The sequence below is a fragment of the Streptomyces sp. NPDC093085 genome (assembly GCF_040683935.1).
Classification (GTDB): Bacteria; Actinomycetota; Actinomycetes; order Streptomycetales; family Streptomycetaceae; genus Streptomyces.
Map to the genome: position 1 here is coordinate 113,541 of NZ_JBFBFB010000017.1, position 51,488 is coordinate 165,028.

Annotated in this window: 48 protein-coding genes (1 of these 48 only partly in view); 16 read left to right on the forward strand and 32 right to left on the reverse strand. The window is 73.1% G+C overall.

Annotation, left to right across the window (positions count from 1 at the left end):
- On the reverse strand, positions 1–1,110 hold the beginning of the coding sequence (locus AB0O07_RS32460; protein ID WP_365640166.1) for an RHS repeat-associated core domain-containing protein. It extends 6,828 nt beyond the left edge of the window; the window shows 1,110 of its 7,938 coding nt (coding positions 1–1,110); it begins with the start codon at positions 1,108–1,110; its stop codon lies beyond the left edge, outside the window.
- Between the two features lie 286 nt (positions 1,111–1,396).
- On the opposite strand from AB0O07_RS32460, the gene AB0O07_RS32465 reads away from it, so the two are divergent.
- The gene (locus AB0O07_RS32465; protein ID WP_365640169.1) at positions 1,397–2,065 is read left to right on the forward strand and encodes a lysophospholipid acyltransferase family protein; all 669 of its coding nucleotides are present in this window, start codon (positions 1,397–1,399) and stop codon (positions 2,063–2,065) included.
- A gap of 57 nt (positions 2,066–2,122) precedes the next feature.
- The gene (locus tag AB0O07_RS32470) at positions 2,123–3,361 is read left to right on the forward strand and encodes a DUF418 domain-containing protein (protein ID WP_365640171.1); all 1,239 of its coding nucleotides are present in this window, start codon (positions 2,123–2,125) and stop codon (positions 3,359–3,361) included.
- 245 nt (positions 3,362–3,606) lie between these two features.
- Here AB0O07_RS32470 and AB0O07_RS32475 read toward each other — a convergent pair whose 3' ends face one another.
- The 8 genes from AB0O07_RS32475 to AB0O07_RS32510 all read right to left on the reverse strand — a co-directional run bounded on the left by AB0O07_RS32475 (position 3,607) and on the right by AB0O07_RS32510 (position 11,769).
- Positions 3,607–4,905: a zinc ribbon domain-containing protein gene (locus AB0O07_RS32475; protein ID WP_365640174.1), complete on the reverse strand. Its 1,299-nt coding sequence runs from the start codon at positions 4,903–4,905 to the stop codon at positions 3,607–3,609.
- On the reverse strand, positions 4,902–5,453 hold the full coding sequence (locus AB0O07_RS32480) for a phage tail protein (RefSeq protein WP_365640291.1): 552 nt from the start codon (positions 5,451–5,453) through the stop codon (positions 4,902–4,904). The genes AB0O07_RS32475 and AB0O07_RS32480 overlap by 4 nt, the downstream gene beginning before the upstream one ends.
- 197 nt (positions 5,454–5,650) lie before the next feature.
- Entirely contained in the window at positions 5,651–7,609 is a 1,959-nt protein-coding gene (locus AB0O07_RS32485) for a putative baseplate assembly protein (RefSeq protein WP_365640176.1), read from the reverse strand.
- Positions 7,609–8,052, reverse strand: coding sequence for a GPW/gp25 family protein (locus tag AB0O07_RS32490; RefSeq protein ID WP_365640179.1), 444 nt, complete (start codon positions 8,050–8,052; stop codon positions 7,609–7,611). The genes AB0O07_RS32485 and AB0O07_RS32490 overlap by 1 nt, the downstream gene beginning before the upstream one ends.
- Entirely contained in the window at positions 8,052–9,962 is a 1,911-nt protein-coding gene (locus tag AB0O07_RS32495) for a VgrG-related protein (RefSeq protein ID WP_365640182.1), read from the reverse strand. Before AB0O07_RS32495 ends, AB0O07_RS32490 begins: the two co-directional genes overlap by 1 nt.
- Positions 9,959–10,684: a LysM peptidoglycan-binding domain-containing protein gene (locus tag AB0O07_RS32500; RefSeq protein WP_365640184.1), complete on the reverse strand. Its 726-nt coding sequence runs from the start codon at positions 10,682–10,684 to the stop codon at positions 9,959–9,961. Before AB0O07_RS32500 ends, AB0O07_RS32495 begins: the two co-directional genes overlap by 4 nt.
- A gap of 12 nt (positions 10,685–10,696) precedes the next feature.
- A complete protein-coding gene (locus tag AB0O07_RS32505) occupies positions 10,697–11,122 on the reverse strand; it encodes a phage tail protein (protein WP_365640186.1) in 426 nt (141 codons plus the stop codon).
- Between the two features lie 107 nt (positions 11,123–11,229).
- Complete coding sequence (locus AB0O07_RS32510; RefSeq protein ID WP_365640189.1) at positions 11,230–11,769, reverse strand: hypothetical protein; 540 nt, start codon at positions 11,767–11,769, stop codon at positions 11,230–11,232.
- 91 nt (positions 11,770–11,860) lie between these two features.
- On the opposite strand from AB0O07_RS32510, the gene AB0O07_RS32515 reads away from it, so the two are divergent.
- Positions 11,861–14,011 carry a hypothetical protein gene (locus AB0O07_RS32515; RefSeq protein WP_365640191.1) on the forward strand — a complete coding sequence of 717 codons (2,151 nt, stop codon included), beginning with the start codon at positions 11,861–11,863 and terminating at the stop codon, positions 14,009–14,011.
- Positions 14,012–15,461: 1,450 nt separating this feature from the next.
- Here the strand turns inward: AB0O07_RS32515 and AB0O07_RS32520 are convergent.
- From AB0O07_RS32520 to AB0O07_RS32535, 4 genes are all read right to left on the reverse strand, one after another.
- Complete coding sequence (locus tag AB0O07_RS32520) at positions 15,462–15,620, reverse strand: DUF6760 family protein (RefSeq protein WP_365640193.1); 159 nt, start codon at positions 15,618–15,620, stop codon at positions 15,462–15,464.
- Entirely contained in the window at positions 15,617–16,087 is a 471-nt protein-coding gene (locus AB0O07_RS32525; RefSeq protein WP_365640196.1) for a hypothetical protein, read from the reverse strand. Before AB0O07_RS32525 ends, AB0O07_RS32520 begins: the two co-directional genes overlap by 4 nt.
- 2 nt (positions 16,088–16,089) lie before the next feature.
- A complete protein-coding gene (locus AB0O07_RS32530) occupies positions 16,090–16,533 on the reverse strand; it encodes a phage tail protein (RefSeq protein ID WP_365640198.1) in 444 nt (147 codons plus the stop codon).
- Positions 16,534–16,716: 183 nt separating this feature from the next.
- Positions 16,717–18,333, reverse strand: coding sequence for a phage tail sheath subtilisin-like domain-containing protein (locus AB0O07_RS32535; protein ID WP_365640200.1), 1,617 nt, complete (start codon positions 18,331–18,333; stop codon positions 16,717–16,719).
- A 306-nt stretch (positions 18,334–18,639) separates the two neighbouring features.
- Between AB0O07_RS32535 and AB0O07_RS32540 the strand changes: the two genes are divergently transcribed.
- The gene (locus AB0O07_RS32540; RefSeq protein ID WP_365640203.1) at positions 18,640–20,199 is read left to right on the forward strand and encodes a hypothetical protein; all 1,560 of its coding nucleotides are present in this window, start codon (positions 18,640–18,642) and stop codon (positions 20,197–20,199) included.
- A gap of 236 nt (positions 20,200–20,435) precedes the next feature.
- Here AB0O07_RS32540 and AB0O07_RS32545 read toward each other — a convergent pair whose 3' ends face one another.
- From AB0O07_RS32545 to AB0O07_RS32555, 3 genes are all read right to left on the reverse strand, one after another.
- Positions 20,436–22,670, reverse strand: coding sequence for an AAA family ATPase (locus AB0O07_RS32545; RefSeq protein WP_365640294.1), 2,235 nt, complete (start codon positions 22,668–22,670; stop codon positions 20,436–20,438).
- 131 nt (positions 22,671–22,801) lie between these two features.
- Complete coding sequence (locus tag AB0O07_RS32550) at positions 22,802–23,548, reverse strand: DUF4255 domain-containing protein (protein WP_365640206.1); 747 nt, start codon at positions 23,546–23,548, stop codon at positions 22,802–22,804.
- 185 nt (positions 23,549–23,733) lie between these two features.
- Positions 23,734–24,372 carry a response regulator transcription factor gene (locus tag AB0O07_RS32555; protein ID WP_365640209.1) on the reverse strand — a complete coding sequence of 213 codons (639 nt, stop codon included), beginning with the start codon at positions 24,370–24,372 and terminating at the stop codon, positions 23,734–23,736.
- 209 nt (positions 24,373–24,581) lie between these two features.
- On the opposite strand from AB0O07_RS32555, the gene AB0O07_RS32560 reads away from it, so the two are divergent.
- A complete protein-coding gene (locus AB0O07_RS32560; protein WP_365640211.1) occupies positions 24,582–27,638 on the forward strand; it encodes a LuxR C-terminal-related transcriptional regulator in 3,057 nt (1,018 codons plus the stop codon).
- Positions 27,639–27,794: 156 nt separating this feature from the next.
- Here AB0O07_RS32560 and AB0O07_RS32565 read toward each other — a convergent pair whose 3' ends face one another.
- The gene (locus AB0O07_RS32565; RefSeq protein ID WP_365640214.1) at positions 27,795–29,015 is read right to left on the reverse strand and encodes a hypothetical protein; all 1,221 of its coding nucleotides are present in this window, start codon (positions 29,013–29,015) and stop codon (positions 27,795–27,797) included.
- A gap of 239 nt (positions 29,016–29,254) precedes the next feature.
- On the opposite strand from AB0O07_RS32565, the gene AB0O07_RS32570 reads away from it, so the two are divergent.
- Both AB0O07_RS32570 and AB0O07_RS32575 read left to right on the forward strand, forming a co-directional pair.
- Positions 29,255–29,983, forward strand: a complete 729-nt coding sequence (locus AB0O07_RS32570) for a helix-turn-helix domain-containing protein (RefSeq protein WP_365640216.1) — start codon at positions 29,255–29,257, stop codon at positions 29,981–29,983.
- Between the two features lie 194 nt (positions 29,984–30,177).
- The gene (locus tag AB0O07_RS32575) at positions 30,178–30,348 is read left to right on the forward strand and encodes a hypothetical protein (protein ID WP_365640219.1); all 171 of its coding nucleotides are present in this window, start codon (positions 30,178–30,180) and stop codon (positions 30,346–30,348) included.
- Between the two features lie 60 nt (positions 30,349–30,408).
- Here the strand turns inward: AB0O07_RS32575 and AB0O07_RS32580 are convergent, their stop codons facing one another.
- Positions 30,409–31,365, reverse strand: a complete 957-nt coding sequence (locus tag AB0O07_RS32580; protein WP_365640222.1) for an MBL fold metallo-hydrolase — start codon at positions 31,363–31,365, stop codon at positions 30,409–30,411.
- 100 nt (positions 31,366–31,465) lie between these two features.
- Here AB0O07_RS32580 and AB0O07_RS32585 point away from each other — a divergent pair, with 100 nt between their 5' ends.
- On the forward strand, positions 31,466–32,407 hold the full coding sequence (locus AB0O07_RS32585; protein WP_365640224.1) for an AraC family transcriptional regulator: 942 nt from the start codon (positions 31,466–31,468) through the stop codon (positions 32,405–32,407).
- Positions 32,408–32,533: 126 nt separating this feature from the next.
- On the opposite strand, the gene AB0O07_RS32590 is transcribed toward AB0O07_RS32585, so the two are convergent.
- The 5 genes from AB0O07_RS32590 to AB0O07_RS32610 form a co-directional block, all read right to left on the reverse strand.
- Positions 32,534–33,562 carry an alpha/beta hydrolase gene (locus AB0O07_RS32590; protein ID WP_365640227.1) on the reverse strand — a complete coding sequence of 343 codons (1,029 nt, stop codon included), beginning with the start codon at positions 33,560–33,562 and terminating at the stop codon, positions 32,534–32,536.
- A 32-nt stretch (positions 33,563–33,594) separates the two neighbouring features.
- Entirely contained in the window at positions 33,595–33,945 is a 351-nt protein-coding gene (locus AB0O07_RS32595; RefSeq protein WP_365640229.1) for a hypothetical protein, read from the reverse strand.
- Between the two features lie 81 nt (positions 33,946–34,026).
- Positions 34,027–34,527 (reverse strand): helix-turn-helix domain-containing protein, encoded by a 501-nt coding sequence (locus AB0O07_RS32600; protein ID WP_365640232.1) that lies wholly within the window; start codon positions 34,525–34,527, stop codon positions 34,027–34,029.
- A 147-nt stretch (positions 34,528–34,674) separates the two neighbouring features.
- Positions 34,675–35,406, reverse strand: a complete 732-nt coding sequence (locus tag AB0O07_RS32605; protein ID WP_365640235.1) for a carbon-nitrogen hydrolase family protein — start codon at positions 35,404–35,406, stop codon at positions 34,675–34,677.
- Between the two features lie 22 nt (positions 35,407–35,428).
- Complete coding sequence (locus tag AB0O07_RS32610) at positions 35,429–36,619, reverse strand: ROK family transcriptional regulator (RefSeq protein ID WP_365640238.1); 1,191 nt, start codon at positions 36,617–36,619, stop codon at positions 35,429–35,431.
- Positions 36,620–36,915: 296 nt separating this feature from the next.
- On the opposite strand from AB0O07_RS32610, the gene AB0O07_RS32615 reads away from it, so the two are divergent.
- The 4 genes from AB0O07_RS32615 to AB0O07_RS32630 are packed head-to-tail and all read left to right on the forward strand — an operon-like array spanning position 36,916 to position 41,607.
- Positions 36,916–37,845, forward strand: a complete 930-nt coding sequence (locus tag AB0O07_RS32615) for a sugar ABC transporter permease (protein WP_365640241.1) — start codon at positions 36,916–36,918, stop codon at positions 37,843–37,845.
- Positions 37,845–38,858 (forward strand): carbohydrate ABC transporter permease, encoded by a 1,014-nt coding sequence (locus AB0O07_RS32620; protein WP_365640243.1) that lies wholly within the window; start codon positions 37,845–37,847, stop codon positions 38,856–38,858. Before AB0O07_RS32615 ends, AB0O07_RS32620 begins: the two co-directional genes overlap by 1 nt.
- 26 nt (positions 38,859–38,884) lie before the next feature.
- Positions 38,885–40,339, forward strand: a complete 1,455-nt coding sequence (locus AB0O07_RS32625) for an extracellular solute-binding protein (protein WP_365640245.1) — start codon at positions 38,885–38,887, stop codon at positions 40,337–40,339.
- A 29-nt stretch (positions 40,340–40,368) separates the two neighbouring features.
- Positions 40,369–41,607, forward strand: coding sequence for a Gfo/Idh/MocA family oxidoreductase (locus AB0O07_RS32630; protein ID WP_365640248.1), 1,239 nt, complete (start codon positions 40,369–40,371; stop codon positions 41,605–41,607).
- A 63-nt stretch (positions 41,608–41,670) separates the two neighbouring features.
- Here the strand turns inward: AB0O07_RS32630 and AB0O07_RS32635 are convergent, their stop codons facing one another.
- The 6 genes from AB0O07_RS32635 to AB0O07_RS32660 all read right to left on the reverse strand — a co-directional run bounded on the left by AB0O07_RS32635 (position 41,671) and on the right by AB0O07_RS32660 (position 46,385).
- On the reverse strand, positions 41,671–41,919 hold the full coding sequence (locus AB0O07_RS32635) for a hypothetical protein (RefSeq protein WP_365640251.1): 249 nt from the start codon (positions 41,917–41,919) through the stop codon (positions 41,671–41,673).
- 148 nt (positions 41,920–42,067) lie between these two features.
- Positions 42,068–43,513, reverse strand: a complete 1,446-nt coding sequence (locus AB0O07_RS32640) for a PTS ascorbate transporter subunit IIC (protein ID WP_365640254.1) — start codon at positions 43,511–43,513, stop codon at positions 42,068–42,070.
- A gap of 232 nt (positions 43,514–43,745) precedes the next feature.
- On the reverse strand, positions 43,746–44,030 hold the full coding sequence (locus AB0O07_RS32645) for a PTS sugar transporter subunit IIB (protein ID WP_365640257.1): 285 nt from the start codon (positions 44,028–44,030) through the stop codon (positions 43,746–43,748).
- Entirely contained in the window at positions 44,027–44,497 is a 471-nt protein-coding gene (locus tag AB0O07_RS32650) for a PTS sugar transporter subunit IIA (RefSeq protein ID WP_365640259.1), read from the reverse strand. The genes AB0O07_RS32645 and AB0O07_RS32650 overlap by 4 nt, the downstream gene beginning before the upstream one ends.
- A 112-nt stretch (positions 44,498–44,609) precedes the next feature.
- Positions 44,610–45,341 (reverse strand): GntR family transcriptional regulator, encoded by a 732-nt coding sequence (locus tag AB0O07_RS32655; protein WP_365640262.1) that lies wholly within the window; start codon positions 45,339–45,341, stop codon positions 44,610–44,612.
- Positions 45,342–45,551: 210 nt separating this feature from the next.
- On the reverse strand, positions 45,552–46,385 hold the full coding sequence (locus tag AB0O07_RS32660; RefSeq protein WP_365640264.1) for a M55 family metallopeptidase: 834 nt from the start codon (positions 46,383–46,385) through the stop codon (positions 45,552–45,554).
- Between the two features lie 89 nt (positions 46,386–46,474).
- Between AB0O07_RS32660 and AB0O07_RS32665 the strand changes: the two genes are divergently transcribed.
- The 3 genes from AB0O07_RS32665 to AB0O07_RS32675 all read left to right on the forward strand — a co-directional run bounded on the left by AB0O07_RS32665 (position 46,475) and on the right by AB0O07_RS32675 (position 47,735).
- The gene (locus AB0O07_RS32665) at positions 46,475–46,768 is read left to right on the forward strand and encodes a metalloregulator ArsR/SmtB family transcription factor (RefSeq protein WP_365640266.1); all 294 of its coding nucleotides are present in this window, start codon (positions 46,475–46,477) and stop codon (positions 46,766–46,768) included.
- Entirely contained in the window at positions 46,765–47,151 is a 387-nt protein-coding gene (locus AB0O07_RS32670) for a VOC family protein (RefSeq protein ID WP_365640267.1), read from the forward strand. Before AB0O07_RS32665 ends, AB0O07_RS32670 begins: the two co-directional genes overlap by 4 nt.
- Positions 47,152–47,243: 92 nt before the next feature.
- Positions 47,244–47,735 carry an ATP-binding protein gene (locus AB0O07_RS32675; RefSeq protein ID WP_365640269.1) on the forward strand — a complete coding sequence of 164 codons (492 nt, stop codon included), beginning with the start codon at positions 47,244–47,246 and terminating at the stop codon, positions 47,733–47,735.
- 50 nt (positions 47,736–47,785) lie between these two features.
- On the opposite strand, the gene AB0O07_RS32680 is transcribed toward AB0O07_RS32675, so the two are convergent.
- The 3 genes from AB0O07_RS32680 to AB0O07_RS32690 form a co-directional block, all read right to left on the reverse strand.
- Positions 47,786–48,820 (reverse strand): endonuclease/exonuclease/phosphatase family protein, encoded by a 1,035-nt coding sequence (locus AB0O07_RS32680; protein WP_365640297.1) that lies wholly within the window; start codon positions 48,818–48,820, stop codon positions 47,786–47,788.
- 337 nt (positions 48,821–49,157) lie between these two features.
- On the reverse strand, positions 49,158–49,553 hold the full coding sequence (locus AB0O07_RS32685; RefSeq protein ID WP_365640271.1) for a hypothetical protein: 396 nt from the start codon (positions 49,551–49,553) through the stop codon (positions 49,158–49,160).
- Between the two features lie 200 nt (positions 49,554–49,753).
- A complete protein-coding gene (locus tag AB0O07_RS32690; RefSeq protein ID WP_365640273.1) occupies positions 49,754–50,785 on the reverse strand; it encodes a hypothetical protein in 1,032 nt (343 codons plus the stop codon).
- 184 nt (positions 50,786–50,969) lie between these two features.
- Here AB0O07_RS32690 and AB0O07_RS32695 point away from each other — a divergent pair, with 184 nt between their 5' ends.
- Positions 50,970–51,431 (forward strand): hypothetical protein, encoded by a 462-nt coding sequence (locus AB0O07_RS32695; RefSeq protein WP_365640276.1) that lies wholly within the window; start codon positions 50,970–50,972, stop codon positions 51,429–51,431.
- Positions 51,432–51,488: the final 57 nt, after the last annotated feature.

Consider the following 51,488-nt stretch of genomic DNA (forward strand, 5'->3'; position numbering starts at 1 on the left):
GACAAGTTGAGTCGCCACTGCGGCGTTGAACGTATTTCCGGCGAAGCCGAGGTTGATGTCGTCACCCTCGTCGGCGTCGAAGAGCACCTCCGCACGGTTCCCGGGCGTCGTGACGGCCACAGTCGGCGGTGACGGATCCGTCACCGAGGTCGTCACCGACATCTCGATCTCGCCCGCCCCGGCGCCCGACTGCACGGTGAAACGGGTCGTGGGAACCGTCCTCCCCTCGGCCGTCTCCACCTCGATCGGGCCCGTGACCGCGCCCGTCGGCACCCGTACGGTGAGCGAGGTGTCCCCACGCTCGGTCACCTCGGCCACGGCGCCGCCGCCGAACCGCACCACATTGCCGGGGACGGAAGCCGCGAACCCCGCGCCGGTCAGCGTGACGACGGTGCCCACCGGGCCCGTCGCCGGGTCGACCTTGGTGATCGAGGGGCCCGCCGCCGCCAGGGCGAAGGGCTCCGGGGTCTGTTCCGTCGTGCCGCTCGTCGTCACCGACACCTTGCCGTCGGCCGCGCCCGCCGGGACCGTGACGACCAGGCGGGTCCGGGACGCCGAGACGACCTCGGCCTGCTTGCCGCCGAACGTGACCGTGTTGGCCGCCGGGGTGGGGGCGAAACCCGTACCGGAGACGGTGATACGGGCGCCCGCCGCCGCGCGGACCGGGACGAGGGAGAGGACCGACAGCCGGCTGGACGGGTAACGGTCGACGCCCAGGCGGTTGCCCGCGTCGTCGTAGCGGTAGCGGGCCGTCTCGCCGTCCGGGTCGGTGACGCCGACGAGGCGGCGGGCGGCGTCGTAGGCGTAGACGGCGTTGTCGGTGGCGGGGGCGTCGGCGGCGGCGTCCGCGGCGGCTGTTGCCCGCGGGCCGCTCGGCTCCGGCGCCCCGGACGGGGCGTGGTCGGCCGCCGGAGGCGCGCCGGGCCGGGCGGATGCGGCCGCCGAGGGCGAGGAGGGAGAGGAGGACGACGGATCCGCGCTCTGCGTCGCGCCGGCCACCGCCTCCGTCGATACGAGGCCCGCCGACAGGGCCACCACCAGCAGGCCGGTCGTCAACGCTCTGGTACGCGCGGACAGTCGGACTCCGAACCGCTCGCCGTGCACACGCACGCGCCCTCCCCCACAGAAAGCACCGAAAAACACACAGGTAGAACACAGTTGACCCACAGCGCAGTCACAACGCACGCGGGCCGTCACAACCTATCCACATCCAGTCACGAAGGGAACAGGTTTCTGCGCGTTCATGTCACTGCCTGAGTACCGCTACTCACGCCGTCGCGCCGCCCCCGCGTCACCATGGGCAGAGGAGGGCATCGGCCCCGTCCCAACTCGCCCACTCACACCACCACTCACACACCCACCCGCTCACCCGCCCGCTCCCGCCCGGAGGACCGTCGTGCTCAGCGCCCTCGCCCACCGCCTCGTGCCCGCCTTCGGGCCGCTCACCGTCACCACCGACGCCGCCGACGGGAGCGGGCCGGGGCCCGGGACCATCGTTGCCGCGAACCACACCAGCCTCTTCGACCCCGCGGTCGTCCTGGCCGCCCTGCGGCGGCTGGGAGTCGACCCGGTGGTGATGGCCACCGCCGGGCTCTGGCGGATACCCGTGCTCGGCTCCGCGCTCGCCCGGGAGGGGCACGTTCCCGTCCACCGGCGCACCGTTCACGCCGGGGACTCGCTCAACGGGGCCCGCGCGGCGCTGGACGCCGGGCGGTGCGTGCTGATCTACGGGGAGGGCGGGCTGCCGGCGCGGCGGGACTCCGGGGAGGCGGCGCCGGAGCGGTTCCGGTACGGGATCGCCCGGCTCGCGCGCGAAAGCGGGGCCCAGGTCGTGCCGTTGGGGCAGGTCGGGGCGCGCCGGGTCACCTCCGGCGGGGCGGGCAAGCAGCTCGCCGGGGTGCTGACCTCGCCCGTACGACGCCCCGCGCTCCATGTCCACGTCGGCACCCCGGTCACCCTCACCGGCGACCCGGCCACCGCCGCCGAACAGGCCCGCCGTGCCGTCACCGCCGCGTGGCGCACGGCGGTGGAGAGGTCGGGCGCGGCCGTACATCCTTCTGTGTAGCCGCATCTCCTCTGCGGTCATGACGCGGACGGGCCCGCGCGATCCGACGATGAAGGCATGCCCGACACCCCGATCCCGGCCGGGACCGCGCCCGAGACACCCGCTTCCGCAGCCCCTTCTCCTTCTCCTTCTCCTTCCCCTTCCCCAGCGCCCTCCTCCGGCCGTCTTCCCCTCCTCGACGTGGCGCGGGGGGCCGCGCTGCTCGGTACGCTGGCGACCAACGTCTGGATCTTCACCGCCCCCGGCTCCGAGTGGGGCGTCCTCGGCACCGGTACGGCCGGGGAGGCGGCCGGCGGGGTCGGCGGTGCGGTCGAATCCGCCATGCGGCTGCTGGCCAACGGCAAGTTCCTCTCCCTGCTCACCCTCCTCTTCGGCGCGGGCCTCGCCATCCAGTACGCGGCCGCCGCCCGGCGCGGTCAGCCCTGGCCGGGGCGGTACCGGTGGCGGGCGCTCTTCCTCTTCGCCGAGGGGACCGTGCACTTCCTCCTCGTCTTCGCCTGGGACGTCCTGATGGGGTACGCGGTCACCGCCCTGCTGGTGGCCTGGCTGCTCACCCGCTCCGGCACCGCGCGCCGCCGGGTGATGTGGTGGGCGGCCGGCGCGCACCTCACCCTGATGGGGCTGCTCACCGCCGTCCTCGTCATCAGCCCGGACCCGGGGCCGGGCGACGGCACCCCGCGCGAAGTCGCCGACCTGTACGCCCACGGCGGCTACTTCGACCAGGTCGCCTTCCGGATCGAACACGCCCTGGCCTTCCGGATCGAACCGGTGCTCTCCTTCGCCCTGCTCGTCTTCCTCTTCCTGCTGGGCGTACGGCTCTTCCGCGCCGGGGCGTTCGGCGACGACGCCACCGGACGGCGCATCCGGGGCCGGCTCCTCCTCTGGGGCCTGGGGCTCGGGCTCCCGCTGAGCGTGGTGGCGGCCTGGGCCGGGCCCGACTGGTTCCTCCTGGACCGGTACGTCGTGGGTCCGCTCACCGCCCTCGGCTACCTCGGCCTGCTCGGCGCCCTCATGGACCGGGTCCGGCGTCCGGGCCCGGTGCTCAACGGCCTGACCTCCGTCGGCAGGACCGCCCTCTCCGCGTACGTCCTCCAGAACCTGCTCTGCTCCCTGGCCGCCTACGGCTTCGCCCTCGGCCTCGCCACCCGCGTCCCCCCGTCCTGGCACCCCTGGTGGGTCATCGCCCTCTGGGCCGCCGTCTGCACCCTCCTGATGGCGGGATCCACCCTCTGGCTGCGGCACTTCACGGCCGGGCCGCTCGAATCCCTCCAGCGCTGGGCCCTGCGAAGGGGCTGAGGGGGGGGAGGAAGGGAACGGGGCTGAGGGGGGAGAGGGGAGGGGAGAGAGGGGAGGGGAACAGGACGGGGAAAGGACGGGGAAAGGGCAGGCCCCGTACCGGAGGGTTCCGGTACGGGGCCTGTCGCAGGTCTGCCGCAGAGCTGCCGCAGAGCTGCCGCAGGGCTGCCGCAGGGCTGCCGCAGGGCTGCCGTAGAGCCTGTCGAAGGAGCCTGCGCGGGGGCCGCGGGTGGGGCGGGCGGGTGTCAGTTGTTGTTCGTCGAGCGGCCGAAGAACTCGATCTCGGCTATCGAGACCTGCTTGTCCGGGCCCGCGTTGTACGCCGTCTTGATGACGAAGCGGACGCTCGACACGTCGGCCACGCGGAACTTGCGGCGCTGGGCGCCGCTCGCGCGGTCCAGGGTTATCTCGCGGGTGGTCTTCTTCCCGTCGGCCGTCGTGATGATCGCCTCCAGCCTGCGGGGCTGGGCGGACTCCGGGAGGTCGCTGGCGCGGGTGGAGATGCCGGGGGTGATCAGGACGTCGAGCAGGCGCGTCGGCTGTGCCCAGCGGGCCTCGACCCACTCGCCCTCGGCCGACTGCGAGACGCCGGGGCCCCACCAGGAGTTGCTGACCTTGTCGAAGACGTTCTTGACGTCGTGGTCCTTGAAGGAACGGGACGCCGCGTACGCGTCCGGGTCGGCCGGGGCGCGCTTCGCGAAGTGGTCGCGTACGGCGTCGTAGGCCGTGCCGACGTTGAACAGGCCCCAGACCACCAGGCTCAGCGCGAGCCCGGCCGCGATCCAGGTGAAGACGCGGCTGATCCCCCGGCGCAGGCGCGGGCGGTCGCCCGCCCACGGGGCCGGGCGGTCGCCCGCCCACCAGATACGGCGCCACCAGGGGCGGCGGGCCTCCGGGGTGCCGCCGGGGCGGTCCGCGAGGGACATCGCGCAGCGGCGGCAGAAGTGGCGGTCGGGGCGGTTGCCCGTGGAGCACCAGGGGCACGGCGGGCCGGTCTCGTCGGCCGGTTCCACCGTGGCGGACTGCATCTTGGGACGTGCCGCAGCGGGGACCCCGGGGAGCACCGGCGCCACCTCCGGCTCGGGCTGCCTGCCCTCCGGCTCGGCGACCGGGACCAGCAGCGCCCTCGCCCGCAGCGCCGCCTCGTCGGGAGAGGGGGACGCGGGGGGCGCGGATGCCGCGGGGGTGGGGGCGGTGTCGTCCATGTCGGGGATCTCGGGGGACGCCGCGGCCCCCGCCGGGGAGTTGAGCGTCGGCCTCGGGGCCGTGTCCGCCTCCGCCGGGTCCACCCGGGCGGAGGCGGGGGAAGAAGAGGGGGAGGAAGCAGAGGGGGAGCCGGCTTCGGGGGGTGTCGGCTGGGAGGGGGCTTTCCGGGCCGGCGGGGACGCCGGTTCCGACTTCCAGTTCAGGACCGCCCCGCAGCCGTCGCAGAAGGACTGGCCCGGCTCCGGGCGCGTACCGCACTCGGCGCAGTTGCTCGCCCTCCGCTCGCCCCCGTCCACGGGGGAAGGTGGCGAGGCTGAGGATGGAGTCTGGCTGCTCACCTGTCTGACGTCCTTTCGGCGGCGGTCACCTGGACCGTGTAAGGCATATGGGCGGGACGGGCCGCCTCGACGAGGCGTTCCAGCCGGTGCGTATCGGCCGGCGACGGTTGCGGGAGTCGTACGGTGACATGCAGGGCGGGCCGTTTCTCGCCCGGGAACGGACCCAGCGGGCGGGCGTCCCAGGTGGCCGCGCCGCTCTCGGTGATCTCCGGCTCGACCCCGAAGGCCAGCCGGACGGCGTCCACCAGGCCGCGCCGCGTGCCCCGGACACGGTGCAGTCGTACCGCGGCGGCGACGGCGGCGCGCAGGTCCGCTGTCACCTCCGGGCCGGGGCGTACGGACGCGGAAGTGTACGCCGCATCATAGTTCTCGGTGTCCGCGCCCACCCAACTGCCCAGCCAGCGGGTGAAGTCGGCCGGGGCGAGCGACGGGGTGAAGTAGAGGTCGAGGCAGTCGAGGACGTTGTGGAAGGGCGCCAGCACCTCGTCCAGGCCCGCCACGAAACGCTGCGCCAGGTCGTCGTCGGCGAAGACCGAGGGGAGCATCATGCCCAGCGGGAAGGAGGAGGCCAGGCCGTCGACCGAGCCGCGCTCGCTCAGGCCCACCCCGCCCGGGCCCCCGGCACCACCCGGGCCACCGCCGCCGGGACCGCCGCCGACGCCGCCACCGCCGCCGGAGCCATTCGCACCCGCGCCGCCCGCGCCCGTACCGTTCGCACCCGTACCGCCCATGCCCCCGTCCACGCTCATGAGTTGTCGCCGATCACCCGGACACGGTGGTCGAACGAGAAGACCAGCGCCGGGGCTTCGAGGTCGATACGCTCCGTCGCTTCGCCCCGCTTGCCGGTGAGCGGGTCCGCCGGGTGGAGCAGGACCTCGTCGACCAGCTCCACGCCCGGCACCCGCTGGAGCACCGCGAAGACCTCGCCCGCCTGCACCGGGCGGCCGAAGGGCCACCCCGTGCCGTGCGCGCCGCCGGTCAGCGGGTCCAGGTGGCGGTAGAGCGCGTCGTGGGCCTGGCGCCGTACCCGGTCCACGTCCATGCCCCGGAAGGCGTGCACCGTCGCGACGACCGTCACGCCCTGGTAGAACGGCGGGCCGACGGAGAGCCGGGTGCCGATCAGGCGGCGCTCGTCCAGGTAGCGGGTGATCCGGTTCAGGAGCCCGTCCCCCGGGACGAGTTGCTCGAAGCGGAGCCGCCCGCCGGGGTCCGAGACCGCCTGCGGGACCACCAGGACCCGTACCGCGTGCGCCCCGTGCTGGTCGGGCTCGGCGGCCAGGCAGGTGATCCGGGCCGTCTCGGGCGCGGCGCGCCGGGCCAGTTCCTCGTAGTCCCGCAGGGTGACGGCGCGGTCCTGGGCGGAGAGCGCGATGGGGGCGCGGCGCTTGGCCTCCTCGACGCTCTCGCCGTCGACGCCGCCGCGCGCCGCCTCCCGGTTGACCACGTCGGAGATGTACGGCACGGAGTCGCGCAGCACCCGGATCGCGCCGCGCGCCACGTTCCCCGCCTTGCCGCCGCCCGTACGGTAGCGGCGCGCCCGGATCGGGGCGCCCTTGGGCGGGACCGCCCCGTACTGCCGCAGCGTGCCGTCCTGTTCGCGCACCGAAGGGCCGAAGGCGATCTCGCCGGTCGTCGCGTCGAGCGTGACATGGCGGTCCTCGGGGCCCGAGGCGGCGAAGTGGCCGACGGTCTCCCACTCCCGCCAGCCGTCGCGCTCGGCGACCTGGAGGAGGAGCGGGGGCACATCGCCGACGACCGGCGCGTGCGCGAGGCGCAGCCGCTGGCCGGGCAGGCCGGTGGCCTCGCCGAGCGCCTCGTCCCGGACGGTCTCGGCGTGGACGACGCCGGTGGTGCCGCCGATGGTGAACGCCTCGGCGGACCGGACCGTCGGCGAGGCGGTGTAGAACGGCTGGTCGGGCTCGGGGTCGATGACCCGGCAGCGCAGCCACCCGGCCTCGCGCCGCCCGGTGCGGGAGAGCGCGTGGGCGCCGGGGACGTGCAGCACGACCTCGCCGGGGCGGTTGAGACCACCGGTGGTGTCCCGGTCGACCTCGCACTCCGCCCAGCCGTCCGGTGTCCACGCCTCCCAGACCAGCGGGGGCTGGCGCGGGTCGACACCGACACCGTCCACCTGGCTGTCGAGGGCGATCACGACCGCGCACTCGGGGACGGCGGCGCTCAGCCCGAAGAGCACCCGGTCGCCGGGGCGCGGGGACTCCGAGAAGCAGTGCACGTCCTTCGACTCGGCGAGGTCGGAGGTGCGGTCGACCGCCTTGTCGTCGTTCCGCTGCGTCACCAGGTACGACAACTCGCACGGGATGACGTTGAGTTCGCGCTCCGTGGCGAAGACCACCGCCTCCTCGCCCTGGTTGCGGACGGTGGCCACCTCGGTGCCGGTGGCGAGCGTCACGATCTGCTGCTGCGGCGCCGAGAGCCAGAAGGTGACATCGGCGCGGGCCGCCGTGGGCGGGAAGAGGGTGATCCCGATCAGGTCGAGGAAGGCCAGATAGTTCTTCTCGGGCACCCGGTTGAGCCGGTAGACGATCTGGTCGGCCATGTGCGCGACCGTCTCCACCAGGGTCACGCCCGGGTCGGAGACGTTGTGGTCGGTCCACTCGGGGGCGCGCTGCTGGATGTAGCGCTTGGCGTCGTCGACGAACTGCTGGAAGCGGCGGTCGTCGAGGTTCGGGGAGGGCAGGGCCATCAGCGGTCGTTTCCAATGTTCTCGTCGGACGTGCCGGACCCCTCGGGCCCGTCGTGGGAGGGGATCACGTAGAACGGGAAGACCAGGCTCCGCGGGTTGTTGGTGCCCCTGATCGAGTAGCGGACGTCGATGGAGAGCACACCGTCCCCGGGCCCGGCGGTCACCGTGACGTCCTCCACCTCGATCCGCGGCTCCCAGCGGTCGAGACTCGCGTAGACCTCGTGCTGGATCCGGCCGGCGGTGGCCTCGTTGATCGGCGCGAAGACCATGTCGTGGATGGCGCAGCCGAATTCGGGGCGCATCGGCCGCTCGCCCGGCGCGGTGGCCAGGACGAGCCGGATGGCCTCCTCGACCTCCCGCTCCCCGCTGACCATGGCGATGCCCCCGGTCGGGGAGATACGGAGCGGGAAGGCCCAGCCGGTCCCGACGAACTGTTCCGCCATCAGACACCCCCTATGGTCAGTACCGGCTTCATGTTGGACAGCAGCGCACCCTGCGACATGATCGTCGCCGCCCGCAGCCCGATGGTGACCGCGGCCTGGAGCTGGAGGGTGCCCATCGCGCTCAGCGTGGCCATGCCGGCCGCGCTCATGTTGAGCGCCCCGCCCGCGTTGAGCGAGGCGACGCCGCCCGCCTTCATGGAGAGGACGCTCCCCGCGTTGATGTTGAGCGGGCCGCCGCTGCGGATCGTCATCGACCCCACCGCGTTGAGCGACAGGTTGCCGCCCGCGGTGATCGCCACCGCGCCCGATCCCCGGATGGAGACCTTGCCCTTGGAGTCGATGACGATCTCGGTCTTCGTCCGGTCCAGGTTGATCGTGAGCCGGTCGTCGCCGGTGCGCAGGCGCACCCCGCGCTTGAGCCCGACGCTCTGGTCGAGCAGGTCGAGCCGGTTGTTGGAGCGGTCGGCGAGGGTACGCCGGGTGACCTTGCCCCGCGTGGCGTCGTACACCGGCTCCTCGACCCGGCCCGGCTTGTCGATGCCGTTGTAGAGGCCGCCGATGACATACGGGTGGTCCAGCGCGCCCCGGTCGAAGGCGACGAGCACCTCGTCGTCCACGTCGGGCCCGATGACCCCGCCGCCGCTGACGCCGCCGAACTGCACCGTACGCACCCAGTCGCTGACGTACTTGTCGTCCAGCCACGGGAACTTCACCTTGACCCGGCCCTGCTTGAGCGGGTCCTTGATGTCGGTGACCAGCGCGTTGGCCACCGACGGCAGCCGGGACATGGTGGCCGCGCCGCCGCCCGAGGCGAGGCCGTAGAACGAGCGCCACTGGCGTCCGCTGACGGTCAGGAGCGTCTGGTAGTGCTCCTGGTCGCCGAAGGAGTGCCGGGCCGCCGTCACCGTGTACTTGCCCTCGAACGGCTTGCCCACGCCGGCGAGGGTGACCGGGATGCCGGGGCGCAGCTCCGGGTTGCCGCGCGCCGTGACCTCGATCTCCCCGAAGGAGGAGGTGATGTCGTCGGCGAGCGCCTCGGCGGCGTGCCGGACCTCGCTGTCCTTGTCGTACGGGGTCTCCGTGGCGACCAGCGTGGCCTTGCCGAACTTCTTCGTCACCCGGGCCGGTGTCGTCCCGATCTCCAGGGCGTCGTTGTCGGTCGCGGGCGCCGTCCGCACCAGGGCGTCCTTCGTCTTCACGTCCCAGCCGCGCGCCGTGACCTCGGCGACCTGGTCGGCGGAGGTGACCGCGGAGCGGCAGCGCAGGATCTCGACCCCGGCGGCCAGCACGAAGGGGGACTTCTCGCTGGGGGTGGAGGGGTCCGGCGCGGAGGCGGCCGGCTTCCGCTCGACGAACTGGAACTTGCCCTCCGAGTCGATGGACAGCACCATCTCGTTCTCGTCGGCGAGCCGCTGGAGGAAGTCCCAGTCGGTGACGTTGGCCTGGCTGATGAAGTCGTACGCGGTCTCCTTCTTCGCCTCGATCTTCCCGATCGGGATGCCGTTGGCGCCGGCCAGCTCACGGGCGATCTCGGAGGCCGTCAGGTTCTTGTACGCCTTGACCCGGCGCTGGCGCAGCATCCGGTGGCCCTTGTCGTAGCCGCGGATGACGGTGAACGTGCCGGTCTGGTCGTAATCCGTCTCCAGCGCGGTGACCTCGGCGGTGATCAGCGGTATCTGCGCGCCGTCACCGTCCGAGACGGGCGAGATGACGACGGGCACCCCGATCTTCACCCCGAGGTCGCCGAGGAGCTTCTTCTTGTTGTCCCGGAACGTGAGCTGGAACGCGGCCGGCACCCCGGCCCCGAAGTCCACCCAGCCGCCGACCAGTTGGTTCTCGACGGGCGGCTTGAGCGTCTGGCCGTTGATCGTCAGGTAGAGGACGTTGGAGAAACCGATTTCGGTGGTCATGGGCGCACCACCTCTTCGGCGGCGGGCAGCATCAGTTGGGTCCCGGGCACCAGTTCGTGCGGGTTGTCGATGGCGTTGGCCTCGGCGATGGTCCGCCAGGCGTTGGCGTCCCCGTACTCACGGAAGGCGAGGAACTGGAGCGAGTCCCCGGCCACCACCCGGTGCACCCGCCGCGAGGTGAGCGCCCCGGAGGTCGGGTTCTGGCCCGGCGTGGAGCCCGGGATCTCGTGCAGCCGCACCTGGCAGACGGCCCGGATCGGCGTGCCCGAGGTGTGGAACAGGGTGTACGTGGCCTCCACCGAGCTGACGTACGCGTAGAACCGCGCGGTCGAGAAGGAGCCCCACTCGAAGACCACCCAGGGCGTCGACGGCTGCTTGGCGGCGATGCTGGCGGCGGTCGTCTCGCAGCACGAGAAGAGCGCCTCGACCTTCTTGCGGACGTCGTTGCTCTCCGGGTCGTCCGAGCGGTCGAGGAAGACCTCCACCGTCATCTCGCGCGGCTCGGGCCCCATGAACTCCGGTACGGCGCCGTCGCGTACGGCGGCGGTGGGCGTCGTCTTCCAGTTGGCGCGCCGGCTCAACTGGAGCTGGGAGGGGTTGAAGTCGAAATTGAACGTCGTCATCAGCGCACCGGGTCTGGTGCTGGAGCCGACCGGCGGCTGGTGGATCCGGAGCGTCGCCTTCACCAGGGAGTCGCCGATGCCGAAACTGCCGAAACTCATCGGGTGGGCCCCCTAGTCCGTGAATCCGTGATGGGCGATCTCCAGCACCTCGGTGGCGACGGAGGGGCTCTCCGGGTCGAGCCGGGGCCCGCGCCAGCTCACCGGCAGCACATCGAGCAGCCCCCACTGGGCGACCTCGGAACCGTCGGCGCGGAGCGCCGCTATCTGCCCCGTGGGCCGCTTGATGCCGGTGGTCACGGAGGAGATCCAGGCGGCGACCTTCTTGGTGTCCGCGGTGAGGGGCCGGGTCAGGGTGATGGTGGAGTAGGTGACGCGGGTCGGCAGCGCCCAGACGAACCCGTTGTTGCCGCCCTCCTGCCGGTGCTCGATCTCGACCTGGGAGGAGAGCCCCTCGCAGCCGTTGAAGCTGCCCAGGCTCTCACCGTCGATGGTGAGCCTGAAGAAGATGGTCGAACCTGGATCGATTCGTGCGGACATCGGGTGGGGCCTTCCTGCGGTTCCACGGGGTGGTCGGTGGGGGCGGGGCGGGCGGTGCGGTCGGCGGGGCCGGCGGAGTGGCCGGCGTCCCGGGCCGGGGCCGCGGGTCAGTGACGGGGGTCGCGCAACTTGCCGATCCGTTCGCGGTCGAGCCGTAGCTCCGTACGGAGCAGCCGGGTCAGCGGCCCGGTCAGCCGGTGCACCAGCTCCGCCATCTGGTCCTCCTTCAGCTCGCGGGGCCGCAGCTGACTGGTGACGGAGGGCCCCGGCGGCGGCGCGGGAGCCCCCTGGGCGGCCTCCTGCCGCGCCATGCTGCTCCCCTGCTGCGACGAGGACCCGCCCGAGCCCCGGGGCCCACCGCCACCGCCGCCGCGGCGCTGGACGGTGACGGTGGTGGCGGACGGGGAGGTGGCGCCGCCGGTCGCGGCGGAGGCGATCACACGCGGGGTCCCCGGCGCGGGCGGCGCCGGGGCGGCGGCCACGGAGGGGGTGGCGACGGACCGCTGCACAGGGAGCGCCAGGGGGCCGCCGGCCCGCGCGGGCGCGAGCGGCACGACGGGCCGGGCGGGGGCGGGGGCGGTGTGCGTGGGTGCGCCGTGGGCGGTGGGGGCGCTGTGGGCGCCGGGCGTGGAGCCCGCGGAGGGCATTCCCGGTACGGGGGCGCCTCCCAGGCCCGGCAGGGGCGCGGACAGCGGCGTTGATATGGGTGCCGATATGGGTGCCGATATGGGTGCGGATATGGGCGCCGAGAGCGGGGCGGCCACGGAACGCTGGACGGCGGGGAGGGACGGTACGGAGGCGGAGGCGGCGGCGCCCTTGCCGTTGCCGAGGCGTACGGACGGTACCGGCCCGGAGACGGACGGGGCTCCCGGCACGCCACCGGGGCCGGGGGCCGGGCCGGAACCCGGGCTCCCCTGCGGAAGGGCCCCGAGCCGGACGGCCGACGGCGCCGAGGGGCCCCCGCCCGAGGAGACGGAGCCGCCGTCACCGAGACGTACGGGCGGCAGGGGTGCGGCGGCTGACGCGGCGGCGGACGGCGACGGGGTGATGGACACGGAGGGCGCCGGGGCGGCGGGGGCGGCACCGGGGCCGGCCGCCGGGCCCGCGCCCGGGGACGGAGACGGGGACGGTGCCACGGAGCGCTGTACGGGGGTCTGCGGGACCGTGCTCCTGACCGGGGCGGCGGAGGCGGCGGAGGCGGCAGCGGTCCCTGCGGCGGGCGCCGCCGGGGTCGCGGCGCCACGACGCCACAGCCGCGCGACATGCCGCAGCGCCCTCCCGCCCCCGCTCCCGCTCCCGGCCGCTCCGGCCGCTCCGGCCGCCGGGGCGGACGAGGGGGCCGGGGTACCGGCGACAGGGAGCGCGGTGACCGCAGACCGCTGCACGGCCGCCTGCGCCGCACCGGACGCGGGCGCGGATACGGGGCCGGGCGCGGATACGGGGCCGGGCGTGGATACGGGGCCGGGCGTGGCCGCGCCGAGGCGCTGCGCCCCCGGCGCACGGACCGGAGCCGGGGCGGCGGACCCTGTGGCGGCCGAGGCGCCCGGGGCGGCGGATCCGGGGGCGGCGGCCCCCGGGGCGGCGGCATCCTGCCGTACCGCAGGCGACGCGGGCGACGCGGCGGACGGCGCGGGAGCGGCGCCGCCCGACGGGGCGGTACGCGACGCCACCGGCGCCGAGAGCCGTACGGCGGACGACCGCTGCACGGCCGGCATCCGGGCCGCGGGGGTACGGGTGACCTGGGCACGGCTGGGGGTCAGCGGCCGGGTCACCGGAACGACCGGGACGACGGGGGCCTTCCCCATGGGCTGGGACGGTGACTTGGGCGCGGGCCCCGGCTGGGGCGTGGGCGCGACCGCACGGCCGGCGCTCTGCGCGGGAGCCGCCTTCGCGGACGCCGGGGCAGGCGCGGACGCCGGGACGGGCGCCGGCGCGGGCGCGGCGCTCCGCTGGACCGGCCGGGCACCGGACCGCTGTACGGAGGCCCCGGCGACCGGTGACGGCGCCACCCCCGGGGTCGCGGAAGCGGCCTGCGCGGACGGGCCGGCGACGGCCCGCTGCACGGGAAGCTCGGGCGCCGGTACGGCGGCGGGCGCGGCCGGCGAGACGACCGGCGACGGCGGCGCGGCCGGGGCCGCGCTCTGCTGCGCGGGAGGCGCGGGCGAGGCCGACGGCGCGGAGCCCTGCTGCGGCGAGGACGGCGAGGACGAAGGGGAGGCCGAGAAAGCCGGGGAAGGAGAGGCCGGAGAAGGAGAGGCCGAGGAGGAAGACGAGGCCGAGGCCGAGGGCGCAGCCGGAGCGGGGGCCGGGGAGGAGGCCGAGGGCGTTCCGGACGGGGAACCCCCGGCGGGCGCGTTCCCGGTCCGGCTCCCGGCCCCCTTCACGGGCGCGCTCTCCGGTCCGCTCACCGGTCCGCTCCGGGGCGCGCCCAGCCGCGAACCGCCCACCGGCCGCCCGCCGGGCGTACCGGACGGAGGCGAGGGCTGGGACAGCTTGGACGGCCGGGAGGACGCGGGCGACGAGGACCCCGTGCGGGCGTCGCTCCGCTGTACGGGCGTGGCCGACGACGGCGGCGGCACGGCGGGCAGCGGCGCGCCCAGCAGCGAGCGCCGGCCCGGCGGCCTGGCACCCGTGGCCCCCGGCGCCCGCCCGGAGGGAACGGCGGAGGAACGGGGTGCCCCGAGCCCGGCCGGCCGGCCGGCCGCCGGCCGCTCCGGCTGCTCCCGGCGCTGCACGGGCAGTTCGACCGGTGCGCTCGCCGCCGGAGGCTCCGGGGCCACAGAGGGAACGGAAGGAACGGAAGGAACAGAGGAAGCAGAAGGAGCGGAGGAAGCAGAGGAAGTCGCGGGCGTCGCGGGCGTCCCGGGCGTCGCCCGGGGGGTCGCCTGACCGCTGGTGGACCGCTGCACGGCGGGCGTACCCGGAGCGGCGGACGGGGTCGCGGAGGGCGTGGACGGCGCGGCATTCCCCGGCGCGGCGGACGGCCGTACGACCGGAGGCGTGGACGACGCGGCGGGCGCCGGAGCGGCACTCTGCGACGTACCGCCGTTCGGCGTGGTGCCCTGCGCCCCGGCGCTCTTCGGCCCGGAGTTGCCGGACCCGGAGTTGCCGGACCCGGACTTCCCGGCCCCGGACTTCCCGGCCCCGGAATCCTGCGAACCCGAGTTCTTGGCACCGGAGGCGGCGGGCGCGGCGGCCGGAGACGCCGGGGCCGGCCGGACCGCCGGGGCGGACGGCTTCGAGGGCGCGCTCACGGGCGCCGCGCTCGACGGCGCCGGCGGTGCGGGCGTGGACCTCCGGGGCGCCACCGACCGCTGGACAGCGGGCATCGCCGCGCCGCCCGGGGGCTTCGCGGTCTCGGCCGAGGGCGCGGCGTCGCGCCGTACGGGAAGCTCCATCGGCGCGGCGGCGGGCCCGGGGGCGGCCGACGGCGCCGGAGCCGGGCCGGCGGGCGGTCCCGGCGTGGGCGCGGTGGCGGCGACCGGCCGGTCGGGCACGGCCCGCCCCGGCGCGCGCTCGCCGGTGGAACCCCCGGACGGTCCGGACGGCGCGGCGGCGTTTCCGCCCGAGGACGTCCCCTCGGCCGGGGAGGGCCGCGCACCGCCCGACCGCGCCGGGCTCGGCTTCACCGCGGTCAGCGCCCGGGGCTGCACCGAGCGCGGCGCGGCGGAACGTGTCAGCGGACGGGGGGCGGCCACCGGGCGCTGCGGTACGGGGGTGACCCTCGTCCCCGTAGCACGCTGGACCGACGGCACCCGCGCCGGCGGCCTCGCACCAGAGGCCCCGGACACCCCGGGCACCCCATCGGTGCCACCGGCCTCGCCGGAGTCGGCGGAGGCCACGGGCAGATGGAGTGCGGGCCCGCCGAGTCCGCCGGGGCGGGACCCGGCGGCGGGCGTCAGGACGTCCTTGACGAGCCCCGTCGGGGCGTCGTCCAGCACCGCGTGCGAGAGCGTGCCCGAGAACGACACGTCACGGAACGCGGCCAGCGACGCCTGGAAGTTGTTGGAAGCGACGGCATGGGCCCCGGCGGCCCGCGTCGCGCGCTGGATGGGCGCCAGCGCGGCCCACCCAAGCCCACCACCGGCACCACCGGCACTGTCAGACGCACCAGCACCACCAGTACCAGCGCCAGTACCGGCACCACCGGCCCCGGCCACAACACCCGCACCCGCACCCGCACCCGCACCCGCACCACCCGCAGCGGCGACACCAGCACCAGCACCACCCGGACCGGCGGACGCCTCAGGGGCGGGGCCCGGTGTCCTACCGTCCCCGCCCCCGGTCGTGTTCCGATCCCGGTCCCTGCCCCGGCCCTTGAGCCGGTCGAACATCCCCATTACCTCTTCCCCTCCGCACGCGTCACGAGCGCGGCGATCTGCTCGGCATATCGCCGCCGCTCACGGTGTTCGAGGTCCAGGATGTCCTCCAGGTTCCAGTGGAAGTGGTAGGCGATGTACGCGACCTCCTCATGGATACGGTCGGTCGCGTACGTCACGATTCCCCCAGGCGGCTCCCGCCGAGCTCGACCTCGAACGGCTGCTCGCAGTGCGGGCAGGACACGCCGGCGCGGGTATGGCCCTCGGCGTTGACCTGACGGTAGAAGTCCTGGAGGAAGGCGAGGTCGGAGGCGAACATGTTCTCCACCACGCCGTCATGCACGCTGTTCAGCGTGCCCAGCCGGGTGATCACCCGGCCGAGCAGCACCACGGAGAGATACGCGGGGTTGTCCTGCACCCGTATGTCCTGCAGCGGGATCAGTTCGTCCCGCGCGGTCGCCAGGCGCATCACGCCGTCGCGGTGCACGGTGCCCGAGGCGTCGACATAGCCGCGCGGCAGCTCGAAGGCGAACTCGGTCTTCAACTCCCTACGCAAGGGAGGGGGTTCGGCCGCGGGCGGGGCCGCCACCTCGTCAAAGAGAGAGGTGGCGGCCTCACCGGCCGGCCGGGGGGCTCCACGGCGCATTACTACTCCGGAACTGCTTCTTCGTAGACGATCACGACGGTCTCGGTCACGACGGACGCCTCACCCGCCGTCACCCCGCTCACCATCCGCGACGAGCACCAGGCGTTCCGCAGGTTGACCCGCTTGATCGGTTGCTTCATGGAGTCCATGTAGACGACACTGGCGTTCTTACGCGCCGATCCCATGTCACCCTTGACCGACGTATCGAGCCACTCGGAGAAGACCGGCGACGGCTGCGCCCCGCGGACGATGGTGACCTCGCCCGCCTTCTTCACGCCGGGCAGCTTCCTGACGATGGGCTGGCCGTTCTCCGTGACCTGGGCGTACTCGATGACGTCCTGCTGGTTGCCCAACTCGCTGACGGAGTGCAGGGTCTCGACCGTGATTCCGTCGATCTGGATACCGAAGTTATGGGCGAGGAGAGCATCGCCCTGTTCCATGGACATGAATGACACTTCTTTCTACTGGTGCGCTGATACCGCGAGCCGGACACGAGCGAAGGGGCGGGAACCTCACGGAGGACACCGGTCCTGGCCGGGGCGGGGAGGGGCGCACGCACCCGCCCCGCCCCCACCGGACTCCCGGCTCCTGCCGGGTCGTTCAGGTCGTCCGAGCCGGTCCCGGTCTTCCTATTCTTCCAGTTCGCTGCTGCCGCTGGAGAACTGGCCCAGCCGGAAGACCACGAACTCGGCCGGCTTGACCGGCGCGACACCGATCTCGCAGATGACCCGGCCCAGGTCCACCGACTCCGGCGGGTTGGTCTCCTCGTCACACTTCACGTAGTACGCGTCCTCGGGATTGGCGCCGAAGAGCGCGCCGCTCCGCCACTCCGTGACCAGGAACGCCGAGATGTTCCGCCGGATACGGGCCCACAGCCGGTGGTCGTTGGGCTCGAAGACCACCCACTGCGTGCCGTTGAGGATCGACTCCTCCAGGTAGTTGAAGTACCTGCGGACGTTGAGGTAGCGCCAGGCCGGGTCGGAGGAGAGGGTGCGCGCGCCCCAGACCCGGATACCGCGGCCGGGGAAGGACCGGATGCAGTTGACGCCGATGGGGTTGAGCAGGTCCTGCTCGCCGCGGGTGATCTGGATGTCCAGGTCGACCGCGCCGCGTACGACCTCGTTGGCGGGCGCCTTGTGCACACCGCGCTCGAAGTCGTTACGGGCCCAGATACCGGCGAGGTGACCGCTCGGCGGGATGCTGCGGCTCTTCCCGGCGGCCGGGTCGAAGACCTTGATCCAGGGGTAGTACAGGGCGGCGTACTTGGAGTCGTAGTTGGACGTCTCCTGGCGCCACACCCGGACCTGGCGGGCGTTGAGGCCCGGCGGCGGGTCGATGATCGCCACCCGGTCGCCCATCAGCTCGCAGTGCGCGATCAGACCGAGCTGGACCGCCTTGACGGACTCCAGGTCGATCGCGCCGCGCTGGTAGGCGGCCATCAGGTCGGGGACCGCGACCATGGAGACCTCGTCCACGGCCTCCAGGCCGCCGAAGCCGGTACGGTCCGAGGAGTCGCCGATGTAGTCGGCGATCTCCACCGTCGGCGCGACGACGCCGTCGCCACCGGGCGTGGTGGTCTGGAGCGCGGCGCTGACGGGCGCGGCCAGGGCGACCGTCTGGTTCTCCGGGCGGGCGAGCTGCGAGGCAGCGGCGCCCTCGACCACGGAGATCAGCTTGGAGCGCTCCTTGACCTGCGTGACGACGTAGTTCCGGCCGCCCTTCTTCGCCGTGACGTCGAAGGTCTCGACGGGCTTGTCGCCCTCCTTCACCACCAGGCGGAAGCGCTCGGCCGGGCCCTCGCCCTCGGCGTCGGCGACCTCGACACTCAGCGGGCCACCGCTCGGGGCCGCGCCCACGGCGCTGACCTTGAAGGTGCCCAGCGCGGCCGGCTCGGCCGGCAGCAGCGCGGCGGGGGCGGCGGAACCGGTGACGGCCTGCTGCTCCTGGCCCGTGGCGACGCCCTCGGCGGCGACCCCGCCCCGCACGCCGCCCACGCGGACGACGTACGCGGCCGAACCGCCGTTGTTGAAGAAGCCGTAGACCGAGTGAGCCAGGAAGTAGCCGTCGGTGAACTCACCGAAGGACGCGACGAACTGCGTCCAGTTGGTCACCAGCGTCGGCTCGTTCAGCGGACCTTCGGGTGCCAGGCCCACGAAAGCGGCGACGGAGGTGCCCACGCCCTCGATCGGACGAGTGCCGCTTTGCACCTCCTCCACATATACGCCCGGCGACAGGTAAGACGGCATGCTCTGCTCTCCTCGGGGGTACAACGGGGGTACAAGACAAGACGTCTCCCAGCTTCACGCGCGCGAGCGGAGCGTGAAACGTCCCCCGGTACCTGCCCGGGGGCAGGTTTCGTGCCCCCCGGATGGCGGGAAAGATGTCCTGGCCGTGTAACAACGGCCGGACAAAAGGCCACCCTCCCAAGGGTCAGGCCTCCGTCCGGCTGCCCTTTGGGGCAACGGCGCTGTCCGCGCGGCCCTTTCCCGTGCCTGCCGGAGATACCCGGGCGCTTCTGACATACGCTCGCCCGCGCGCCTACCGTCGACGGGGTGACGATCTGGACTTCCCTGGAACCCGCCTCGACCACGGTCGACCCGGGCAGCGGTACCACCGTACGACTGCGGTTGCGCAACACGGGTGATGTGGTCGACGAGTACCGCTTCGAGCCGGTCGGTGATGTCGCGCCCTACGTCACGGTGGAGCCACCGACCATCCGGCTCTACCCGGGGACCACCGGCGCCGTGGAGCTGACGTTCGCCCCGCCCCGCTCCCCGGACGCCGTCGCGGGGCCGCATCCGTACGGGGTGCGGGTGCTGCCCACCGAACAACCGGACGCCACCACGGTGGTGGAGGGGAACATCACCTTCACCCCCTTCGTGGAGGTACGGGCGGAGCTCGTCCCGCCCACCGTCAAGGGCCGGTTCCGGGGCCGGCCCAAGCTGGCCGTCGACAACTACGGCAACACCAAGGTCACCGCCTCGCTCAGCGGCTCCGACAACGGCGACGCGCTCTCGTACGAGATCAACCCGTCGAACATCCAGATCGAGCCGGGACGGGCCGCCTTCGTCGACGCCGTCCTCAAGCCCAAGCAGATCACCTGGGCCGGGCAGAAGCAGTCACGCCCGTACGAGATGAGCGTGCGCCGCTCCGGCGCCGAGCCGCTGGCCGTGCAGGGCACGTACGTACAGCGCAGTGTGATGCCGTACTGGCTGATGACCGCCCTGAGCCTGATCCTCGCGGCGACCGTGGCCGGGCTGGTCCTCTGGTTCGCGTTCAAGCCCCAGGTCACGACCCTGGCCCGGGAGAAGCTGGAGCAGACCGCGGCGACCGCGCTGCCGGAGGCGCCGTCGAACTCGGAGAAGCCGAAGCTGGACACGCCCACCACGGAGCCCGAGGCACCGGCGGACAACAACGACGACGGGGGCGGCGCGGACGACGGCGGGGACGACGGCGGCGGAGGCGGCGAGGAGGAGCAGCAGGAAGAGGAGGCCAGGGGCCCGCTGCCCATCACCGAGGCGGACAAGCCCAACCTCTTCGTGCAGTTCGCCCAGGTCCGCCTCAGCACGCAGCCGTACGGCTGCAAGCTGGAGGGCGAATTCACCGTCGGCAAGCTGGACAAGGCGACCAAGGAAGCCCTGATCTGCTTCCAGAAGGCCAGCGACGAGCGGGCCGGCTCCTTCGGCGCGGTGGAGAAGACGGACGGGCTCGGCGTGCTGGGCCGTTCGACCATGACCGCGCTGCTCGCCTGCCACTTCGTGCAGAAGCAGTCCGTGCCGCTGGAGGAGGGCAAGGAGGACCCCGAGGTGCCGTGGATCCGCAACCTCCTCCTCTGGAGCAACAACGAGGAGATCGACGAGGCCGAGCTGCGCGTGACGATCGAGATGACGCGGGCCAACATCATCTACGTCCGGGGCGGCGAGCAGCTCAAGCGGCCGGCGACCAAGAACCTGGCCACCTGGATCAAGTCGTACCAGGCACTCTTCAAGGCCGAGCAGACCGGCACGGTGGACGAGATGACGCTCAACAAGTGGAAGGCCGGGTGGGTGAAGAACTCGGGCATCCCCGGCACGGTGACGGCGGAATCGTGGCTGCCCGGCCCGATGGAGTGACGGCGCCCGCGGGAGACTCCCCCACGGGGACTCCCGCGCGGGGACGGTGAACGGCGGTGGGGCCGGGGTCGAAGAGACCCCGGCCCCACCGCCGTTCGGCATTCCGCCATCGCGGCATTCCGGCTTCCGGCTTCCGGCTTCCGGCTTCCGGCTTCCGGCTTCCGGCTTCCGGCTTCCGGCTTCCGGCTTCCGGCTTCCGGCAAGGCGACCTGCCGACGGCATTCCGGTACGGAGACCTACCAGGTGACCTCGTCCAGCACGAGCCGCCCGGCCTTCCGGTACTCGCGCTGCGCGCCCTCCAGCAGGTCCGTGTTGGTGACCCGCTCGCCGCGCCCGGCCGCCCCGTACGCCGCCGTCACCACCGCGCTGCGGATCGCCCCGCCCGCCAGCTCGAACTCCTTTGCACACGGCCCCGGATCGATGTCCTCGACGCACGGCACATGGGCCAGGCTGTGGCGCCAGAGCGCGAGCCGCTGGTCCGGCTCCGGGAACGGGAAGTCGATGACCAGGTCGAGACGGCGGGTGAACGCCTCGTCGATATTGCCCCGGAGGTTGGTGGTGAGCAGCGCGATGCCGTCGAAGGACTCCAGGCGCTGGAGCAGATAGGCGCTCTCCATGTTGGCGTACCGGTCGTGCGCGTCCTTGACCTCCGAGCGCTTCCCGAAGACCGCGTCGGCCTCGTCGAAGAGGAGGACGGCGTCGGTGCGGTCGGCCTCCGTGAAGATCCGCTCCAGGTTCTTCTCGGTCTGCCCGACGTACTTGTCGACCACCGAGGAGAGCTGCACGACATAGAGGTCCAGGCCGAGTTCGGCGGCGACGACCTCGGCGGAGAGCGTCTTGCCCGTACCGGAGTCGCCCGCGAAGAGCCCCAGCACGCCGCGCCCGCGCCCGCCGCCCGCGCTGAGCCGCCAGTCCCCGAGGACCCGGTCGCGGTGGCGGGAGCGGACGGCCAGCTCGCGCAGTTGCCCCAGCGGCTTCTCCGGCAGGACCAGGTCGTCCCAGGTGACATCGGGCCGGATCCGGCGCGCGTGCGCCTCCAGGCCCGACGCGGACTGCTGGCGGGCGCCGACCCGGAGATGGGCGGCGGAGAGCGGGGCGCCCTCGAACTCGGCGAGGTCGAGCGCGGCCCGCGCCGCCCGGTCGATGGCGACGGCGCCGAGCCGGTACGAGGCCACCACGGGCGCCAGATCGAACCCCGGCTCCGCGCCCGGCTCCCCGGCGTCCCGCCCGCCGGGGTCCGCCGCACCGGACCGCGACTCCTCCGCCAGCGCCGACCGCCAGGTCGCCAGGTCCCCGGCGCGCTGCCGGGGGGCGTCCAGCACCAGCGGGTCGCGGCCGTGTTCGCCCCACTGGGGGTTGTACGGGGCGGAGCCCGCCAGCACCACGGTGACGTCCGGCACGGCGAGCGCCCGGATCAGCTCGGCGGGGTGCTCCGGCAGCGGGGAGACGACGATGGCGCGCCCGGTGAGCCGTGCCTCGCGCAGGAGTTCGCGGTACGGCAGCCGCTCGCGCGCCCCGGGGTGACCGGGGTGCGCGCCCTCCTCGTCGCCACCGGCCGGGGCGCCGGGATGGGGCGGCGGGGGCGGGGTGAGGCGGAGCGCGCCGAGCCCGGCGGCGGCGAGGGCGGCGGCGGCACAGGGCAGCCCGTCGCCGTCGCGGTTCTCCCGCAGATAGACGGTGCCGGGCCCGGCGGAGATCCAGGCGGCGAGCCGGCGGACCAGCGGATCCGGACCGGACCGGCCCCCGGCGCCACCGCCGGTGCCATCGCCGCCCCCGTCATCGGCACCGTCGCCGGTGCCGGTGCCGTCTCCGGTGCCGTAGCCGCCCGGGAGGTACGGGAGCGGCCGTACGGTACGGTCCAGCGCCGCGTCCGGGGTGTCGTCGCCCAGCAGATGCGCCACGACCCGGTCGGGCACGGTCAGCGCCCGGCTCAGGAAGGGCCGTTCGGGGTCCTCGACCTCGATCAGGCCGTAGGCGACCAGCGGGGCCGACCGGTGGAACCGGGCCCGCCCCCACGGCGCCGAGGCGGGCACCCCGCAGAGCTCCAGCACGAGCCCGGTGGTGGCGCGGCGCCGGCTGACGTCGTCGTTGAGGTACCCGTACAGCGGCTCGAAGGTCCGGTCGAGGTCGGGCGCGAGGGCGAGCAGCAGGATCCGGAGGTCCAGCTCGGTGAGGCGGAGCCGCCAGGCGAGCAGCGGCAGCCGGTCGGCCGGGGAGTCGGGGACCCCGGGTTCGGACGCGGGGTCGAAGGCGCCGAGTCCGGCGTCGCCGGGAAGGTCCTCCAGGGCCGGTCCCGCGGCCCCGGGGGCGCCGGCCGCCCCGGGGGCCCCGGCGAGGCGGAGCAGGTAGGGCACCGCCTCCTCCGGGAGGTAGAGCCCGCGCAGCGGGTCCTCGGCCGTGGGGTCCCCGGCGCTGCGCCGGTCGACCAGGCGCGCCACGCCCTCGCGTACGGCCGCCAGCCGGAGCAGCAGCGCCCCGGCCTCGTCCGGCGGGGCCGCCCCGTTCCGTACAGGGGGAGCCTCGTCCCGTACGGAAGGCGCCTCGCTCCGTACGGGGGACGCCTCGCTCCGTACCGGCTCCCGTACCGTCTCCTCCGCGCCGTTCACCGCTCCGCGCCCTCCTGGCCCTTCTTCTCGCCCTGCCCCTCGCCCTTCTCCGGCTTCCCGGCCTGCTCCGCCAGCAGCCCCTTGGGCCTGCGGAAGCCCGTCATCTTCCAGGGGTTCTCGTTCATCAGGTGCCGGGGCATCTGGAACCGTGTGCCGCTCTCGTCCGGCGTCGCTTCCCCGCCCAGGACCCGGACACCGACCTCGAGGACCGGCGGGCCGAAGTCCCACTCGGGGAGGACCGGGAAGGGCGCGGTGACCACGAGGTCGATGGACGGCTTGAGTTCACCGCCGAGCGCCGTCCAGATGTCCGCGCGGGAGCGCGCCTCGTTGTTCAGCCCGGAGACGGAGAGCTGGACGGAGAGCCCGAGTTCGGCGAGCGCGGGCGGCAGCTCCGCCGGGCGCACCATCTCGCGGGGGAGCAGGGTGGCCAGCGCGGCGGAGAGCAGCCGGTGTTCGTCCTGGGGGCGTTTGGTCCAGGCGGTGACGAGATACGCGAGCCGGAACCAGCGCGGCGGGTCGTGCTGCTTGACGACGACGCCGCGTTCGTCGCGGACGGCGATCGCCCCGCCCTGACGCATCCGGGTGTCCTCGCTGATGTCGTAGAGGTACGCGTCCAGCGTGGGGGCGTTCTGCCGGGCGGCCCAGTCGCTGGTCGGCGCGTCGAAGGCGACCTCGACCCCGGACCCGCTGAGGGCGCCGCCGGTCAGCAGGCGCTTGAGGACGTCGTCGATCTCGTGGATCACGGTCGGGGCCCTTCGAGTCTCACGTCATGTCGTCTCACGCCATCGCCACACCGGCGCGCCGGTGTGACAGTACGACATACCTCCGGGGATCGTTCCTCACGGGGCATCCGCCCCACGAGGCACGGCCGGGACGATCAAGGGGCAGGCTGCTCTGCCCCTGGGAACCTTGACTCAGGCGCCGACCATCAGATGTAGCCTTCCCGCAGGGCATACGCCACGGCGTGGGCGCGGTTGCGGAGCTGCAAGCGGGTCGTCAGTCCGTGCATCACATTCTTGACGGTACGTTCGGAGTACGACAGTTTGCTGGCAATCTCCCCGGTATCCATACCCTCGGCCACGAGGCGGAGCACATCCACCTCACGCGGCGCCAGGCCCGAAGCGGGGGCGCCCGGTGCGTTCGTCGCGCCTCGCTGCAACGTGCCGACCTGGGTGATGAGCCGGCCCAGCAGGTCCGACGGCAGATCGCCGTCGCCCCGGGAGGCGGCCAGCACCGCCTGGAGCAGCCGGTGCCCGGTGGCCTCGCGCCGCCAGACGATGGCGCCGACGCCGCACTCGATCACCTGGAGCAGCTCGGCCTCGCGGATCACGCTGGTGACGAGGACGACCCGGGTGCCGTCGGCCCTGACCAACCGCCTCAAACGGGACACAGTGGCCTCGTCCAGCGTCTCCGCGAGCAGGACAGCGACGGTCCCCGACCGTCCGGCGGCCTCCTCGACCAGCTCGATCTCCGGCTGTCGGCGGAGCTGGCTGGCGGCTCCCGCGAGGGAGAGCGGATCGGATGCGTGGACCTCGACCGGGATCCTGGCCGGGGTGCGGAGAACCATTCCCTTACGTCCTTGCGTTAGCGGAACAATCTCTTCCCACCGTCCCTCTCACAGTGCGGCGGCCGCAACCGTGGCCCACCACGAGACCGACCACGAGATCGGCGGGAGGCCCCATGACCGCTCCATCGGACGCGCCCCGGAGCGCCGGTCCGGGCACCGGCCCGGACCACACCCCCCTTCCGCCCCCGAGGACTTCCCCACCCCGATCCATGCGCCCAGCCACCCCCCGAGCGAAACCCCTCGCCAAGCCGCCCACCGGACCCCCCACCGGACCCCCCGCCGGGCCTCCTGCCGCGCCGCCCCCCGCCGGGCCGCCCGCCAGGCCGGCCGGGCTCCCCTCCCCCGCGCCCTCCCCCGCCCCCTCCCTCATCCCCTGCCCCGCCTCCGAACTGCGGGAACGCGAGGCGGCCGGCGATCTGATCAAGACGGAGGCCCGGCGGGCGCTGGCGGGTTCGGGCCGTCTGGTGGTCCTCCGCGGACCCACCGGAACGGGCCGCAGCGCGCTGCTCGAAGCCGCCGCCCAGCTCGGCCAGGCGCTCGGCATGCGCGTCCTGCGCGCCCACGGCTCCGCCGAGGGATCCGGGGAACCCCTCGGCCTCGTACACCAACTCTTCTGTACGACACCGGAGTTCGCCCCGGGCGAGGAGCCCGGGACCTCCTCCGCCCTCCACTGGAGACTGCTGTGCGAGCACGCGGCCGAGTCGCCGGTGCTGGTCGCGGTGGACGACGTACACCTGGCGGACCAGGCGTCGCGGCGCTGGCTCACCGAGACCGCGCGGCGGCTGACGGGCCTTCGGGTGCTGATGGTGGTGACGGAGCGCGGCCAGTACGACATCTCGCCCCCGTCCCCCGGCCTCGCCCACGCCCTGCCCCCCGCCGCCGTGGGCTCGCACGCCCTGGCGCCGCTGAGCCGGGCGGCGGCGGAGACGCTGATACGCGGCGAGGCGGGCACGGCCGCCGTGTCGGACGAGTGGGTGGAGGGGTGCGTACGGGCGGGCGCGGGCAACCCGCTGCTGCTCCGGGCGCTGCTGGACGACCTGTGGGCGGTGTTCCCGCGGACGCGCCCGGACGCGCCCGCTGACCCGCCGCCGACCCGCCCCGCACCCGCCCACCAGTCCCCTCCGTCCCCCCAACTCCCCCAACTCCCTCAACTCCCCACGAGCTGCGCCGAGTTGTACCCCGGGGCGTTCGCGGCGGCGGTGGCGTGGTGGCTGGAGAGCGCGGGCCCCGGCACGGCGGCGGTGGCCCGGACCCTGGCGGAACTGGAGTCCGCCGTCCCCTCCCCGCCGCCGTCCGCCCCCTCGTCCCCGCCCCCCGGCCCGCCGCACCAGGCCGACGACTTGAGCACCCTTCTCGCCGAGGTGACCTGGGCCGACCCGGCGCGGGTCGCGGGGTGGCTCACCGCGATGGTGCGGCTCGGGGTGCTCCGCCGCGACCCCGGCCACGGCGGACCGCGCTTCGCGCACCCGCTGCTGCGCGAGGCCGTCCTCGACGGCTGGCCCCGCCCGCACCGCCAGTCCGTGCACCGCCGCGCCGCCGAACTCCGCCGCCACCGGGGCGACCGGCTCGGGGCGGTGGCCGCGCATCTGCTCCGTACCTCCCCGGACGGTACGGCGTGGGTGGCGCAGACCCTGCTGGACGCGGCGGCCGTCGCCACCCGCGAGGGCAGGACCGCCGACGCGGTCGCCTGCCTCCGCCGCGCGCTCGACGAACCGCTGCCGCGCGAGCGCCGGGCCGCGGTCCTCGCCGAGCTCGGCACCCTGGAGTTCGCCACCGTACGGTCGGCGGGGATCTCCCGGCTCTCCGAGGCGCTCCGCCTTCACGAGCAGCCGAGGGAGCGCGTGCTGACGGCGGTCCGGCTGGGCACGGCGCTGGCCCACCGGGGCGAGCCGCACGCCGCGTTCGAGGTGCTGCGCGGCCTGGGCAGCCTGGACGAGGACCCGGTCCTGGCGCGTACGGTGCAGACCGCTTCGGCGCTCCTCTCCGACCACGACCGGGAGATCCGGCGCGGGGTCTACGCGGGGCTGCGGGAGACCGCGGCGAACGCCCCGGAGCGGATGAGCCCGGCCGTACGGACCCTGCTCGTACGGTACGAGTCGACGGCCGGCCTGATCTCCGCCGACTGGGCGATGCGGCAGATCCGGCGGCTGCTGACGGCGCCCGAGGACCAGCTCCTGGTGCCGTACCTGCTGGGCACGGCGGCGGCGGTGGCCCAGTGGGCCGACGTACCGGACGACGCGGAACGCCTGGTCAGAGCGGGCCTGACGGAGCACCGCCTCTCCCCGCTCCACCCCATCCACAACGCGCTCCTCAACGTACGGACCGACACCGCGGCGGCCCGCGGCGACCACGCCCAGGTGCTGCGCGAGACGGCGGGCGCGGCCCCGCCCCCGGAGGACGCGCCGCGCGCGGGACCGAGCAATGTGCTGGCCCACCGGGTGCTCGCGCTGGTCGAGTACAACCGCCTCGCGGAGGCGCACAGCCTGGTGGCGGGCGTCGACATCGCCGAGGCGCACGACAGTTGGGAGCTGAACCGCTTCCTGTACGCACGCGGTGTGCTGCGCGCCGCCTCCGGCGACTGGTCGAGCGCGCTCGCGGACTTCCTGGAGTGCGGAAGGCGCCAGAGCGGCCGGGACATCGAGAGCCCCGTGGTCACCCCCTGGCGCACGGCCGCCGCCGAGTGCCATCTCGCCCTGGGGGAACCGCAGGAGGCGGTGGCGCTGGCCGAGGTGGAGTACCGGTACGCGCGGGTGTGGAACACGCCGAGGGTACGGGGCCGGGCGCTCCGCGTCCTGGGCGAGGCGACCGGCGGCAGACACGGCCTGGACCTGACGGCGGAGGCGGTGGACACGCTGCGCGACACCTCTCTGGACGCCGAACTGGTCCACGCCCTGGTGGCCCACGGCCGCCAGCTCACCGCGGCGGGCCGCCCGGTCCGCGCCCGCCCCCTCCTCCGCGAGGCGGCGGCGACCGCCGAACGCCTGGCGGCGCCGCGCCTGCTGGCGACGGCGGAATCGGCCCTCCGGTCCAGCGGCGCCCGCCGCAGAACCGCCCCCCTGACGGGCACGAGCTCCCTGACGGCGAGCGAGCGCCGGATAGCCGCCCTGGCGGCGGAGGGCAGCACGAACGCGGAGATCTCCGAACTCCTCCACCTCGCGAAACGCACCGTGGAGACGCATCTGACCAGCACCTACCGCAAGCTGGGCATCCGGAGGAGGACCGACCTGAAGCGCGCTCTGGCCCCCCACCTGACGGATGCGGAGTAGAAACCTGACGGATACGGAGCGGAACCGGCCGGGCCGGGCCGGACCGGGCGCGCGCCGGGACCGGACACGCGCGCCGGACCTGCCGTGCGGCGCCGGACCGGGCCGTGCGGCACCGGACCGGGCGGCACCGGACCGGGCGGCACCGGGCCGGGCGGCCTACTCGGTCGAGCTGCTCTGGGACTCCCGCTCGCGGGCGAGGCGTTCGGCTTCCTCTGCCGAGCGGCCTTCCTTGAGATAGCGTTCCCGCCGGCCGTCCGTGCGCCGCTTCTGATGGGTCGCCAGACCCTCGTCGGCGGCCTTGGGATTCGAGACGGCCAGACTGAGGAGACCCATCGTGGTGAGCAGGTTCGCGGGGATGTCCTTGTTGGTCATCTTCTTCCACACCTGCGTCGCGAAGGTCGTGCAGTTGTGCATGGTGAAGTTGTAATTGGCCTCGGCCCTGCCGTGGACGAGCCGGTACCCCTTGATGATGTCGCTCAGAGTCGCGTTCTTCGACTCGTGGTGCGTGGCGTCGTAGTGACGGGCCAGCGGGTCGGGGCAGAGAACGCCGCCCGGCACATCGGCGAAGCGCGAGTCCGCGTTACGGTCCGGGAAGAAGCCGAAGGAGACCTCTTGTCCACCGGATCCGGTGACCACCATCCAGGCGTGACCACCACTCCGGTCGTCGCCCACGGAAACGCTGAACGTCACCTTCAGCTTCTTGGTGAGGTCACCGTCCGCCATCTCCTGCTCCAGCAGGGCGTGCAGCGGGCTCAGTTTGCTGTGCGTGGGCAGGGCGGCCCCCTCCGACTCCTCGGAGGAGGAATCCGGGAATGCCCCGGGCGGCTGCTGCCGGGCCGGAACCCCGTGCCCCGCCGCGGCCGGGACCTCGGCCGGCCGCTCCGGCGACGACTCGGATTCGGACGAGGACTCCGGGAGCACCCGCCTCATCCGGGGGAAAGGCCGTTCCTCCGCGAGCCCGGCCATTCTGCCCGCTATGCCCTCAAGATCCGCCAGCCCCGCCTGGACCTGTTCGTTGAGCGCTCGCCGCTCCGGGGAGCTGTTGCCGCTGCCGTGCTCGGAGCTGGAGTGGTCGGCTTCGTACCCCCTGCCCCGCTCGTCCTCCATACGCTGGACGACCGGCCGGTCCGCCACCCGCCGCTGCACATCCACCTGGCCGTGGGCGCACCCGGGGCCGTGCTCGTGCAGCGAACGCTGGACGGCCCGCGTGAGCCCCGCGTTGCCCGCCGCCGCATCCGGCCGGTCGCCCACGGAGCGCTGGATCGCCCGCGTCACCGCCGCGTTCCCCGCCTTCTCCTGGAGGGCCAGCACCGGGGAGAGCGGGGCGGACGGACGCGGGAGGGAGAAGCGCCGGCCCGGGCTCTCGGCCCTTGACAAGTTCTTACGATCATCGAAGTGCACCATGACTTTCTACCCAGGCCGCCCGCCAAGCTCAAGGGCCCGCCGGGCAGACCCCGGACAGAGGAAGGGCCGGACGGGCAAGCCGGGTTACCCGCCGAGCGCACACCCCGCCGCCGCCCCCGCCGACCGGCCCCGGCCGCACCCCACCCCACCCCCACCCCAAACCGGAGCAACAACCTCCATTTACCCCCGTACGGCAAGTAGGCTCCCCTCCCATGACCCACCGCACCACCCCTCCCACCCCTCCCACTCCTCCCACACCTCCCACTTCTCCTCCGGCTCCCGCGTCCGGCCCACCGCCACGCCCCCTGCGCGCGGACGCGGAACGGAACCGGCAGCGTCTGATCGCGGCCGCCCGGGAACTCTTCGCCGAACGGGGAGTCGACGTCACCCTGGACGACGTGGCCCGCCACGCGGGCGTGGGCGTGGGCACGGCGTACCGCCGGTTCGCCAACCGCGAAGCCCTGGTGGAAGCCGTCTTCGACGTCACGGTGCGGCACCTGATCACCCGGGCGGAAGAGGCCCTCTCGCACGAGGACCCCTGGGAAGGGGTCGTCCAGCTCTTCTTCACCACCGGCCAGGACTTCGCCGACGACCGGGGCCTGAGAGAGATCCTGCTGGAGAGCGCGCACGGCGGAAACCGCACCCGCTCCGCCCGGGAACGCCTCACCCCCGTGGTCAGCGCGGTCATCGAGCGCGCCCAGCGGGCCGGCGAACTCCGCGACGACATCGAGCCGACCGACTTCCCTCTCGTCCAACTGATGCTGGGCGCCGTCACCCTGCACACCCAGACCATCACCCCCGACCTGTGGAAGCGCTACCTGACCCTCCTCCTGGACGGCCTCCGCACCACCCGCTCCCACCCCACCCCACTCCCCCACCCGCCCCTGACCAAAGAAGAGTTCGACCAGGCCATGCCCCAGCCACGCCCACCCGGGCCCTGACCAACGGGGCTGCCGCCGCTGTCACGGGGGGGGTGTCGCCCGCCCCCGCGACCGAACGGCCCGAGCCTCCCCGAGTCTCCCCGGCCGTTCCCCCATACGAGGCAGACGTCCCGTGTGCCGGAGCGCCGACGCGGTTCGTCCGCACAGGATGAGAAGGCTCGACCACAGACCCGGAACTCCAGGGACGGTGCCCCTTGTCCAGCCGCTCGCTCCTCTCGTTCCTCTCGCTCCTCTCACCCGTTCGCCCCCGCCGCCGCCTGCTGGCCGTCGGTGCCGCGCTGGCCCTGGGCCTGGGCCTGGCACCACTGACCGCCGCTCCGGCCGAAGCGGCGCCCCCGGCGCGCGGCCGGCTCAGCGTCCCGTGAAGCGGTGCGGGGCGTCGAGCGCGGCCGGGGCGAGGGTGGACGGGTGGCCGGCGTCGCGCATCAGCCGGACCGGCCGGCACCGCCGCCACCCCGGCCGGCCGGCGCGGCCGTCGCCCAGGGGCCGAGGGCGAATCCGCCGCGCTCCCGACGGACTTCGACGGCGCCCGCGCCGCCGAAGTGGGCGGGGATGAGGAGTTCGCGTTCGTCGGCCGCGCGCGCGAGGATCCGGCGGCGGCTGGCCACCGCTTGTCCCGGGTCCAGGCAGGCGCTGCTGTTGCAGCAGGGGGCGAGGATCTGCACCGGGCTGTGGAGCAGGTCTCCGGCGAAGACGGCCCGGTCGGCCCCGGAGGCGAGGCGCAGTACGGAGGAGCCGGGGGTGTGGCCGGGGGCGGATTCCAGGGTGAGGTGTTCGTCGATACGGTGGTGGCCGTCCCACAGCACGGCCTGTCCGGCCCGGTGGACGGGCGCGACGCTGTCTTCGTAGACCAGGCGGTCGACCTCCTGCGCACCGCCCCCGTAGGCGTTGTCCGGACCGTAGTGGGCGTCGTCGGCGGCCGGAATGAGGTAGTGGGCGTTGGGAAACGTGGGGACCCACTGCCCGTCCGCGTCGACGGTGTTCCAGCCGACGTGATCGACGTGAAGGTGGGTGTTGACGACGACATCGACATCGTGCGGACGGACACCGGCCGTCGCCAGGAGCCCGAGAAAATCCCCTTGCCGCTGGTCGAAATAGGGCGCCATGCCTGGCCGATCGCGCCCGTTGCCCACTCCTGTGTCCACCAGAACCGTCCGTCCCGCGCTGCGCAGTACCCATGTCTGCAACGCGAGCACCGTCCTGTCGCTGTCCGGCCGCCAGTGGTCCGGTGCCAGCCAGTGCTCGTTGTCCTTCCACACCGCGGCACCGACCTGCGGAAGGAAGTCGGAAGTGGTCAGGAACGGTTCGTGCCACTCGACGACCCGGATGACCTCGACATCCCCCAGCACCATGCTCTGCACACGCTCGTCCTCGTTCGTCATGTGCTCGACCTTAAGAAGACCGTCCGAGCTTATCGATGCTCATCCAGCTCACATAGATACGCATCCGTCTCACCACTCATACGGGAGATACCCTGGGCGGATGGATGTGGTGAGCGACGCGATCTCCGCCGTGCACCTCGGGCACCCCGAATCCCGCCGGGTTCGGGTGGGCGGGAGCTGGTGCGCGCGGCTGGACCCCTACGACGGCGCGGGCTTCCACGTCGTCCTCAAGGGCACCTGCCGGCTGCTGACCGACAGCGGCACGCAGGTGTCCCTCGGCGTGGGCGACGCGGTGCTGCTCCCGCACGGCGCGGGCCATGTGCTCGCCGACTCCCTGGCCGATCCGGCGGTCGCCCGGAAGAGGGCGGCGCCGGCCGAGCGATGGCTCGCGGAAACAGCGCCCGGGGGTCGGACCGCACCCGCCGAGACGGAGCTGCTCTGCGCCAAGTACCGGCTCGACTGCAGCCGCATGCATCCGCTCATGGCGGAGCTGCCCGAGGTCGTCCACCTGCCCAGCCGCGTCGGCAGTCACCTCGAACTCCGCGCCGCCATCGATCTGCTGGCCGGCGAGCTGGACGAGCTGCGGCCAGGCTCCTCCGTGGCCCTCCCCAGCCTGCTCGACCTGCTCCTCGTCTACATGATCCGCTCCTGGATGGCCGAGGCCACCTGCGGCGCCTGGCCCGGCGCGCTGGGCGACCCGGTGACGGGCGCCGCCCTCCGGGCACTGCACGGGAACCCGGCCGCGCCGTGGAGCAACGACCGCCTGGCCGCCGAGGCGGGCGTCTCCCGCCCCACCCTGGCGCGCCGGTTCACCGCTCTGGTCGGCCGCCCTCCGATGGCGTACCTCACCTGGTGGCGCGTGATCCTCGCCGCCACCCTGCTCCGCGACACCACGGACACCCTGGCCACCATCGCGGACCGCGTCGGCTACGGCAGTCCGTACGCGCTCTCCCACGCCTTCGCGAGGGAGTTCGGCATCACACCGGGCCGGTACCGGGCCCAGGCCACGGACCGCTCCGGGCGCGCCTCCACCCCTCGGTGAGGGTCACACGGGGTTCCGGCACGGACCCGTGGGGAGGAGCGCCCGCCGAGCGCCCGCCGAGCGCCCGGCCGCCCCGAGCGGGGCCGGGCCGCCGGGGGTGGTCCGGGGTCGCGCACCCGGGCCGGCTCAGCGTGCCGTGAAGCGGTGCAGGGCGTCGAGGGCGGCCGGGGCGAGGGTGGACGGGTGGTCGGCGTCGTGCATCAGGTGGTCCACCCCGGGGAGTTCCACCCGGCCCGGTCCGCCGGTGTGGGCGCGGCGCAGGGCGGTGGTCAGGGCGTCTGTCGTGGTGCAGGGGACCTGGACGTCGTTGGTGCCGCAGGTCAGCAGCACCTTGGTGCCCGGGCGGAGCGCGGCGGCGGCGTCCGGCGGGTAGACGGCGTCGTCGCTCTCCACGAACCGGGCGCTCGGCCCCTGGAAGGCCAGGAAGAGCTGGGCGACCGCGGGCGGCAGGTCGGTGGTGTCGACCGGCCGGCGCTCGCGCAGGGCGGTGACGGCGGCGTCGACCGCCGCGTCGATCACGCGCTGCTGCTCCGGGGTGAGCTGGCCCAGCCGGGTCGCCTCGGCTATCTGGGAGTGCAGTTGCAGCGCGACCAGGTCGAGGAAGCGGATCGCCTGCGGCTGGAGCAGCGCCAGGCCGGCCGGGCGCGGGTGGACGGTGCCGCCCAGCAGCAGCCCGGTCATCGCGCCCTCGCTGTGCCCGACCACCATCAGCGCGCGCGGGTCGGTCTCCGGCTGGTCGCGCAACGACTCGTAGGCGGCCTTGGCCTGACGGACGAACGCCGGGTAGTCGAGTTCCTCCGGGCGGTCCTGGTAGGCGCCGAGGCCGGTGCGGCCCGTGCCGTACTTGTCGAAGCGCAGTGTGGCGACCCGGTCGCCGTCGAGCGCGTCGGCCACCTGCGCCAGGGTGTCCGGCGTGGCCGCGGGCGGCTGGTTGCCGTCGCGGTCGGTGGGTCCGCTGCCGGGCAGCAGCAGTGCCGCCCGCAGCCGTTGCCCGGCACGGTGTTCGGGAACATGGAGGGTGCCGTATGTCGTCGTACCGTCGACGGTGAAGACGATCTCGCGGTCGGCGGCGGGCACCAGGCGGGGGGTCGCCTCGGCCGGGGTGACGGTCGCGACGCTCAAGGCCAGTACGACCGCGGCGAATCGGAGGAACATCGGTCCACCTCTTTCTCTTTGTGTCTGTCAGCTCAGATGAGGGCGTTCTCGACCAGCGCGACGGTCGCGCGGGGGTCGTCGACCTGGAGAACCAGACGTGCGTACTCCTCGTCGGCGAGTTCGACCACGACGGTCTTCGAGGGGTCCTTGACGTCCCAGAAGACCTTCTCGCCGTCGCGGTGGAACGTGCCCGCCGCGATGACCCCGGGCACCCGGGTGCCGGGCGCGCGGATCCCCTTGGGGTCGGTGGTGATACCGGGGTCGACGGTCGCACCACGGACGTTGGTCAGCGGGATGGTCAGGCGGCTCTTCAGGGCCCAGAGCTTGTCGAGACCCTCGATCAGGACGACGAGGTCGTCGCCTTCGATGCGGACCAGTGCCATGTCGGTTTCCTTGTCGGGCGGGGGTCGGGCAGGAGTCGGGCGGGGGTCGGCGGCGAGCCGGGGGGGCGAGCCGGGGGCGAGTCAGGCGCGGGGATCGAGGCGTTGGGACAGCGCGGTGCCCGCGCCGTCGGGGTTTCCGCGCAGGAGGATGCCCAGCGCGGCGGACGTGAGGGCGACGGCCAGGTCGGCGGGGATGCCGAGCGCACCGGCGATCGCCCGGTCGACGGCGGCCAGCGCGGCCTCCACCTCGGCGGCGACCTCCTCGTCGGCCGGCGCCCGTTCGGCCGCGGCGAGCAGCAGCAGACCGAGGTCGGCCGAGGTGACGAGCCGCAGCGCGGTCGCGGCATCCGTTGCCGCGCCGAGCGCGTCGACCAGCGGACCGACATCGTCGGCGCGGTGACGGCGCAAGGCGACCAGATAGAGGCCGCGCTTGCTGCCGAACGTCTTGTACAGGCTGTTGCGGTGCACGCCGAGGTGCGTGACGAGATCGTCGACGGACACCCCGTCGTACGCGCGGCTGCCGAACAGCTTGACGGCCGCGTGCACGGCCTGATCCTCGTCGAATGCCCTTGGCCTGCCCACGACATGACCATATTCGTTTGAGGAACGATCAGTCAAGAACGATCGTTCCTCAAACGTCGGCAGCGCTGCCGGCAACGCTGCCGGCCGTGGCGCCGGCCGTGCCGCCGACGGCACCGCCGGAGCCTCGGCCGGACCGTGCGCCGCGGGTCACGGCCGGCGCGTGAAGGACGCCCGCGCGAACGCGCCGGGGGCCGGGCCCGTCTCCGCCAGGAGGCGGCCGTGCGGGGACCAGAGGGCCGAGCGGCCCGAGGTCCGGCCGAAGCCTTCGCCGGTGGGACCCGCGAAGGCCGCCGTCGCCGTCCATACGGCGTGCGTCGCGGCCACCCGGCGGGCGCGGGTCGCGTGGAGGGCGGACTCATGGCCGGCGTGGACCACCCCGGCGACGTACGCGTCCATGCCCAACGCCGCCGTCCGCGCCGCGTGTTCGGGGACGCCCGTGTCGCGGCAGACCGCCAGGCCCAGGCGCCAGCCGTCGACCTCGGTCACCGCGGGCTCCCCGGGTACGAAGCGCGCCGCCTCGCTCTCGTGCAGGTGGACCTTGCCGTACGCCACGCGCGCGCCGTCGCCCGCCACCGCCAGGACGCCGATCCGCGGGCCCGGTACCGGCGCGCCCGCCAGGGCCACCGCCCCGGTCTCCGCGCAGGCGGCGACGAGCGGGGCCAGCCGTTCGTCGTCCGGCGGGACCGGCGCCGCGTCCAGGTGGTACCCCGTCAGCGACATCTCCGGGAAGACCACCACCCGCGCGCCCGCCGCCGCCCGTACCGCCGCCGCGTGGGCCACGGCGTTCGCCCGCACGTCGTACGGCACACACCTCGGCTGCGCCACCGCGACACTCAGGGACCTCTCGCCGCTCAGGGGCACCTCGCCCCTCAGCGGCACGTGATCCTCCGGCCGCCGGTTGTCACGGTGCCGTCTTCGGGCGGCCCAGTACGAAGGTCTGGATGGCCAGCACCGCGGCGCCCCTCGCCCAGTCGTTGAAGTCGGAGATCTTGGTCTCCAGGGCGACCGGCTCCGCCAGCGGGTGGCGGTTGGCCGCGATCGCCTCGCCGATCGCCTCCCCCGCGACCTCCACCAGGCCCACCCCCTCCCCCGCCAGCAGAATCTTCTGCGGCATCGCGAAGTTGGCGATCTGCGCCACCACCGTACCCAGCGCGCGCCCCGCCTCGTCGATCACGCGGGCCGCCAACGGGTCGGCCTTCGCGGCCAGTTCGAGGATCTCCTCGTACGTGTGGGGGCGGCCGGTCGCCGCCGCGACCTGGTAGCGGATGCTCGGGATCGTCAGCAGCGCGACGGCGCTGCCCCGGTCGCCGTCCGGGGTCAGCGGGCCGTTCGGGTTGATGATCCAGCGGCGCCCGATCCCGTGGCCGTCGTCGGCCGAGCGGACCAGCCGCCCGCCGATGACCAGGCCGTACCCGATCCCCGCGCCGATGGTGAGCACCGCGAAGCGCTCCAGCCCCCGGCCGGCCCCGAACCACGCCTCCGACTCGACCAGCGCGGCCACATCGTTCTCGACCACCACGGGCAACTCCGTACGCCCTTCGAGGAGATCGGGGAAGGGGACCGCCTCCCAGCCCAGATACGGGGAGGTGACCATTCGCTCCGGACCCACGACATGGCCGCCCAGCCCCACCCCGATCCCGGCCAGGCGGGGGAAGCCGGCGGCGAAGTCCGAGGCCAGGGCGTGCAGCAGCGCCGCCACGGCGGACGGTTCACGGGTACGGAGCGGAGCCTCCCGGGCCGCGACGACCGTGCTCCGCAGGTCGGTCACCACCCCGTACACCGTGTCCTCGGTGATCTTGAAGCCCGCGAAGAAGCGGGAGTCAGCGACCACATCCAGCGGCTGCGAGGGGCGGCCCTGCCGGGAGGAGGGGGCGGGGGGCGGGGGTGCCGGCGGGGCCGACGGTGCGGTGACGACCGCGTCCTCCACCAGCAGGCCCGATTCGATCAGCGGCTTGGTGAGCCGGGTGAGACTGCCCGCCGACAGGTTCAGCTTCCTGGCGATCTCACTGCGCGACACGGGGCCGTGCGTCAGCACCTCGATCGCCACCGCCCGCTCGGCGGCGCTCAGCGGGGCCCAACTGGCGGCGCGCATGCGCGGGTTCCCCTCGTTCGGGTCGTACGGACGACTCCTCGCGGAGCCTGTGACGGTGCCCCTCACCGGCCCCTCGCCGACTTCTCGTCGCCATCGTAACCAGGAGCGGCATCAGGTCTACTTTATTCCGCAGCAGAAGTAAATGCATGTCGTGGCGAGCATCCGGGGCGGGCGCCGGGGGGACATCCGGCGCAGCAAGCCGTCCGTGCAGAACCCTTGACGCGGCGATTCTTTCACCGCGAAAGTAACCCCACCCCACCCACCCCGAGGACGCGTCACGGACAAGGGAGTCTCTGATGGCCGCTCCGGCACCAGCCCCTCCGGCACCAGCCCGACCACCACAGGCCCCGCCCCGGCGCGGCGACGGCGCCCTCGCCGCGCTCTTCATCGGGCCCGCCCTCCTCGGCTTCCTGGTCTTCCTGCTCTGGCCCACCCTGCGCGGCGTCTACCTCAGCTTCACCCGCTACAACCTGCTCACCCCCGCCGAGTGGGTCGGCCTCGACAACTACCGGCGGATGGCCGACGACCCCATCTTCTGGAACTCCCTGCGCGTCACCCTCACGTACGTCGTCATCAACATCGGCGTCCAGACGGCCGCCGCCCTCTGCATCGCCGTGCTCATGCAGCGGCTCACCACCTCCGCCCTCCTCCGCTCCGTCGTCCTCACCCCGTACCTCGTCTCCAACGTCGTCGCGGGCGTCGTCTTCCTCTGGATCCTCGACACCCAGCTCGGCATCGGCAACGAGATCCTGGGCGCGCTCGGCTTCGACCGGATCCCGTTCCTCGCCGGCCAGGAGTGGGTGATCCCCAGCGTCGCGCTGATCAACGTATGGCGGCACGTCGGCTATACGGCCCTGCTGCTCTTCGCCGGGCTCCAGGCCATCCCCGGCGAGATGTACGAGGCCGCGCGGATGGACGGGGCCGGGGAGATACGGATGTTCCGGCGGATCTCGCTGCCCCTGCTGCGGCCCGTGCTCGCGGTGGTCCTGATCATGACGGTCATCGGCTCTTTCCAGGTCTTCGACACCGTCGCCGTCGCCACCAGCGGCCCCGGCGGCCCGGCCAACGCCAGCAATGTGCTCCAGCTCTACATCTACGACTCGGCCTTCGGGCGCTTCCAGTTCGGCTACGCCTCCGCCATGTCCGTGGCGCTGCTGGCCGTGCTGAGCGTGATCACGATCATCCAGTACCGGGTCACCCGGGCCGGCGAAACGGACCTCGCCTGATGCACATCACCCCGGACCCCGTACCGGCTCCCGTCGCCGTTCCCGATCCCGATCCCGTCCCGGCCCCCGTACCCGATCCCGCCCGGGAGGGCCGCTCCGCCCCCGGCGGCCCCGCCCCGTACGCGACGAAGGTACGGCGCCGCCCCTCCCCGGGCCGGATCGCCGCCTGGGCCGTGATGGGTGCCGTCGTCCTCATCACCCTGCTGCCGTTCTACTGGATCGCCCGTACCGCCCTCTCCTCCAACGCCGCGCTCGTCACCGACCCGGCCAGCCCCCTCCCCGTGGACTTCGGCTGGGGCGGGTTCGAGCGGGTCTTCGGGCTCCAGACGACGGAGGAGGCGCTGGCCCAGGGCGGCTCGGGCGGTTCCCTCGACTTCTGGCGGTATCTCTTCAACTCCACCGTCGTGGCGACCCTCGTGACGGTCTGTCAGATCACCTTCTCCGCCATGGCCGCCTACGCCTTCGCCCGGCTCCGCTGGCGCGGCCGGGACCGGGTCTTCGCGCTCTTCCTCGCCGGGCTGATGGTGCCGTCGATCTTCACCCTGCTGCCGAACTTCGTCCTGATCAAGCAGATGGGCCTGGTGGACACCCTCCTCGGGATCGCCCTGCCGACGATGTTCATGACGCCGTTCGCGGTCTTCTTCCTCCGCCAGTTCTTCCTCAACCTCCCCCACGAACTGGAGGAGGCCGCACTGCTCGACGGGGCGGGAAAGGCACGGATCTTCTTCCGGCTCGCCCTGCCCATGGCATCCGCCCCGATGGCCACCCTGGGCCTGCTCACCTACATCACGGCGTGGAACGACTACTTCTGGCCGCTGATGGTCTCGTACACCGACAGCTCCCGCGTCCTGACCGTGGCCCTCTCGATCTTCCGCTCCCAGACCCCGCAGACGGGCACGGACTGGGCCGGGCTGATGGCCGCGACGCTCGTCGCCGCGCTGCCGATGCTCGTGCTCTTCGCGGTCTTCGCACGCCGGATCGTGAACTCCATCGGCTTCACGGGGCTCAAGTGACCTTTCCGGAAAAGGAGGCTGGAACCATGCGCCCCACCCTCGTCGACCACCCCACCCTCGTCAGCCGCCCCGCCCTCGTCAGCCGCGCCGCCACCGCCCGAGCCCGCTCCGTCGCCCTCCCGCTCACCCTCTCCCTCTCCCTCCTCGCCACCGGCTGCGCCTCCCTCGTCGGCACCGGCTCCACCGGCGACGGCGCCGACTCCGCCGCCGCCCGCCGCACCGTCTCGTACTGGCTCTGGGACTCCAACCAGCTCCCCGGCTACCAGCGGTGCGCCACCGCCTTCGAAGCGGCCGACCCGGGCACCAAGGTGAAGATCTCCCAGATCGGCTGGGACGACTACTGGACCAAGCTCACCGCCAGCATGATCGCGGGCACCGAACCGGACGTCTTCACCGACCACATCACCAAGTTCGCGCAATTCGTCGACCTGGACGTCCTCGCCCCGCTCGACCTGCTCCCCGCCACCCGGTCCATCAAGGACTCCGACTACCAGCCCGGCCTCGCCGCCTCCTGGACCGGGCAGGACGGGCACCGCTACGGCGCGCCCAAGGACTGGGACACCGTCGCCATGTTCTACGACAAGAAGAAGACCGACGCCGCCGGGATCTCCGCCGAAACCCTCAACTCCCTCGACTGGAACCCCGTCGACGGCGGCACCTTCGAGAAGACCATCGCCCGCCTCACCGTCGACACCGAAGGCCGGCGCGGCGACGAACCCGGCTTCGACCGGCACAGCGTGGCCACGTACGGGCTGGCCGGCAATGACGCGGGCGAGGAGAACGGGCAGACCCAGTGGAGCGCCTTCACCGGCTCCGCCGGGTGGAGCTACACCGACAAGAAGGCCTGGGGCACGCACTACAACTACGACCAGAAGAGCTTCCAGTCCACGATCGACTGGTACTTCGGCCTCGCGGAGAAGGGGTATCTCGCCCCGTACACCGTCTTCTCCAAGTCCAACAAGGCTGACGTACAGCTCGGTTCCGGCCAGGCCGCCATCGCCCTGCACGGCGCCTGGATGACCCGGACCATCTACAACTTCCCGAAGATCGAGGCCCGCACCGCCCTCACCCCCGTCGGCCCCTCCGGAAAGCGCGCCACCATGCGGAACGGCCTCGCCGACTCCCTCACCCGGCGCGGCGCGCGCAAACCCGCCGCGCAGCGCTGGGTCGCGTACCTCGCCTCCGACGCCTGCCAGAAGGAGGTCGGGAAACAGGGCATCGTCTTCCCGGCCTCCAAGGCGGGTACGGAGGTGGCGGTCGCGGCGTACCGGAAGCAGGGCATCGACGTCACGGCGTTCACCCGGCCGATCGCCGACGGGACGACGTTCTCGTTCCCGGTCACCAACTACGCGGCCGACGTCAACGCCCTCATGCGCCCCGCCATCCAGAACGTGTACGCCAACGGCGCCCCCGCGAGCAGCCTCACCACGACCAACCGGCAGATCAACCGCATCCTCGCGCAGGACGACGGCAACCGCTGAATCCCCCCGCACTCATCGAAAGGTGTTCCATGTCGCTGCCTTCCCCCTCCTCCCCCTTCTCCCTCGGCATCGTCGGCGCCGGCCAGTTCGCCGGCCAGTTCGCGAAGCTCTGGCGCCTCCACCCCGGCGTCGGCGCCATCCTCGCCACCGACCTGCTCCCCGAGCGCGCCGAGAAGCTCGTCGCCGAGTGCGACCTCGACGGCACCGTGCCCTCCTTCGAGGCCATGCTCGCCTCCGACGTCGACGCGGTCGGGATCTTCACCCAGCGCTGGACCCACGGCCCGCTCGTCGTCCAGGCGCTGCGGGCCGGCAAGCACGTGTACTCGGCGGTGCCGATGGCGGTCTCGGAGGAGGAGATCGCCGCCATCATCGAGGCCGTACGGGAGACCGGGCTGACGTACATGATGGGCGAGACCAGTCAGTACAACCCGGCCACCGTGTACGCCCGTGACCAGGTCGCCGCGGGCGCCTTCGGCCGGATCTTCCATGCCGAGGGCGACTATGTGCACGACATGGACCTGGGGTTCTACGACGCGTACCGGTACAGCGGCGGCGAGGGGTGGAAGGCGACGGCCAGCTATCCGCCCCTCCTCTACCCGACGCACTCGGTGGGCGGGGTGCTCGGGGCGTGGCGTACGCACGCGGTGAGCGTGTCGGCGATCGGGGTACGGGACGAGCGGGGCGACGGGGTCTTCGACAAGGACGTCAGCCAGTTCGACAACGACTTCTCGAACGCCACGGCGCTCTTCGAGGTCGCGGGCGGCGGCTCGTTCCGTATCAACGAGTTCCGGCGGGTCGGCTACCCCTCGCACATCCGGGAGTCGCGCTTCCGGTTCTTCGGTACGGAGGGGAGCCTGGAGCAGCTCGCCACAGTCAGCGTCTGGCAGGACAAGGAGGGCGTCCAGGACGTCACCGACCACCTGCGGCCGAAGCCCACGCTCTCCCCGGACGACCCGTCGCTCGCCCATGTGTCGCCCGCGCTGCGCGACGCGTTCACCTCCGGCTCGGCGCCGGTGCACGACCGGTCGCGGCTGCCCGCCGAGTTCGCGAACGTCACCAACGGCCACGAGGGCAGCCACCACTTCCTCGCGGACGACTTCGTCCGGGCGGTGGCCACCGGCACCCTGCCCCCGGTCAACGCGTGGGTCGCGGCCCGCTACACGCTGCCGGGGATCGTCGCGCACGCGTCGGCCCTCAAGGGCGGGGAACGCCTCCCGATCCCGGACTTCGGCGACGCGCCCGGCGCGCCTGGCGTTTCGGAGGGGTGAGCCGGGGCGGCTGAGGGCCCGGGTACGTCGGAGGGGTGAGCCGGGGCGGTCCCGCCGCTCCGGTCACAGGGCGGCGAGGCGGTGGGCGAGCGCCCGCAGTCCGGCGAGCCGGTGGGCGTCGTACGCGAACGAGAGCCGGTGTCCCGTACGCGGGATGATCGTCACCCGGGGCCGTATCCCGCTGCTGAACTCCAGCCTGGGCTCCTGCCAGGCGTGGTAGCGGTGGGTCTCGGGGAGCCCGAACACCTCCAGTACGTTGCCGTCGAAGACCAGCAAGGCGTTCTCGTTCGCTTGCGCTTCGTACCAAAGCATGGACGGGAGGCTAGACGAGCGGCGACGGGGCGGAACAGGCGGGTCCACTCCGGTTCCGAAAGGTCCGGACCTTCCTGTTCCGCCCCGTCAGCGGGGGGAAAGCGGCAGTCGGGGGCCGCCGGCATCACCCCGGCACATCACCCCGGCGTCACCCGGCCGACCGCGACGCCCCCTCGGCACCGGCATCGGCACCCGCACCGGCTTCGGCCTCCGCGCCCGCGCCAGCGCCCGCTTCCGCCTCCGCCTTCGCCGCCTCCCGGCGTCCCGCCACCGCGCTGCCGACGAGCACCGCCGCCAGCGACGCCAGGATCAGCACGATCACCGCCGTGTGGCCCCACCGTACGGCGCTGCCCAGCAGGAAGCCCGCGACGCCGAAGTCCGCGTCGGAGAAGGTGGAGTTGGCGAGGCCGACATCGCCCAGGAAGGGCAGGACGAGCAGCGGCAGGAAGGTGATCATCAGGCCGTTGGTCATGGCGCCGAGCACCGCGCCGCGCCGCCCGCCGGTCGCGTTGCCGATGACGCCGGACGCGGCGCCCGTCATGAAGTGCGCGACGATGCCCGGGATGATGATCGTGCCGCCGACCGCGACCAGCACGCCCATGCCGATCAGGCCGCCGACGAAGCTGGCGAGGAAGCCGACCAGGACGGCGTTGGGGGCGAAGGTGAAGACGATCGGGACGTCGAGCGCGGGCTTGGCGTTGGGGACCAGCTTCTCGGAGATGCCCTTGAACGCGGGGATGATCTCGGCCAGGACGACCCGGACACCGGCGAGGATGATGAAGACACCGGCGGAGAACTTTCCGGCCTGCATGACCGACCAGAGCAGGTACCACTGGCCGCCGCTCAGCTTCTCCTCGACGTACCCCGCGCCCGCGATCACCGTCACCAGCAGGTAGATGACGCCCATCGAGACGGCGATCACGACGGTGGTGTCGCGGAGGAAGCCGAGGTTCTTGGGGATCTTCAGGTCCTCGGTGGACTTGCTCGTGTCACCGGCGAGCTTGCCGACCAGGCCGCTGGTGGCGATGCCGAAGTTGCCGGTGTGGCCCAGCGCCACGTTGTCCTGCTTCGTGACCCGCCGCATCCACGGCTGGACGAGCGCGGGCGAGAGGGTGGTGACCAGGCCCTGCGCGAGGGCGCCCCAGAGGATCGCCTGCCAGGTGCTGAAGCCGTTCGCGATCAGGATCACGGCGATCATCGCGGCGAGGTAGAGCGCGACATGGCCGGACATGTAGATGAACTTGAACCGGGTGAAGCGCGCCAGCAGCACGTTGACGACCATGCCGAAGAAGAAGATCAGCGCGGCCTGCGAACCGTAGTCGGTGAGGACCTTGCCGACGATGGCCTCGTTGTTCGGCACGACGCCCTGGACGCCGAAGGCGTGCTGGAACATCTCGCCGAACGGGGTGAGCGCGTCGGAGACGACCCCCGCGCCGGCGGCGAGCACCAGGAATCCGACGAAGGCCTTGATGGTGCCCTTGAGGGTGTCGGAGAGGGACTTGCGCTGGAGCACGAGGCCCAGCAGCGCGATCAGCCCGATGATGACGGACGGCTCACGGAATATGTCGACGAAGGTGTTGAGAACGCTGTTCATGGCGGAAACGCCTCTCCACGGGCACGGCGGAGCCGTGATCGGTGTGGTGGGTCACTGAGTTCGCCGGCGCCGGGGGGAGGCGCGCGGCGACGAAGAGAGGGCGCCCGCGTCGGAGCAGCCCGCATCAGGAAAGGGGCGGGCCGGAGCGGCCCGCGCGGAAGGTGGGCGGGCCGGAGCGGCCCGGGTCAGGAGGCGGGCGGGCCGGAGCGGCCCGCGCCGGAAGGCGGGCGGGTCAGAGCAGCCCGTGGCGCCCGGCCGCGGCCTTGACCGCCTCGCGGAGCTCGTCCTTGTCGATGATGCTGTCGAGCACCACGACATCGCCGAGCCCCTGCGCGGCCTCCGCCAGGTCCTTCGCGACGAAGAACACATCGGCGCTCTCCGGTCCCGCCGAGCTGATGTCGGTGTGTTCCACCGTGACATCGGGGAGCTGGAGCTCCCGCACGATGTCCTCGATGTTCATCCGCACCATGAAGCTGCTGCCGAGCCCGGTACTGCACATGGCCAGGAACTTCGTCATCGCGATGCACGCTCCTCGAATCGAGTGATCAACTGGGTGACATCGGCGGCGGAGCGTGCGGCGCGCAGCGCGTCGCGGGTCTCCGTGTCCGACAGAATGCGGGCCAGGGACGCCATGGCCTGGGTGTGCGCGGCGGTGTCGGCCGCGGCGAAGCAGAAGTAGAGGTCGACCGAATGCTCCGGCAGACCGAGCAGCGGGGCGGGCCGCTCGGTGAGCCGGAGCATCGAGATCGCGGTCCGTACGGCGCCGGCCTCGGGGCGGGCGTGGGCGAGCGCGATCCCGTACCCGAGGTTGATGTACGTACCGCCGGCGGCGATCGCGTCGATCATGGCGTCCACGTAGCCGGGGGTGATGTCACCGGCGGCGAGGAGGGGTTCGGCGGCCCGGGTGACGGCCTGGCGCCACTCCAGGACCTCACTGGAGAAACGTATCTTCTCCTCGGTCAGCACTTCACTGAGCATGAGCATGGGGACAGACTCCGTACGTTTACAGGGCTACCGGGCACCTACGGTCAAGCGGCACCCGCGATCATTCGGCAGCGTCGTCCGCCCGGCACCGGCGGCCACCCGGCACCGCCGGTCACCCGGCGTCATCGGCGACGATGTCGAAGGACAGCTCCGCCGTCTCCGGCAGGAACTTCGACGTCCCGTGGATCACGGGTTTCCGGTCGAGGTCGAACACCCGCGAGGTCGCGAGGAGCAGCGGCGACCCCGGCTCGACCCCGAGCAGCTCCGCCTCGCGCCGGTCGCAGGTGTGCAGCCCGACGACGATCTCGTTCCGGGCCAGCAGCACGTCGTGGTGGGCGCGCAGGTAGGCGTAGAGCGAGGTGGCGGTGAAGTCGGCGGTCAGGACATCGGCGAACCGTTCCTCCTCCACATACGACTCCGCGAGGTGGTGCGTGACCCCGTTCACCCGGCGCAACCGCTCCAGCCGTACGACCGAGGCCGCCGGGCTGATGTCCAGCGCCGCCCCGAGCCGCGCGCCCGCGAGCGTCCGCTCCTGGACGAGCACCTCGGAGGTGACGGTGTGGCCCTGCCGGGTCATCTGGGTGAAGAACCCGGTGACCTCGCTGACGAACCGCTCCCGGTGCTTCAGCGCGTACCGGGGCCGGGTGACGAAGGTGCCCCGGCCGTGCTCCCGGATGAGATGCCCGTCGTGGACCAGCTCCTCCACGGCCCGGCGCAGTGTGATGCGGCTCACCGCGTACTCCTCACAGAGCGCGGCCTCCGGTGGAAGCCGACCGCCCACGGGAAGACCGCTCACCCGGCGCAGCAGGTGGTCCCGTACCTGCGCGTACTTGTGCTCGGCCATCCATGGTCTCCTCATCGAGCCCCTGTTGTCATCAAGACGTCATGATGACTAGAACCCCAGAAGACGTCAATAGGCAATTCTCCCGTAACGCGCGACTGCCTCATCTGAGGCGTGATCAGCTCTGACCAGGCGAGATGGACGCGGTCACCGCTCCCCGGCGAAAGACGGCGCGGCGCGGAGTCATCATGACGTCATGACCTCTGCCGCTTGTCAGGCCGGCCGCACCGTGGAGAGTTGTACGAGCAGGAGGAGCAGCCGGTAGGCGTCGGTGAAGGCGTCCACGATGAAGGTGACCGTACGGCCGCCGTCGGGGCCGGTGCGGGTGACGCCGGGGACCAGGGTCGCCAGGTCGACCATGTGCGGCTCCGTGAAGTCGACCTCGACGTCGAACGGGCCGTCCAGGACCAGCGGCGGGACCGAGGCCCGGCGCGTGATCGCCTCGGCGGCGGCCCGGCGCAGCCGTTCGCGGGCCTCCTCCGGGTGGAGGGTGACCGCGGCGGCCTGGGCCAGCGCCTGCTTGACGGGCACCGTCACGGCGGTGGGGATCAGCTCCCGTACCTCCGCGCAGGCGGTGTCGTCGCCGCTGAGCAGCACCACCGGCACCCCCAGCGCCCCGGCCATCGCCGCGTTGAGCCCGATCTCGCCGAGGGAGCGCCCGGCGACCCGGACGTCGAGGATGTTGCCGTTCATCGTGTGCGCGACCACGGCGGGCCCGACGCCGGCCCGTGCGTGATAGCCGACGAACAGGACGGCTTCCGTCTCCGCGTCGATCCCGCCGAGCATGCCGTACGGGCGCGGCTTGCCCCGTACGAGCTGGGCCCGGCGGTCGAGTTCGGCCGGCAGGAGGTTGCGGAACGTCCCGTGCGCGTCCGCGACCCGCACCGTGGCGGTGGGCTCGGCGTCGAGGACACCGGCGACGACGGCGTTGGCCTCGGCCGTCATCAACGCGCGCCCATGGGCGTAGTCGTGGCGATCCGGGTTCATCTCGGAAGGGTGCACGAGCCCCGAGATGCCCTCCATGTCGACTGAGATGAGCACCTTCATGATGCGGCCACCCTATGGCTTGGTTGAGCCTTCACCTACGGGCTCGCCCCACTTGATAGGCAAGTGTTCACTTGCCTATCGTGGTGGGTATGACGGAGGATGTCTTCAAGGCCCTCGCCGACCCCACCCGCCGGCACATCCTGGACGAACTGGTGGAACGGGACGGCCAGACCCTGTTCGAGATATGCGCGCGGCTGGTGACCAAGCACGGTCTGAGCCTGACGCGGCAGGCGGTCAGCCAGCATCTGGCCGTCCTCGAAACGGCCGGGCTGGTCCGTACGCGGCGCCAGGGCCGGTACAAGTTCCACGACCTGAACACCGAACCCCTTGAGCGCATCGTCACCCGGTGGCTCAGGCCCGACGCACCGGAGAGCACCCCATGAGGATCCACCTGACCAGCGTCTTCGTCGACGACCAGGAGAAGGCGCTGCGCTTCTACACCGACCTGCTCGGCTTCGAGAAGAAGGCCGACGTCCCCGTGGGCGACGACCGCTGGCTGACCGTGGTGTCGCCGGAGGACCCCGGCGGAACCGAACTCCTGCTGGAGCCCGACGGCCACCCGGCGGTACGCCCGTACAAGACCGCCCTGGTCGAGGACGGCATCCCGGCCACCGCCTTCGCCGTGGACGACGTACGGACGGAGTACGAACGGCTGCGCGCCCTCGGCGTCCGCTTCACCCAGGAGCCGCTGGACCTGGGCAAGGTCACCACGGCCGTCCTGGACGACACCTGCGGAAACCTGATCCAGATCATGCACGTCTCGTGAGATGAACGACCGGGAAGAGACGCGAACGGGACCCGAACGGGATATTCGCGAGCAGCGAATGTAAATGTCCCATTACGGGGAAGTTCCTTCCCATGAACCACGACGCCCCCACGAAGCACCACGACGAACAGCGCGATCCGGCGGGCCGCTCCGTCACCTTCCGGCTGCCCAGCCACCCCCGCAGCGTCGGCCGCGCCCGCGAAGTCCTGCACAACCGGATCGGGTTGACCGGCGACCCCGGCGAGACCGCGGCCCTGCTCCTCTCGGAGCTGGTCACCAACGCGCTGCGGCACGGCAGTCCACCCGGCCGGGAGATCGCCGTCACCCTCTACCGGGCCGACGGGGTGTTCCGGGTGGAGGTCGAGGACGCGGGCGAGTCGCTGCCGAACCCGCGCGTCCCGGGGGTCGAGGACGAACGCGGGCGGGGCCTCGCCCTGGTCGCCGCGCTCGCCGACGACTGGGGCGTCACCCCGCGCCGGGGTCCGGGGAAACGGGTCTGGGCGCTGCTGAAGGTGCCGGGTGGCGGGGCGGGGGCGACCGATCCCGGGGACGGAGGACGGGGCGGACCGGGGGCCTCCGGGTGAGTCCGCGCCGGCGCCCGCGCTCACGTACGCGCCCGCGCCCGCGCCCGCGCTCAGTACAGCGCCAAGTCGACCACCAGCGACCGGTGATCGGTGTCCGCCAGATCCAGGAAGCGGGCGCCCCGTACCGCGAAGTCGTCACTGACCAGCACATGGTCGATCTGCGCACCCAGCGGACGCGGCACGTCGGCCGGCCAGGAGGGCGTACGGCCGGCCCCGCCCAGGAGCGCCCCGTCGCGCAGCCGGCCCGCGTCCAGGAGGGCCCGGAAGGCGGCGTGGTCGCGGGTGGCGTTGAAGTCGCCCGCGAGGATCACCGGCGCCCCGGCCGCCCGCTCCCCGGCGGCGTACGTACGGATACGGTCCAGCTCCGTGCGCCAGTGGGCGACCATGCCCGGGATCGGCGGCAGCGGATGGGCGAGCTGGAGCTGGACCGTACGGCCGCCGACGCGCGCCGCGGCGCCGGGCATGGCGAGCGTGCCCGGGATGCCCGGCGTGTCGGTGAGCGGGAAGCGGGAGAGGATCGAGGAGCCCTCCGCGCCGCTCGCCGCGACGACGTTGCGGTACGGGTAGTCGGCGCGCGGGATCCGCTCGGTGAGCAGCCGGACGCAGGCGTACTCGCACTCCTGGACGAAGACCAGGTCCGGCCGTTCGCGCCGGATCGCGTCGACGAGGCCCTCCGCCGCGTGCCCGAACTCGACATTGGACGTCAGCACGCGGATCGCCACCGGCCCCGTCCCGCCCCCGCCCCCGGGCGCCGTCCCCGCCTCGGACGCCTCCTCGGGCCCTCCGCCACCCACCGCCCGCGCCTGCGCGACCGGGCCGGGGCCGGGGAAGGCGTCGCCCGCCGGCCCCGTGTCGTACGGCCGCAGAAACCATCCGGCGGCGCCCAGCACCACCAGCGCCCACGCGGTCCCGGCGCGCCAGCGCAGCAGCGCGGCGAGGGACAGCGCGAGCCCGGCGGGAACGAGCAGCCAGGGCAGGAACGCGAGGAGCTGCGGTACGGGCGTGACGCCGTCGGTGCCGGCGGCGCGGCAGGCGAGGAGCACGGTGGCGGCGAGGAGGAAGAGCCCGGTGGCCCCGACGAGCAGGCGCTGCGGGAGCGGCCGGGAGAGCGGCGGTGGCGACGGAACCGGCAACGGAACCGGCGACGGCGGTGGCGCGGGCGACGAGGCAGGGGAGCCGGAGGAGGCGTCGGAGAAGCCGGATGAGAAGCCGGATGAGAAGTCGGACGAGGAGTCGGATGAGAAGTCGGAGGAAGAGCCGGTCAAGGAAACGAAGCCTCTCGCTCAGACTGCTGGAAGCCCCCATACTTCCGCACGCACGGTCGCCATAGACACGTGAATGCGGGAACAGCGACCTCAACCGCTGTTCCCGCGAGGGTGGGTGGCGGATGGTCCGCGTACCGCGGAACCCTCTGCCGTGCCGTCAGGTTCTGGCGCCGTACCCGGATCCGCCCCGGGATCCTCCGCCGGCTCCGAATCCGTAGCGGTCGTTGGCCAGCGCCCAGATGATGAACGCCGACAGGGCCATGCCCACGACGGCCCAGACCGGCTGGCGTGGCAGGTACATGAACTGCGCGACCAGGTTCAGCGCCGCGATGGCGATACCCGCGTACCGTGCCCACCCCATCCGGGCGAGGAGCGCGAAACCCACGCACGCGAGGACGATGCCGATCGCGATGTGGATCCAGCCCCACGACGTCAGGTTGAACGTGTAGGCGTAACCGGTGAGGCGGCGCAGGATCGAGTCGTGCCTGACCGCCGCCACCCCCTGAAGAATGTTCGTGGCGCCCGTCACCAGCATCAGAACGCCGGCGAACAAGCTACCGCCAAGTGCCCAGGCGGCCTTCCTTTCCGCATGAGCGCCGGTGCCGTGTCCAACCCCGGTACCCATGCCCGTACCCATGCCTGTACCAGTACCTGTGCCTGTGCCCATGCCCGTAGTGGGGGGCCGCTGTGCTGTGTTCTGGCTCATACCCCCATACTGCTCCGAATGGGACAAAAGGGATATTCGGAGGGGTGTTATCGGCATAAAGATTGAGTAAAGTCCGGCGAGGCGGGTGGTGACCCGGGTGTTCTGACGGAGGGTTCCCCGCCCGTACCACCCCCCGCTTCCCCGCCCCGCGCTCCCCCGCCCCGGCCGCGCAGCCGCCGCGTCAGCCACACCGCCGGCCACCCCGCCAGGGCGAGCAGCAGCCCGGCGGCGAGCAGGGCCCAGCCACAGACACGGAGCGAGCCGGTCAGCGCGTCGTAGAAGGCGGCAGCGGCCTGCCGGTCGCCGTCGTCCGGCAGGTCCTGGAGTACGGTCGCCCGCGCCACCGCGACGGCCACCACCAGCAGCGCCCCGCCCGCCGCCACCGCGAGACCGGCCCCGCTCACCGCCCGGCTCCGCCGCCCCGCCGCCGCGAGCGCCACCGCCCCCGCCGCGAGCAGCGCCGTCCCCACGGCCGGCCAGATCCCGGCGGCCCGCAGCCCCTGGACGACCTGCCGCCAGACCCCGAGCCCGTCGGCCTCCAGGACCACGATCCGGGTGTCCCGTACGGGGATCCGGTCGGCGAACGGCACCCCGTCGGAGATCAGTTGCGCCTTCACCTGCCGTACGACGGGCGCCAGGTCGAGCGTCACGGCGTTACCGCGCCCCTTGGACAGCGCCTCTTCCATGGTGGAGTGAGTGGCCCGTACGGCAGTGCGCCACGCGTTCTTGAACGCGGCGGAATCGGTGAACGACAACAAGGCGTCGTGCAGCAACGTACGCACCGCTCGCTCCAGGTCCGCCTGGAACGGCCCCGCGTCGAGCCCGCCGCTGTCGTGGATCTCCGTCATGACCTGCTCGGTGATCCGGTCCGCCAGCGCCTTCCGTACCGCCGGGTCGGCGGAGAGCGGCGCCGTCGCCGCGACGAAGCGGCGGGTGGTGCCGATCTCCAGACCGGTCCAGGCGGCGACCGCGCTGAGGGGGACGAGCAGCGTCAGCAGGAGGATCAGGGCGACGGAGAGAGCGGAACGGACGGAGGAAGCGGAGAACTTCGCGAGGAATGACCGGTGGCTGGTCCGCACCCTTCCAGCGAACGCGACGCCGCCGGACGGCGCTAGCGGTGCGCCGCCGACCCGGTGAGACATCGGCCGGCCCGGTGAGGCACCGGCCGGCCCGGCGCGGAAGGGGCGCGGCATGGCGCGGTTTGACGGGCGCGGCACCCGGGTGTGCCCTGGAGGGGGAGGGGCAAGGGAAGGAGTCCCGGTCATGGCCACACCTGTTCGGCTGCGCGGACGCCACCACGGCGCACCGCTCCGTCCGCAAGGAGCGCACCGCGTGTACACCCCGTCCCCCTCCCCCCGGCGCGGCGGGCGGGGCGGGCGGCTCTCCCCGCTCACGATCGGCGTCCCGCTCTTCCTGGGCATCTGTTACGGGGCGTACGCGCAGGCCATCGCGCGCAGCGGCGGCCCCGCGACCTGGGGCCAGCTCGCCCTGGCGCTGATCTCCGGCGCCGTCTTCGCGCTGCTGCTCTTCGCGCTGCTCAGGGTGGGGCACGCCCTGCCGCGCGAGGTGCGGGCCGCGGCCTGGGGGGTGCTGGTGGGCGGCTCCGTCGGCTTCCTCTACAGCCTCACCGGGCACAGCGTGCTGCTGTCGTCGGGGATCGGGCTGGCGATCGGCGCGGGTACGGCCGCCGCGGCCTTCTACCACTTCTACATGCGAGAACCCTGAGCCGGAGAGCCGGAAACGGTCGCGGGGGGCGCCCCCGGACGGCGGGGGGGGGCGGGG

Excerpts from the sequence above, each read along its gene's own strand:
- AB0O07_RS32470 (WP_365640171.1), top strand. The coding sequence starts at position 2,123 with ATGCCCGACACCCCGATCCCGGCCGGGACCGCGCCCGAGACACCCGCT.
- AB0O07_RS32480 (WP_365640291.1), bottom strand. The coding sequence starts at position 5,453 with ATGATGCTCCCCTCGGTCTTCGCCGACGACGACCTGGCGCAGCGTTTC.
- AB0O07_RS32485 (WP_365640176.1), bottom strand. The coding sequence starts at position 7,609 with ATGGCCCTGCCCTCCCCGAACCTCGACGACCGCCGCTTCCAGCAGTTC.
- AB0O07_RS32490 (WP_365640179.1), bottom strand. The coding sequence starts at position 8,052 with ATGGCGGAACAGTTCGTCGGGACCGGCTGGGCCTTCCCGCTCCGTATC.
- AB0O07_RS32495 (WP_365640182.1), bottom strand. The coding sequence starts at position 9,962 with ATGACCACCGAAATCGGTTTCTCCAACGTCCTCTACCTGACGATCAAC.
- AB0O07_RS32500 (WP_365640184.1), bottom strand. The coding sequence starts at position 10,684 with ATGAGTTTCGGCAGTTTCGGCATCGGCGACTCCCTGGTGAAGGCGACG.
- AB0O07_RS32505 (WP_365640186.1), bottom strand. The coding sequence starts at position 11,122 with ATGTCCGCACGAATCGATCCAGGTTCGACCATCTTCTTCAGGCTCACC.
- AB0O07_RS32510 (WP_365640189.1), bottom strand. The coding sequence starts at position 11,769 with ATGCCCTCCGCGGGCTCCACGCCCGGCGCCCACAGCGCCCCCACCGCC.
- AB0O07_RS32515 (WP_365640191.1), top strand. The coding sequence starts at position 11,861 with ATGGGCGCCGAGAGCGGGGCGGCCACGGAACGCTGGACGGCGGGGAGG.
- AB0O07_RS32525 (WP_365640196.1), bottom strand. The coding sequence starts at position 16,087 with ATGCGCCGTGGAGCCCCCCGGCCGGCCGGTGAGGCCGCCACCTCTCTC.
- AB0O07_RS32530 (WP_365640198.1), bottom strand. The coding sequence starts at position 16,533 with ATGTCCATGGAACAGGGCGATGCTCTCCTCGCCCATAACTTCGGTATC.
- AB0O07_RS32535 (WP_365640200.1), bottom strand. The coding sequence starts at position 18,333 with ATGCCGTCTTACCTGTCGCCGGGCGTATATGTGGAGGAGGTGCAAAGC.
- AB0O07_RS32555 (WP_365640209.1), bottom strand. The coding sequence starts at position 24,372 with ATGGTTCTCCGCACCCCGGCCAGGATCCCGGTCGAGGTCCACGCATCC.
- AB0O07_RS32560 (WP_365640211.1), top strand. The coding sequence starts at position 24,582 with ATGCGCCCAGCCACCCCCCGAGCGAAACCCCTCGCCAAGCCGCCCACC.
- AB0O07_RS32570 (WP_365640216.1), top strand. The coding sequence starts at position 29,255 with ATGACCCACCGCACCACCCCTCCCACCCCTCCCACTCCTCCCACACCT.
- AB0O07_RS32580 (WP_365640222.1), bottom strand. The coding sequence starts at position 31,365 with ATGACGAACGAGGACGAGCGTGTGCAGAGCATGGTGCTGGGGGATGTC.
- AB0O07_RS32585 (WP_365640224.1), top strand. The coding sequence starts at position 31,466 with ATGGATGTGGTGAGCGACGCGATCTCCGCCGTGCACCTCGGGCACCCC.
- AB0O07_RS32590 (WP_365640227.1), bottom strand. The coding sequence starts at position 33,562 with ATGTTCCTCCGATTCGCCGCGGTCGTACTGGCCTTGAGCGTCGCGACC.
- AB0O07_RS32595 (WP_365640229.1), bottom strand. The coding sequence starts at position 33,945 with ATGGCACTGGTCCGCATCGAAGGCGACGACCTCGTCGTCCTGATCGAG.
- AB0O07_RS32610 (WP_365640238.1), bottom strand. The coding sequence starts at position 36,619 with ATGCGCGCCGCCAGTTGGGCCCCGCTGAGCGCCGCCGAGCGGGCGGTG.
- AB0O07_RS32615 (WP_365640241.1), top strand. The coding sequence starts at position 36,916 with ATGGCCGCTCCGGCACCAGCCCCTCCGGCACCAGCCCGACCACCACAG.
- AB0O07_RS32620 (WP_365640243.1), top strand. The coding sequence starts at position 37,845 with ATGCACATCACCCCGGACCCCGTACCGGCTCCCGTCGCCGTTCCCGAT.
- AB0O07_RS32625 (WP_365640245.1), top strand. The coding sequence starts at position 38,885 with ATGCGCCCCACCCTCGTCGACCACCCCACCCTCGTCAGCCGCCCCGCC.
- AB0O07_RS32630 (WP_365640248.1), top strand. The coding sequence starts at position 40,369 with ATGTCGCTGCCTTCCCCCTCCTCCCCCTTCTCCCTCGGCATCGTCGGC.
- AB0O07_RS32635 (WP_365640251.1), bottom strand. The coding sequence starts at position 41,919 with ATGCTTTGGTACGAAGCGCAAGCGAACGAGAACGCCTTGCTGGTCTTC.
- AB0O07_RS32640 (WP_365640254.1), bottom strand. The coding sequence starts at position 43,513 with ATGAACAGCGTTCTCAACACCTTCGTCGACATATTCCGTGAGCCGTCC.
- AB0O07_RS32645 (WP_365640257.1), bottom strand. The coding sequence starts at position 44,030 with ATGACGAAGTTCCTGGCCATGTGCAGTACCGGGCTCGGCAGCAGCTTC.
- AB0O07_RS32650 (WP_365640259.1), bottom strand. The coding sequence starts at position 44,497 with ATGCTCATGCTCAGTGAAGTGCTGACCGAGGAGAAGATACGTTTCTCC.
- AB0O07_RS32655 (WP_365640262.1), bottom strand. The coding sequence starts at position 45,341 with ATGGCCGAGCACAAGTACGCGCAGGTACGGGACCACCTGCTGCGCCGG.
- AB0O07_RS32660 (WP_365640264.1), bottom strand. The coding sequence starts at position 46,385 with ATGAAGGTGCTCATCTCAGTCGACATGGAGGGCATCTCGGGGCTCGTG.
- AB0O07_RS32665 (WP_365640266.1), top strand. The coding sequence starts at position 46,475 with ATGACGGAGGATGTCTTCAAGGCCCTCGCCGACCCCACCCGCCGGCAC.
- AB0O07_RS32670 (WP_365640267.1), top strand. The coding sequence starts at position 46,765 with ATGAGGATCCACCTGACCAGCGTCTTCGTCGACGACCAGGAGAAGGCG.
- AB0O07_RS32675 (WP_365640269.1), top strand. The coding sequence starts at position 47,244 with ATGAACCACGACGCCCCCACGAAGCACCACGACGAACAGCGCGATCCG.
- AB0O07_RS32695 (WP_365640276.1), top strand. The coding sequence starts at position 50,970 with ATGGCCACACCTGTTCGGCTGCGCGGACGCCACCACGGCGCACCGCTC.